General features: G+C 59.1%; 49 protein-coding genes and 1 pseudogene (1 of these 50 cut by a window edge). 4 read left to right on the top strand and 46 right to left on the bottom strand.

Features of this window, described 5'->3' with window-relative positions; all coding sequences use genetic code 11:
- The 19 genes from VE23_RS17190 to VE23_RS17100 form a co-directional block, all read right to left on the bottom strand.
- On the bottom strand, nt 1–1618 hold the 5' portion of the coding sequence (locus VE23_RS17190; RefSeq protein ID WP_049869779.1) for an anthranilate synthase component I family protein. The gene continues 8 nt to the left of window position 1, outside the view; only the first 1618 of its 1626 coding nucleotides appear in the window; it begins with the start codon at nt 1616–1618; the stop codon falls past the left edge of the window.
- A gap of 280 nt (nt 1619–1898) precedes the next feature.
- Nucleotides 1899–2840, bottom strand: coding sequence for a cysteine synthase A (cysK, locus tag VE23_RS17185; protein WP_048743677.1), 942 nt, complete (start codon nt 2838–2840; stop codon nt 1899–1901).
- Nucleotides 2841–2966: 126 nt separating this feature from the next.
- Complete coding sequence (locus VE23_RS17180; RefSeq protein WP_021878950.1) at nt 2967–3929, bottom strand: peptidylprolyl isomerase; 963 nt, start codon at nt 3927–3929, stop codon at nt 2967–2969.
- 15 nt (nt 3930–3944) lie between these two features.
- On the bottom strand, nt 3945–4862 hold the full coding sequence (gene hslO / locus VE23_RS17175; protein WP_048743680.1) for an Hsp33 family molecular chaperone HslO: 918 nt from the start codon (nt 4860–4862) through the stop codon (nt 3945–3947).
- A 105-nt stretch (nt 4863–4967) separates the two neighbouring features.
- Complete coding sequence (locus tag VE23_RS17170) at nt 4968–5744, bottom strand: type III pantothenate kinase (RefSeq protein WP_021878948.1); 777 nt, start codon at nt 5742–5744, stop codon at nt 4968–4970.
- 3 nt (nt 5745–5747) lie between these two features.
- Nucleotides 5748–6644, bottom strand: coding sequence for a carboxylating nicotinate-nucleotide diphosphorylase (gene nadC / locus VE23_RS17165; RefSeq protein WP_374725865.1), 897 nt, complete (start codon nt 6642–6644; stop codon nt 5748–5750).
- On the bottom strand, nt 6625–8250 hold the full coding sequence (nadB, locus tag VE23_RS17160; RefSeq protein WP_049868652.1) for an L-aspartate oxidase: 1626 nt from the start codon (nt 8248–8250) through the stop codon (nt 6625–6627). The genes nadC and nadB overlap by 20 nt, the downstream gene beginning before the upstream one ends.
- A 36-nt stretch (nt 8251–8286) precedes the next feature.
- Nucleotides 8287–9225: a quinolinate synthase NadA gene (gene nadA / locus VE23_RS17155; RefSeq protein WP_048743683.1), complete on the bottom strand. Its 939-nt coding sequence runs from the start codon at nt 9223–9225 to the stop codon at nt 8287–8289.
- A gap of 430 nt (nt 9226–9655) precedes the next feature.
- Entirely contained in the window at nt 9656–10612 is a 957-nt protein-coding gene (locus tag VE23_RS17150) for an ABC transporter permease (RefSeq protein WP_021878943.1), read from the bottom strand.
- On the bottom strand, nt 10613–11695 hold the full coding sequence (locus tag VE23_RS17145) for an ABC transporter permease (RefSeq protein ID WP_048749056.1): 1083 nt from the start codon (nt 11693–11695) through the stop codon (nt 10613–10615).
- Nucleotides 11696–11711: 16 nt separating this feature from the next.
- Nucleotides 11712–13253 carry an ABC transporter ATP-binding protein gene (locus VE23_RS17140; protein WP_048749057.1) on the bottom strand — a complete coding sequence of 514 codons (1542 nt, stop codon included), beginning with the start codon at nt 13251–13253 and terminating at the stop codon, nt 11712–11714.
- Nucleotides 13254–13333: 80 nt separating this feature from the next.
- Entirely contained in the window at nt 13334–14425 is a 1092-nt protein-coding gene (locus VE23_RS17135; protein WP_048749058.1) for a BMP family lipoprotein, read from the bottom strand.
- Nucleotides 14426–14754: 329 nt separating this feature from the next.
- The gene (gene ftsH / locus VE23_RS17130; protein ID WP_083436599.1) at nt 14755–16800 is read right to left on the bottom strand and encodes an ATP-dependent zinc metalloprotease FtsH; all 2046 of its coding nucleotides are present in this window, start codon (nt 16798–16800) and stop codon (nt 14755–14757) included.
- A gap of 101 nt (nt 16801–16901) precedes the next feature.
- Complete coding sequence (gene hpt, locus VE23_RS17125; protein WP_021878939.1) at nt 16902–17441, bottom strand: hypoxanthine phosphoribosyltransferase; 540 nt, start codon at nt 17439–17441, stop codon at nt 16902–16904.
- Between the two features lie 54 nt (nt 17442–17495).
- Complete coding sequence (tilS, locus tag VE23_RS17120) at nt 17496–18947, bottom strand: tRNA lysidine(34) synthetase TilS (protein WP_069202491.1); 1452 nt, start codon at nt 18945–18947, stop codon at nt 17496–17498.
- 142 nt (nt 18948–19089) lie between these two features.
- Entirely contained in the window at nt 19090–20028 is a 939-nt protein-coding gene (locus tag VE23_RS17115) for a protein kinase domain-containing protein (RefSeq protein ID WP_049868651.1), read from the bottom strand.
- Nucleotides 20012–20737: a vWA domain-containing protein gene (locus tag VE23_RS17110; protein ID WP_048749060.1), complete on the bottom strand. Its 726-nt coding sequence runs from the start codon at nt 20735–20737 to the stop codon at nt 20012–20014. The genes VE23_RS17115 and VE23_RS17110 overlap by 17 nt, the downstream gene beginning before the upstream one ends.
- A gap of 89 nt (nt 20738–20826) precedes the next feature.
- Entirely contained in the window at nt 20827–21861 is a 1035-nt protein-coding gene (locus tag VE23_RS17105; RefSeq protein WP_049868650.1) for an NADH:flavin oxidoreductase/NADH oxidase, read from the bottom strand.
- Nucleotides 21862–22004: 143 nt separating this feature from the next.
- The gene (locus VE23_RS17100) at nt 22005–22829 is read right to left on the bottom strand and encodes an AraC family transcriptional regulator (protein ID WP_049868649.1); all 825 of its coding nucleotides are present in this window, start codon (nt 22827–22829) and stop codon (nt 22005–22007) included.
- Nucleotides 22830–23176: 347 nt separating this feature from the next.
- Here VE23_RS17100 and VE23_RS17095 point away from each other — a divergent pair, with 347 nt between their 5' ends.
- Together VE23_RS17095 and mgrA are read left to right on the top strand one after the other, a co-directional pair.
- Nucleotides 23177–23815 (top strand): DUF1349 domain-containing protein, encoded by a 639-nt coding sequence (locus VE23_RS17095; protein WP_049868648.1) that lies wholly within the window; start codon nt 23177–23179, stop codon nt 23813–23815.
- A gap of 27 nt (nt 23816–23842) precedes the next feature.
- A complete protein-coding gene (gene mgrA / locus VE23_RS17090) occupies nt 23843–24835 on the top strand; it encodes an L-glyceraldehyde 3-phosphate reductase (RefSeq protein ID WP_049868647.1) in 993 nt (330 codons plus the stop codon).
- Between the two features lie 75 nt (nt 24836–24910).
- Here mgrA and VE23_RS17085 read toward each other — a convergent pair whose 3' ends face one another.
- From VE23_RS17085 to VE23_RS17030, 12 genes are all read right to left on the bottom strand, one after another.
- The gene (locus tag VE23_RS17085) at nt 24911–25609 is read right to left on the bottom strand and encodes a hypothetical protein (RefSeq protein ID WP_048748572.1); all 699 of its coding nucleotides are present in this window, start codon (nt 25607–25609) and stop codon (nt 24911–24913) included.
- Complete coding sequence (locus tag VE23_RS17080) at nt 25606–26496, bottom strand: ABC transporter ATP-binding protein (RefSeq protein ID WP_049868646.1); 891 nt, start codon at nt 26494–26496, stop codon at nt 25606–25608. The genes VE23_RS17085 and VE23_RS17080 overlap by 4 nt, the downstream gene beginning before the upstream one ends.
- Before the next feature lie 4 nt (nt 26497–26500).
- Entirely contained in the window at nt 26501–26869 is a 369-nt protein-coding gene (locus VE23_RS17075; RefSeq protein WP_049868645.1) for a GntR family transcriptional regulator, read from the bottom strand.
- A 170-nt stretch (nt 26870–27039) separates the two neighbouring features.
- Nucleotides 27040–27834, bottom strand: coding sequence for a hypothetical protein (locus VE23_RS17070; RefSeq protein ID WP_049868644.1), 795 nt, complete (start codon nt 27832–27834; stop codon nt 27040–27042).
- Between the two features lie 117 nt (nt 27835–27951).
- Nucleotides 27952–30447 (bottom strand): stage II sporulation protein E, encoded by a 2496-nt coding sequence (gene spoIIE / locus VE23_RS17065; protein WP_049868643.1) that lies wholly within the window; start codon nt 30445–30447, stop codon nt 27952–27954.
- Nucleotides 30448–30881: 434 nt separating this feature from the next.
- Nucleotides 30882–31673 (bottom strand): type 4a pilus biogenesis protein PilO, encoded by a 792-nt coding sequence (pilO, locus tag VE23_RS17060; protein ID WP_049868642.1) that lies wholly within the window; start codon nt 31671–31673, stop codon nt 30882–30884.
- Nucleotides 31657–33180 carry a pilus assembly protein PilM gene (gene pilM, locus VE23_RS17055; RefSeq protein WP_048748567.1) on the bottom strand — a complete coding sequence of 508 codons (1524 nt, stop codon included), beginning with the start codon at nt 33178–33180 and terminating at the stop codon, nt 31657–31659. Before pilM ends, pilO begins: the two co-directional genes overlap by 17 nt.
- Nucleotides 33181–33198: 18 nt before the next feature.
- A complete protein-coding gene (locus VE23_RS17050) occupies nt 33199–33969 on the bottom strand; it encodes a prepilin peptidase (protein WP_049868641.1) in 771 nt (256 codons plus the stop codon).
- A gap of 13 nt (nt 33970–33982) precedes the next feature.
- Nucleotides 33983–34540 (bottom strand): type II secretion system protein, encoded by a 558-nt coding sequence (locus VE23_RS17045; protein ID WP_232316983.1) that lies wholly within the window; start codon nt 34538–34540, stop codon nt 33983–33985.
- 26 nt (nt 34541–34566) lie between these two features.
- Nucleotides 34567–35775 (bottom strand): type II secretion system F family protein, encoded by a 1209-nt coding sequence (locus tag VE23_RS17040; protein ID WP_049868640.1) that lies wholly within the window; start codon nt 35773–35775, stop codon nt 34567–34569.
- Nucleotides 35776–35778: 3 nt separating this feature from the next.
- On the bottom strand, nt 35779–36822 hold the full coding sequence (locus VE23_RS17035) for a type IV pilus twitching motility protein PilT (RefSeq protein ID WP_049868639.1): 1044 nt from the start codon (nt 36820–36822) through the stop codon (nt 35779–35781).
- Nucleotides 36823–36919: 97 nt separating this feature from the next.
- Entirely contained in the window at nt 36920–38584 is a 1665-nt protein-coding gene (locus VE23_RS17030; RefSeq protein WP_048746274.1) for a GspE/PulE family protein, read from the bottom strand.
- Between the two features lie 304 nt (nt 38585–38888).
- Here VE23_RS17030 and VE23_RS17025 point away from each other — a divergent pair, with 304 nt between their 5' ends.
- Nucleotides 38889–44159, top strand: a complete 5271-nt coding sequence (locus VE23_RS17025) for a DUF5057 domain-containing protein (RefSeq protein ID WP_049868638.1) — start codon at nt 38889–38891, stop codon at nt 44157–44159.
- Between the two features lie 204 nt (nt 44160–44363).
- On the opposite strand, the gene VE23_RS17020 is transcribed toward VE23_RS17025, so the two are convergent.
- The 14 genes from VE23_RS17020 to mazG form a co-directional block, all read right to left on the bottom strand.
- Nucleotides 44364–46484, bottom strand: coding sequence for a hypothetical protein (locus VE23_RS17020; RefSeq protein WP_157053984.1), 2121 nt, complete (start codon nt 46482–46484; stop codon nt 44364–44366).
- The gene (locus tag VE23_RS17015; protein WP_048746268.1) at nt 46456–47019 is read right to left on the bottom strand and encodes a PulJ/GspJ family protein; all 564 of its coding nucleotides are present in this window, start codon (nt 47017–47019) and stop codon (nt 46456–46458) included. The genes VE23_RS17020 and VE23_RS17015 overlap by 29 nt, the downstream gene beginning before the upstream one ends.
- Nucleotides 47003–47581: a type IV pilus modification PilV family protein gene (locus VE23_RS17010; RefSeq protein ID WP_049868636.1), complete on the bottom strand. Its 579-nt coding sequence runs from the start codon at nt 47579–47581 to the stop codon at nt 47003–47005. The genes VE23_RS17015 and VE23_RS17010 overlap by 17 nt, the downstream gene beginning before the upstream one ends.
- Before the next feature lie 275 nt (nt 47582–47856).
- Nucleotides 47857–48435, bottom strand: a complete 579-nt coding sequence (locus tag VE23_RS17005; protein WP_049868635.1) for a S1 domain-containing RNA-binding protein — start codon at nt 48433–48435, stop codon at nt 47857–47859.
- Between the two features lie 166 nt (nt 48436–48601).
- Nucleotides 48602–48883, bottom strand: a complete 282-nt coding sequence (locus VE23_RS17000; protein WP_021881321.1) for an FtsB family cell division protein — start codon at nt 48881–48883, stop codon at nt 48602–48604.
- A gap of 59 nt (nt 48884–48942) precedes the next feature.
- Complete coding sequence (gene yabQ / locus VE23_RS16995) at nt 48943–49551, bottom strand: spore cortex biosynthesis protein YabQ (RefSeq protein ID WP_232316982.1); 609 nt, start codon at nt 49549–49551, stop codon at nt 48943–48945.
- Nucleotides 49548–49832 carry a sporulation protein YabP gene (yabP, locus tag VE23_RS16990; RefSeq protein ID WP_048748410.1) on the bottom strand — a complete coding sequence of 95 codons (285 nt, stop codon included), beginning with the start codon at nt 49830–49832 and terminating at the stop codon, nt 49548–49550. Before yabP ends, yabQ begins: the two co-directional genes overlap by 4 nt.
- 145 nt (nt 49833–49977) lie before the next feature.
- Nucleotides 49978–50985 (bottom strand): siderophore ABC transporter substrate-binding protein, encoded by a 1008-nt coding sequence (locus VE23_RS16985; RefSeq protein WP_049868634.1) that lies wholly within the window; start codon nt 50983–50985, stop codon nt 49978–49980.
- Between the two features lie 46 nt (nt 50986–51031).
- The gene (locus VE23_RS16980) at nt 51032–51790 is read right to left on the bottom strand and encodes an iron ABC transporter ATP-binding protein (protein ID WP_048748408.1); all 759 of its coding nucleotides are present in this window, start codon (nt 51788–51790) and stop codon (nt 51032–51034) included.
- Nucleotides 51787–52755, bottom strand: a complete 969-nt coding sequence (locus VE23_RS16975; protein ID WP_049868633.1) for an iron chelate uptake ABC transporter family permease subunit — start codon at nt 52753–52755, stop codon at nt 51787–51789. The genes VE23_RS16980 and VE23_RS16975 overlap by 4 nt, the downstream gene beginning before the upstream one ends.
- The gene (locus VE23_RS16970; protein WP_157053983.1) at nt 52745–53698 is read right to left on the bottom strand and encodes an ABC transporter permease; all 954 of its coding nucleotides are present in this window, start codon (nt 53696–53698) and stop codon (nt 52745–52747) included. The genes VE23_RS16975 and VE23_RS16970 overlap by 11 nt, the downstream gene beginning before the upstream one ends.
- 242 nt (nt 53699–53940) lie before the next feature.
- Complete coding sequence (locus VE23_RS16965; protein ID WP_021881315.1) at nt 53941–54222, bottom strand: RNA-binding S4 domain-containing protein; 282 nt, start codon at nt 54220–54222, stop codon at nt 53941–53943.
- Between the two features lies 1 nt (nt 54223).
- Nucleotides 54224–54526, bottom strand: coding sequence for an HU family DNA-binding protein (locus VE23_RS16960; protein ID WP_159442458.1), 303 nt, complete (start codon nt 54524–54526; stop codon nt 54224–54226).
- A gap of 230 nt (nt 54527–54756) precedes the next feature.
- Nucleotides 54757–56298, bottom strand: a complete 1542-nt coding sequence (gene mazG / locus VE23_RS16955; RefSeq protein ID WP_049868631.1) for a nucleoside triphosphate pyrophosphohydrolase — start codon at nt 56296–56298, stop codon at nt 54757–54759.
- Between the two features lie 383 nt (nt 56299–56681).
- Here mazG and VE23_RS26595 point away from each other — a divergent pair, with 383 nt between their 5' ends.
- A complete protein-coding gene (locus VE23_RS26595; RefSeq protein WP_157053982.1) occupies nt 56682–57080 on the top strand; it encodes a hypothetical protein in 399 nt (132 codons plus the stop codon).
- Nucleotides 57081–57474: 394 nt separating this feature from the next.
- Here the strand turns inward: VE23_RS26595 and VE23_RS27100 are convergent.
- Nucleotides 57475–57671: pseudogene (locus VE23_RS27100) on the bottom strand (polysaccharide biosynthesis protein); the annotation flags it as partial.

Genomic DNA, 57671 nt, shown 5'->3' with positions numbered 1-57671 from the left:
TGTCGGATGCCGGCGCGGCATCCGCGGCGCGGTGCAGCTCCGCGTATTGGAAAGCGCGCCACAGCGCTCTTGCCTTGCTGATGGATTCCTTGTATTCCCGCTCGGGGTCGGAGTCGATCACGATGCCCGCCCCGGCCTGGATATGCACTTGGCCGTCCAGGACGGCCATCGTGCGGATAATAATATTAAATTCCATATCCCCGCTGTAGTCAATCCAGCCCATCGAGCCCGTATACGGACCGCGGCGGACCGGTTCCAGCTCCTCGATGATTTCCATCGTGCGGATTTTTGGGGCGCCGGTAATCGTCCCTCCGGGAAACACTCCGGCGATGACGTCGAATGCATCGAGTCCTTCGGCCAGACGGCCCTCCACCTGGGAAGCCAGATGCATGACATGGGAGTACCGCTCCACCGCCATCAGCTCCTCCACGCGCACGCTGCCGTAGCTCGACACACGTCCGAGATCGTTGCGTTCCAGGTCTACGAGCATGATATGCTCGGCGGTCTCCTTCTCGCTCGTCCTGAGCTCCCGCTCCATCGCGGCATCCTCCTCCGGAGTTCGCCCGCGCCGCCTAGTCCCCGCGATCGGACGCGTGGCCAGCCGCCCGTCCTTCATCTCGACGAGCAGCTCCGGCGAGGCGGACACCAGCTGGAAGCCCGGCGTGCGGAGCAAGCCCATATACGGAGAAGGATTGATGAGGCGAAGCCATTCGTACAGCTCTTCCGGCGATGTCTCCGTCCGGCATTGCTGCCTGAGCGAGAGATTGACTTGAAAGACGTCGCCCGCCGCGATGTAATCCTGGATCCGGCGGACCGCATTCATATAGCGGTCCTTGAGGAACGGGCTGGCGGCCCCCTCCGGCACATCCGCGAATGGAGGGGCGGAGCCGTCCCGCTCCCGCTCCAGGAGCTGGCGCCGAGAATCCGCAAGCTCCGCTGCCGCACCGGATGAGGCGCTCCAGTCCGCCCATTCCCGAAGCATTTCTTCCGTACGGACGACAGCCGCATCGTATGCGGCTCTCCTGGCGCCTACACCGGCCTGGCCGGTCAGAGGGACATGAACCGAAGCGAACAGCAGCCGCTTCTTGCGGTCGACGATCCACAGCTCGTCCAGCCGCATGAACAGATAGTCCGGCAAGCCGAGATCGTCTTCGGCCAGCTCCGGGAGGCGCTCGATGGAGCGGATGATGTCATAGCTCCAGAATCCGCCGATGCCTCCGGTCCATGCCGGACCTTCTCCCGCAGGAAGCCTCGGACCGTCCGATCCTCGCATCCAGCGCCTGACCGCCTCCAGCGGAGCGGCCTCGAAGCGCTCGACCAGCTCGTAATCTGCCCGGCCGCCCTTTCCGAGCCGAAGCCGGAGCTGTTCGGCATAGCCGCCCTTGCCCTGCAGCAGCTCGGCGGGCCGCCGTCCCATATAGGTGTACCTTCCGCTTTTGCCGCTCTCCAGGACGATCGAGCAAGGCCCCGCCTCCAGCCACATCCGTTCCCAGGATTCCGGCAGCAGGCTCTCCTCCGGCAGAGGCAGTCTGGCCAGCACCGGCAAGGTCGTGTACTCCTTCTCCCCGCCCAGCCAAGATTCCCACTGCTCCCAAGACGTGACTCCGAATTCTGTCATGGCCCCGCTTCCCCCGTTCATGCATCGTCCTCTTCTCTATCGACTGATCGTATCCTTTTGATTGTTCAAAATCAAGCTGAAAAAGGCGCCATATCCCTGATTGTAATCCGCCTGCCTCCGAAAGCGCCTGCCATGAAAATAAGGAACCCCGCCTACGCGGGATGCGTTTCCGGCCATGAAAAAACCGCCCCGCGCCATCGATAGAGATGGCGTCGGAACGGTTTGCCCTGCGTGAAGACTCTGCCTCCGATCGTCGGAGAGCCTTCGTGTTATCCGGAACCTAGTTCTCGAAGTTGAACAGCGGCGTGCTCAGGTAGCGCTCTCCGTTGCTCGGAACGACCGCGATGACGCGCTTGCCCGGGCCCAGCTTCTTGGCCACCTGCAGCGCGGCAGAGATGGCTGCGCCGGAGCTGATGCCGACGAGCAGGCCTTCTTCCTTGGCGGCGCGGCGCGCAAACTCGAATGCTTCCTCGTTCTCGACCGTAATGACTTCATCGTAGATCTCGCGATCCAGGATGTCCGGAATGAAGTTGGCGCCGATGCCCTGGATCTTGTGCCCACCCGGCTTGCCGCCGGACAGCAGCGGGGATGCCGCAGGCTCGACCGCGACGATGTGGATGTTCGGGAAGCTCTTGCGCAGCACCTCGCCCGTGCCGCTGATCGTGCCGCCGGTGCCGATGCCCGCCACGAACGCGTCCAGCTTGCCGTCGTAGCCGTTGATCGCCTCGACGATCTCCGGTCCCGTCGTCTCGCGGTGGACCTTGACGTTGGCCGGGTTCTTGAACTGCTGCGGGATGAAGTAGTTCTCGTTCTCCTCCGCCAGCTGCTCCGCCTTCTTGACGGCGCCGTTCATTCCTTCGGCTCCTGGCGTGAGCACCAGCTCCGCGCCGTAAGCGCGAAGCAGGTTGCGGCGCTCAAGGCTCATCGTCTCCGGCATGACGAGCACGGAACGGTAGCCCTTGGCTGCAGCAACCATGGCCAGGCCGATTCCCGTATTGCCGCTCGTCGGTTCGACGATCGTCGTCACGCCCGGCTGAATCAGACCTTGCTCTTCCGCAACGTTGATCATGCTGATGGCGATGCGGTCCTTGACGCTGGAGCCCGGGTTCTGATATTCCAGCTTCACGTACACTTCGGCGCTTCCCTCCGGCACCAAGCGGTTCAAGCGGACAAGCGGCGTATCTCCGATCAGTTCGGTTACATTCTGCACAATTCTGGCCATAGTCAACTGCCTCCTCATCTATATTCCGACTAAAATAGTAGGTTATTGGCTGTTTCTATCTTAACAAGGCCTTTCGGCCCTTGTCAATAGAATCGCGGAGGACAGCATGAACGTATCGTCATTTCGCTATCCTTTGGTCGGTTCCGATGTCGGATCGGGCAGCACCGATGCCTGATAGTGCTTGAGAAGCTTCTCTTCCCCATCCTTCAGGGATCCCGCTTCGTCCAGGGCGATCATGCGCTTGACCCGCTCGCGCATGGCGGCCTTGCCGGGGTCCGGAGGCGTGATCCGCTCCAGCAGCTCAATGACCGCATAACCTCCGGCCACCTCCACGGGACCTGCGATGTCGCCGGGCTGCAGGCCGGCGGCCGCCTTGGCCGCCCCCGGGTCGAGGAATGGATCCCGCTCGTCGATCAGCCCGAGATCTCCGCCGTTCGAAGCCGTTCCTTCATCCAGGGATTCCCGCTGCGCCAGCTCCTCGAAGCCGGCCCCCTGCTCCAGCTCATCCAGCACCGCAGAGGCCTTGTCCGAATCCGGAAGGACGATCCAGCGAAGATGCAGGCGCGAGGAAGCGGAGAGCTCCGCCTGATGCTCCTTCATATAAGCGTCTACTTCCTTGTCCGAAACCTCGATGCCGCGCGTCATCCACTTCTCCAGAAGCAGGCGGTACATGGCGTCGCTCCATACGTCATCCCGGCTCATGCCGAGCTGCTCCTTCATTTCCCGGTAGAAGGCGTCCTCATCCTCGTATCCTTCCATCTGGGAAGCCAGCTCCGACTGAATCTCTTCGGCCGTCACTTCCAGGCTCCCCTTGGCGCTCTCCTGGTCCAGCGCGCTGCGCAGCATCAGCATCCTCAGCACACTGTCCCCGTACTGCTTCTTGAGCTGCTCCACCCAATCCGAATTCCGGATCGCCTGATCCCCGACGACAGCCGCTTCGCCGTCCGAGCCTCCGGCTCCCGCTCCGGACGCGTCGACCGATCCGGGAGCCGACTCGGGAAGCTGCTGGATGACAACAAAAACGGCAAGCACGATCATGCAGACCGCCTGCAAGCCGATGATTCCCTTGAGCATTTTGTCCTTGCCCATATCGCCCGTCTTCCCTTACCCGTTCTTGCCGGCGGTGGCTTCTTGAAGCAGCCTTTCCAGATGAGGCTTGTCGAACGTGTAGGCCTCGTTGCAGAAGTGGCAGACGACCTCAGCCGATCCTTCCTCTTCGATCAAGTTTCTCAGCTCGGTCTCGCCCATGCTGATCAGCGTCTGCTCCACCTTTTCGGCAGAGCATTGGCAGACGAACTTCACGTCCATCGTCTCATGCACAGTCAGCTCGTCGCCGACGACCCACCGCAGAATTTCTTCCGGGGTCTCACCTTGATCCAAAAGGGCCGTGACATGCGGCAGCCCGCCCAGAGCCGTCTCGAGCCGCCCGATCTCCTCATCGGTCAAGCCAGGCAGCAGCTGGAGAATGAAGCCTCCTGCATGCAGCACCTTTCCGTCCACGTCCACCAGCACGCCTACTCCAACCGCCGAAGGCGTCTGCTCGGAGGAAGCGAAGTAATAGGTGAAATCCTCGCCCAGCTCGCCGGATACGATCGGAACGCTGCCGCGGTAAGGCTCCTTGAGGCCCAGATCCTTGGTGACATGGACGAAGCCCGTCGTACCGACGACGCCGGCCACATCGAGCTTGCCGAGCGAATTGCTCGGCACATGCGCCTCCGGGTTGTCGACATAACCGCGCACCTCTCCCTTGGCGTTGGCATCAACGACGATCTGGCCGATCGGACCGTCGCCCTTGACCTGAAGCGTCAGCTTCTCCTCGCCCTTGAGCATCATCCCCATCATCGACCCGATCGTCGCTGTGCGTCCCAGCGCTGCGGAAGCGGTCGGGTAGGTTCCGTGACGCCGCTGCAGCTCGCCGACCAGCTCGGTCGTGCGCGCCGCGAATACGCGGACTTTGCCGCCCCATGCCGTTCCCCGGACGAGATAGTCGCCCTCGCGGGTTCCTTCCTTGTAATCGCTCATCAATGAATCCCTCCTTGTCCTCTGTTGGTTTCTTCATTGCCGTTGACTCAATGCTTCAGTCGGCGCCGCTCAATCCTATCTCAATTTGCTCTTTCTCCGGCTTCATTAACCATGCTGGTCCTGGTTGCGCTCGTAAATGATGCGCAGCCCTTCGAGCGTGAGCAGCTGGTCCACCTTCTCGATCGTCTCCGATTCCGCCGCGATCATGTCGGCCAGGCCGCCCGTCGCGATGACGCGCGGATCGGTTCCGAACTCCTGGCGGATCCGGCGGACGATGCCGTCCACCTGTCCGGCATAGCCGAAAATGATGCCGGCCTGCATTGAAGTCACAGGATTGCGGCCGATGACGCTGCGCGGCCGGACAAGCTCGATGCGCGGCAGCTTGGCCGCTTTCTGGTAAAGCGCTTCCGTCGAGATGCCGATGCCCGGCACGATGGCGCCGCCCAGATAAGCGCCGCTCGGATCGATATAATCGAAGGTCGTCGCCGTACCGAAATCGACGACGATGAGCGGCGAGCCGTATTTCTCGATTCCGGCGACAGAATTCACGATGCGGTCCGCTCCGACCTCGCGCGGATTCTCGTACCGGATGTTGAGGCCCGTCTTGATGCCGGGACCGATGACGAGAGGGGAGTGCCGAAGGTAGTTGACCGACAGCTGCTCCAGCGTCCTCATGAGCGGCGGCACGACCGAAGAGACGACGACTCCGTCGATGGAATCGATGGAGATGCCGGCGAATTGGAAGAAGTTGTACACCATCATGCCGTACTCGTCGCTCGTCGCCGAGCGGTTGGTGCTCATGCGCCAGTGATGGAGCAGCTCCTGTCCGCGGTAGATGCCGAGCACGATATTCGTATTGCCTACGTCGATGACGACAATCACGGATTACGACCTCCCCTTCTTGCCGCCCAGGTCGAGGCTGATATCGAGAGCTTCGAACGAATACGTGAGGGCGCCGACGGAAATGATGTCCACGCCGGTCTCGGCGATGGCCCGGATCGTTTCCAGCCGCACCCCGCCCGACGCTTCCGTCAGGACATGGGGAGAACGGCTCTTGATCAGACGAACGGCCTCCGCCATAAGCTCCGGCTTCATATTGTCGAGCATGATGATGTCCGCGCCGCAATCAAGAGCTTCGCCGACCTGCTCCATCGATTCCGTCTCGACCTCGATCTTCATCGTGTGCGGGATGACGGAACGGGACGCGATCACGGCCGCGGTGATGCCGCCGGCTCCCTTGATATGGTTGTCCTTGATCATGACGGCGTCGTACAAGCCGAAGCGGTGATTGGCGCCGCCGCCGACGCGGACGGCGTACTTCTCCAGCATCCGGTGGCCCGGAGTCGTCTTGCGGGTGTCGACCAGACGAGTCGGAAGCCCGTCCAGAATGTCGACGAAGCGGCTTGTCTTGGTGGCGATGCCCGACAAGCGCTGCATCAGGTTGAGCGCGAGCCGCTCGCCCGTCAGAATGCTGTGCGTGCTGCCTTCCACTTCGGCGATGACGGTTCCCGCCGTTACCCGGTCGCCGTCCTTTGCATGAGCCGTGAAGGCAAGGGATGGATCGACGACCGAAAAGACGGTCTGCGCGACGGGCAGGCCGGCGATAATCCCGTCTTCCTTGACGTGGATGACGGCTTTCATGTTGCTGCCAGCCGGAATGGTCGTGCGGGTCGTCACATCCCCGGTGCCGATATCCTCGGCCAGCCAGCTCTGAATGCTGTCGCGAAGACTTTTGTCATAACCGCCGAGGCCAAGGCCGGCCTCAAATTGCTGATCCATCATATACCGATTCCTCCGTAATGCCCTGCACTCGGTGCAGAACCGTATGTTTGCGCCAATTGCGGTCATCCCGCTGAGGATGATCCACCCGGTAATGCGCGCCTCGGCTTTCCTCGCGGGCAGCCGCGGACTCCGCGGTCAGCATGGAGATGGTCAGCAGATTGGCGAACTCGAAATCTTCCCATTTGGCCATGACCGACGAAAGGAACGGCAATTGCCTCTTCAGCTCGACAAGCCCTTTGGCCAGGCTGTCCGCGCTGCGGCGCAAGCCGACATAGCGAACCATGACCTTCTGCAGCTTGAGCCGCTTCTCCACGACCGCCTGTCTGGAGATGGCGCTATGCTCTTCCTTTTCTTCCCGTACATGAACCGCGCCCTCAAGCGGCGGCAGCTCCTCGATGCGGTGGATGATGCGGCGCCCGAACACGATCGCCTCCGACAGCGAGTTGCTCGCCAGCCGGTTGGCGCCATGCACCCCGGTCGAAGACACTTCGCCGCAGGCGAACAGGCGGGAGAGATTCGTCTCTCCGTTCAGATCCGTCTTGACGCCGCCCATCGTATAATGGGCCGCCGGAGCGACCGGAATCCAGTCCGTCGTCAAATCGAGGCCGTACTGCAGGCAGGTTTCGTAGATCGTCGGGAACCGGTGGCGGATCATCTCCTCCGACTCATGCGTCACGTCCAGATAGACGAATGTCGACCGCGTCTGCTCCAGCTCGCTGACGATGGCATTGGCGACGACGTCGCGCGGCGCCAGCTCCAGCTGAGGATGGTATCGCTCCATGAAGCGGTCGCCGCGGATGTTGCGCAGAACGGCCCCTTCTCCCCGGACAGCCTCCGAAATGAGGAAGCGGGGCGCGCCCGGGTAGCAAAGCGTTGTCGGATGGAACTGAATGAATTCCATGTCTCTTATGTAGGCTCCGGCACGGTAAGCCATCGCGACGCCGTCTCCGGTCGCTACTTCCGGATTGGTCGTATACCGGAACATCTGCCCAGTGCCGCCGGTGCACAGGATGGTCGCCTTGCCGCGCACGAATACCCGGCTGCCGTCCGGCTTCTGCACAAGGGCGCCGCAGCATTCATTGTCCCGCGTGATGAGGTCGATGGCGAAGTGGTCGTCCCATACCTCGATCCTCTCGGCGGCCATCGCCTTCTCCGACAAGGCGCGGACGATCTCGAAGCCGGTCGCGTCGCCGTTGGCGTGCAGGATGCGGCGCTGGCTGTGCGCGCCTTCCTTCGTCAAGGCGAATTCCCCGTTCTCGAGGTCGAACTGCGTGCCCATGCCGATCAGGCTGCGCACGCCCTTGGGCCCTTCATGCACCAGCACCTCGACAGCGTCGCGGTCGCACAGGCCGGCGCCGGCCACGAGCGTGTCCTCCAGATGGAAGTCGGGAGAATCCTCGTCGGAAATGACGGCGGCAATGCCTCCCTGCGCATAACGCGTGTTGCTGTCCATGAGCGATTTCTTGGTGATCATCAGGACCGAGTTCCGTTCGCTGGCCCGTATAGCGGTAAAAAGACCGGCAATGCCGGCCCCGATGACGATGACATCCTTCTCCACGACAGGCAGCTCGTCGAGATTCAGATCGACTAAATATCTAGGTATCATAGGTGCAAGCTCCTCCGGACATGGGAGTAGCGCATGCTACTTCACCAGCAGCATGCGCTCCAGGGACAGGCGCGCCTTGTCGGCAACGGCATCCGGCACATAGATTTGCGGAGACATGTTTTCCAGGCAGCGGACCAGCTTCTTGAGGTTGTTGACCTTCATGTTGGGGCATACCAGGTATTTGGTCGCGAAATGGAACGTCTTGTCCGGGCTGTCCAGACGAAGCTGGTAGCCGGTGCCGTCCTCGGTTCCGACGATGAATTCCTTATTGGGCGATTCCTTGCAATATTTGATGATGGCCGTCGTGCTTCCGACAAAATCGCCGAGCTCGACGACTTCCGGACGGCATTCGGGATGGACGACAAATTCCGCGTTCGGATATTTGGCTTTCATTTCCTCGACGTCCTTGACGGTCAGCATGTCATGGGTATTGCAGTAGCCTTCCCAGATGATCATCTTCTTGTCGGTCTTCTGCTGGACATAATGGCCCAGGTTCTTGTCCGGCACCCAGATGATCTCGTCGCTGTCGACCGAGTTGACGACCTTCACGGCGTTGGCCGACGTGCAGCAAATATCCGTCTCCGCCTTGATCTCGGCCGAAGAGTTGATATACGTGACGACCTTCGCATTGGGATGCTGCGCCTTCAGCTTGCGCAGGCCCTCGACATTGACCATGTCCGCCATCGGGCAGCCGGCCCGCTCGTCGGGAATGATGACGGTCTTGTTCGGAGCCAGAATCTTGGCGCTCTCGCCCATGAAGTGGACGCCGCAGAATACGATCGTATCGGCGTCGGTTTCAGCCGCCTTTTGCGCCAGCAGGAACGAATCCCCCCGGAAATCGGCGACCTCCTGAATTTCATCCCTCTGATAATAGTGGGCGAGAATGATGGCGTTGCGTTCTTTCTTCAGCTGCAGCAGCCTCTCGCGCAGTTCCCGGTTCTGTTCCGCCTTGCGCTCCAGAGCCAAAGCTTCCACGTCGATCCATCTCCTTCGAAGTCCGTCGCTTCCATGCGTCAGCACAGGCGCGGACCCGTTATAGTATGCTCAACCATCCGGACATTCCATGCCGGATGCCCCTTTTAACTCGTGAAATGATTCACAATGTTGTTAAGATGTGACGATTCAGTAACACCTAATTTACACCCCTGCTCCGAGGCTGTCAACCAAGGAATTTTGCTTGCGGAGCCCCGATTTCCAAGGGGAACCGGCTGTCCGGAGCCTAAAGGTCCCTTCGCTCAAAACAGGGGCCGCGAGCTCCGCCGCTTCCTTCGCCGGCATCCTTTTTTGACGCCATTCCATGTATCGTCGAGCAGGGCTTTCCTTCTTTCGGATTTGTTGTCCCCATCTGATGCAGGGTGCAAAAAAAAGCCTCTTGCATATGGATGCAAGAGGCTGTAAGCCGATCTTAACGCTTGCCGGGATCGTAAGGCTCACCCGCCGCCGCCGGAGCGCGGTTTTTGCCCGCCGCAAATGCGAGCAGCAGCAGCGTGAGGACGTAAGGCAGCATGTACAGGAACTCGTTTGGAATGGCCTTGGACCATTCGAACAGCTGCGCTTGGAAGCGCAGCGCCTGGGCAAAGCCGAAGAACAAGGCCGCCCCTGCCGCGCCGATCGGATGCCAGCGCCCGAAGATGATCGCCGCGATCGCGATGAAGCCCTGGCCGCTGATCGTCGTGTGCGAGAAATCGTACGTCGTCGTAAGCGAGATCGCTGCGCCGCCGAGACCGGCGAACGCGCCGCTCAGCATGACGCCGATGTAGCGGTACTTCGTGACGCTGATGCCGACGGTGTCCGCCGCGCCGGGATGCTCGCCGACGGCGCGCAGGCGCAGGCCGAAGCGGGTCCGGTACAGGACGAACCAGCTCAGGAACACGAGCACGTAGCAGATGTACGTGGTCGGGTAAGCCTTGAACAGCGCTTCTCCGATGAACGGAATATCTGAGAGGACCGGGATGTTCCACTTGGTGAAGGCGATGCCGGTCAGGTTCTCCGACTGGCCCTGGCCGTCGAACAGGCTCTTGACCAGGTAGATGGTCGCGCCCAGGGCAAGGATATTGATGACGACCCCGATAATGACCTGGTTGGCCTTCAGCGTGATGGAAGCCACCGCGTGCAGCAGGGAGAAGACGACGCCGCAGACGACCGCCATGAGGAGGCCGAACCAAGGCGAGCCGCCGCCGAAGCCCCATTCGCTGGAGAAATACGTGAACACGGCCGCGCTGAACGCGCCGACGATCATGAGGCCTTCAAGGCCGATGTTGACGACGCCGGAGCGCTCCGAGAAGATGCCGCCGAGCGCGGCCAGAATCAGGGCGGTCGAGAAGACCAGCGTGGTGTTGATCAGCTGAGCCAAAAGATCCATTTACGCCGCCCCCTTCTTTTCTTCCCGCCGTTTTTTGAAGAACGGCTTGAGGAACCATTTGACGATGCCGTGGCTGGCTACGAAGAAGATGACCGAGCCGATGACGATCCGGATGATTTCGTTCGGAACCTCAAGCTCGAAGTTCATGCCCTGCGAGCCGTAGCTGAGGAAGCCGAACAGAATCGCGCCGAACACGATGCCGAACGGGTTGTTGCCGCCGAGCAGAGACACGGCGATTCCGTCGAATCCGTAGCCCGGCTGCGCGTTCATGACCGCCATGGACTTGAACACGCCGAGAATCTCGAAGGCGCCGCCGAGACCGGCGAAGGCGCCGGAGATCATCATCGCCTTGACGATGCTGCCCTTGACGTTGATGCCCGCGTAGAAAGCGGCATCCGCGTTGTGGCCGCTGGCGCGCAGCTCGTACCCTTGGCGGGTCTTCCAAAGAATGTAGTAGAAAATGCCGGAGCAAAGCAGGGCGATGACCGTGCCCCAGTGGACGCGGGCATTGTCCATCAGAGCGGACAGCCAGTCGATGGATGCCGATGCCGACGGCAGCACATCCTGAGAGCGGTTCTGCCCTTTCTCGATCATGACGACGCGAACCATGAAGTTGGCGAAGTAATAAGCGATCCAGTTCAGCATGATCGTCGAAATGACTTCGTTGATTCCGCGACTCGCTTTGAGCCAGCCGGCAAGGCCCGACCAGATCGCGCCCGCAAGGCCGCCTGCCAGAACGGCCAGCGGAAGATGGATGAACCAAGGCAGATCGGTGTTGATGCCGACCCATGTAGCGGCCGTCATCCCCATGATGAACTGGCCTTCCGCACCGATGTTGAACAATCCAGCGCGGAACGCGAACGCAACCGACAAGCCGGTGAAGATCAGCGGCGTGACCTGGCGGATAGCTTCGCCGAAGTCGTAGGTAGTCCCGAAAATTTTGACCAGCATGGCCTTATAGGCTTCGAAAGGGTTGAATCCGCCCATCCACATGACGATGGCGCCGACGATCAGGCCGAGAATGATGGCCAGAATCGGAACATAGGTGGACTGTTTCGTGAATATTTGATTGAGACGCTGCATCCGTTGTCCTCCTGTCTCAGCCTGTATGGCCGGCGGCGGCTCCCATGGCGTTGCCCGCCATCATGAGTCCGATTTGCTCTTCGTTTTTCTCGTCCGCTTCCATCTGGCCCATGAACCGTCCCTCATAGATGACCGCAAGGCGGTCGGAGAGGCCGTACAGCTCCTCCAGCTCGAAGGAAACGAGAAGCACCGCTTTGCCCGCGTTGCGGGCCTCGATGAGCTGCTTATGCACGAATTCGATGGCGCCGACGTCAAGGCCGCGAGTCGGCTGCACGGCGATAATCAGCTCCGGATCGCGGGTGAGCTCCCGGGCGATGATCGCCTTCTGCTGGTTGCCGCCCGACAAGGAGCGGGCTTCCGTATGGATGCCGGACATTCGCACGTCGAACTGCTCTGCGAGCTTTTTGGCGTTCTCGTCCATTGCCTTGTAGTTCAATAGACCCTTATGAGTAAAAGGCTCTTTGTAATAGTTGTTCAGCACCATATTCTCGCTGACGCTGAAGTCGAGCACGAGACCGTGCTTGTGCCTGTCCTCGGGAATATGCGATACGCCGGCTTCCGTCACCGTGCGTACGGAGGTTCCCAGCAATTCCTTGCCGAGCACCTTCACCGAGCCGCCGCTTGCCTTGCGCATGCCGGTGATCGCCTCGATGAGCTGCGTCTGCCCGTTGCCGTCGACGCCGGCGATGCCGAACACTTCGCCTGCGCGGATGTCGAAGGTGACATGGTCGACGACCGGCTTGCCGTGCTCGCCCGGAACGACCAGATCCTTCACTTCCAGCACCGGCTTGCCCGGCTTGCTCTTCTGCTTGTCCACCTGGAAGCTGACCGAACGGCCGACCATCATTTCCGCCAGCTGGCGCTCGTTGGATTCCTTCACGGAAACGCTGCCGATGACTTTGCCCCGGCGGATGACGGTGCAGGTGTCCGCAATCTCCATGATTTCCTTGAGCTTATGCGTAATGAGAATGATCGATTTGCCTTCGCGAGCCAAATTGCGCAGAATGACGATCAGCTCTTCGATCTCTTGAACGGTCAGAACGGCTGTCGGCTCGTCGAAGATCAGGATGTCCGCGCCGCGGTAAAGCGTCTTCAGAATTTCGACCCGCTGCTGCATGCCGACGGTGATATCCTCGATCTTGACGCGCGGATCCACTTTCAGGCCGTACTGCTCGGAAATCTGCTTCACGCGTTCATTGGCGCTCTTGATATCGATCGTAGCGCCTTTTGTAGGCTCGTTGCCCAGAATGATATTCTCCGCTACAGTAAAAGGCTTGACCAGCTTGAAGTGCTGATGGACCATGCCGATCCGCAGCTCGATCGCCTTGCCGGCACCGTCGATAACCACGGGACTGCCGTTGATTTCGATATGCCCCTCGTCAGGCTGATAGAGCCCGAAAAGGATATTCATGAGAGTCGACTTGCCGGCGCCGTTTTCTCCTAGAAGGGCATGGATCTCTCCCTTTCTAAGCTGCAGGCTGATGTTGTCGTTTGCGACAATGCCGGGAAATCTCTTGGTGATTCCTTTCAGTTCTGCTACGATCGGCCTTTGCTCCATCCTTGCATCTCCTTCCCTTTTACGGCAAAAAGAACAAGGCCGGCTCTAGAAGCTGGCCTTGTCTTTGGGCTCGGGCAATCTTACTTGCTTGGCGCGGTTGGTACCGTGATTTCCCCGCCCGTAATTTTCGCTTCGTACTCTTTTACTTTGGCCATTACGTCCTCAGGAACGTTAGGGTTGTTCTCCGGAAGGCCTACGCCGCCGTCTTTCAGGCTCAGCGTACGAGTCGATCCGCCTTCGAATTTGCCGTCGGCCAGATCCTTGGAAACCATTTCTACCGCTTGGTCGACACGTTTAACCATGGAAGTCAGCGTGATGTCGTTGCCGAAGTCGACGGATTGGTCTTTGTCGACGCCGATAACCCATACTTTTTGACCTTTGCTGACGCGCTCTTTGGCTTCGGTGAAGACGCCGTTGCCGCTGCCGCCTGCAGCATGGTAGATGATGTCGGCGCCATCGTTGTAGATCGTGGCTGCAGCCGCTTTGCCAAGGTCAGGCTTCGTGAAGTCGCCCACATAGCTGACTTTTACCGTAGCATCCGGATTGACAGCTTTCACACCAGCCGTGAAGCCGGCTTCGAATTTGCCGATCAGATCGCCTTCTACGCCGCCGACGAAGCCGACTTTGTTCGTCTTGGTCGTCAGGCCTGCAACGACGCCGACGAGGAAGGAGCCTTCGTTCTCGGCGAACATGACGGATTCAACGTTAGGAGCGTCGACGACGGAGTCGATGCTCGCGAGCTTCGCATCCGGGTTTTGCGTGGCCACGTTGGTCATCGCTTTATTCATCATGAAGCCGATGCCCCAAGTCAGGTCGTAGCCGCCTTTGATCAGCGTGTTCAGGTTCGGCTCGAAGTCGGCGTCGCCCTTCGATTCAAGAGCCTTTACTTTGATGCCGGTGTCTTTTTCGAGCTTCTGGAGGCCTTCCCAAGCGGATTGGTTGAAGGACTTGTCGTTGATGCCGCCGCCGTCCGTAACCATGCCGATCTTGAACTTGGAGTAGTCGGCGTTGGAGCCGCCTGCATTCTCCGTATTGGCAGGTGTGTTGGAACCCGCTGCTCCGCCCGCATTCTCGGAGTTATTATTGTTCTTCGAACCGCAACCGGAAACAACGAGCATCATAGCGAGCGCAGATACACTCAGTACTTGGAACGGCTTGCTTGTCCATTTCATCTGTGTATTTCTCCCCTGTCCTATACGTTTTGATTGGATATAGTTATTATAGCCTATAATCAATAAGAGTCAATGAGAAAGTGTTATTAAAACTTACACGGTGAAAGCATTTACATCTGAATTATCCGAAGCTTTTTCATTTTTCATGAAATAAATTGGATAAATATGACCACTATTTAACTGTAAAACTTACATGGCCCTTACAGAGAAAATTACTCCATCCCTCTTACCTTTCCCTCACCCTCGGATATTATACCGGACCGCCTGAACATAAGCAACAGCCCTCATGCACAATTGTGCATGAGGGCTGCAAGGTTTCAAATCCTAAGTTAGACTTTATCCGGACCGCTGCCGGTTCCGTCTCCGCCGATGTCGGTGCCGCCTGTATTGGCGTCCGTAATGCTCTCGCCAGAGGTCGATCCTTCACCGGGATCGCGAGGCTGGATGCGGACCTTGACACCGCCGATCGTGTCGATCGTCGGCTCGCCGGCAGGCTCTTCGCCGCCTGCGTCGCCGCTGCCGGAACCGTCGCCGTTCTCGGAGCCGGTCTCGATCAGGTTGCGGATCTGCTCCAGGTCGAGCGTCTCGAGACGAAGCAGCGTCTGAGCGATCAGATGCACTTCCTTGCTCTTCTCGGTAAGCAGCTGCTTCGCGCGGTTGTAGCTCTCGTTGATGAAGTTCTGCATCTCCTGGTCGATCTCGTAAGCAATCTTGTCGGAGTAGTTCTGCTCATGGCCGATATCCCGTCCAAGGAATACCTGGCCTTGCGTGCTGCCGAACTGCATCGGACCGAGCTTGTCGCTCATGCCGTATTCCATGACCATGCTGCGGACGATTCCGGTCGCTTGCTTGAAGTCGCTGTAGGCACCGGTTCCGATTTCTCCGATGAACAGCTCCTCGGCTACGCGGCCGCCCAGCAAGCCGGTGATCTTGTCGAGCATTTCCTGCTTGGTGATGAGCATGCGGTCTTCCTTGGGAAGCATGATGACATAACCGCCGGCGCGTCCGCGAGGAATGATCGTGACCTTGTGAACCATGTCGGCATTCTCCAGGAAGTAGCCGATAATGGTGTGGCCCGCCTCGTGGTAAGCGACGATGCGCTTCTCGCGGTCGCTGATGACGCGGCTTTTCTTCTCGGTGCCCACGATGACGCGGTCGATCGCTTCATCGACCTCGGTCATGCCGATATCCTTCTTGTTGCGTCTTGCGGCAAGCAACGCCGCTTCATTAAGAAGGTTCTCGAGATCGGCGCCGGTAAAGCCCGTCGTCCGCTTCGCGATGATGTCCAGCTTGACGTCCTTGTTGAGCGGCTTGTTGCGCGCGTGGACTTTGAGGACGGCCTCGCGTCCTTTTACATCCGGGCGGTCGACCGTGATCTGACGGTCGAAGCGGCCTGGACGAAGCAGCGCGGGATCCAGAATGTCCGGACGGTTGGTGGCGGCTACGATGATGATGCCTTCGTTGGCGCCGAAGCCGTCCATCTCGACGAGCAACTGGTTGAGCGTCTGCTCGCGCTCGTCATGTCCGCCCCCGAGGCCTGCGCCCCGCTGGCGTCCGACAGCGTCGATCTCGTCGATGAAGATGATGCAAGGCGCGTTCTTCTTGGCGTTCTCGAACAGGTCGCGGACGCGGGATGCGCCTACGCCGACGAACATCTCGACGAAGTCCGAGCCGGAGATGCTGAAGAACGGAACTCCGGCTTCGCCTGCGACAGCGCGGGCCAGGAGCGTCTTGCCGGTACCCGGAGGGCCCACCAGCAGCACGCCCTTCGGAATGCGGGCGCCGACTGCGGCGAACTTGCGCGGATCCTTGAGGAATTCGACGACCTCGACGAGCTCTTGCTTCTCCTCGTCGGCGCCGGCGACATCCTCGAACGTGACCCGCTTCTTCTCTTCGTTATACAAACGGGCTTTGCTCTTGCCAAAGTTCATGACCTTGCCGCCGCCGCCCTGTGCCTGATTGATCAGGAAGAAGAACAGGATGAAGATGATCACGAACGGAATGATGGAGGTCAGGAATGTAAGCCAGATGCTCTGGCCTTTCATTTTCTTGTACTCGATTTGGATTCCGTTCTTCAAGGCTGTATCCGAAATCTGCTTGGAGGTGTATTCCTCCGCGTTTGTGTAGGTGAAGAACTTGAGCGAATTGCTTTCAGACCCCGCTGGCGTTTTCTTGTATTCACCGGTCACCAGATACGTGTAACTGTCGAATTGAACCGTCAGCTTGTCGATGTTGTCAGCCTGGAGCTGCTGTTGGAACTCGTCGTAACGAATCTGGGTGCTGTTTTCGTCCTGATTGCTGATGAATTGGACAATTCCGACGGTTACCAGGAAAATAAGCAGGTAAAATCCAGTGTTCCGGATGATTCGATTCATCCCCTACCTCCTCTCAAGACGCTTCAAATATTTTACCATAGCCTGTCTGACCATCTCAACAGAACCCCGGTTCAGGGCAGGCAAGGGAAATCGCAAAGTGGCTATTTGGTGTAGACTTCCGGTTTCAGGATGCCGATGTAAGGGAGATTGCGGTAGTATTCCGCATAGTCGAGGCCGTATCCGACGACGAAAGCATCCGGCAGCGTGAAGCCGGTATAGTCGGCATCGAGATCGACCGAGCGGCCCGACGGCTTGTCGAAGAGCGTGACGACCGTGACGGACTTGGCGTTGCGCCGCTCCAGCACGTCGATCAGATAGCTGAGCGTAAGCCCGCTGTCGATGATGTCCTCGACGATCAGCACGTCGCGGCCTTCCACGGATACGTCCAGATCCTTGATGATCTTGACGACCCCGGAGGATTTCGTGGAAGCTCCATAGCTCGATACGGCCATGAAGTCCATCTCCAGAGGCACGCGTATTTCCTTAACCAGGTCCGCCATGAAAATAAACGCACCCTTGAGCACGCAGATGACAAGCGGGTTGCGGCCTTCGTAATCGCCGGTCAGAATCTCTCCGAGCTCCTTGACCTTCCTCTGGATCTCTTCCTCGCTGTGCAGAATCTCTTGAATGTCGTTATGCAAGTTGTGTTCCTCCCGATGACCTTAATCCTATATTTATGAATCCAATAAGCCTGGTTATTCTCCATTCTCTTCGCCGCCGAAGCCGCGGGCCGGAATCGGCGCCGATTCGACGACGAGCAGCCGCCGGCTGCCCGGCTCCGCCGCGGCATCCGCCGAGCGGCGGATGCCCGGAATCCAAAGAATTCTGCCCTCGCCGTCGCACAGAAGCGGCAGCAAGCCCCTGCGGGAAGGCGGAACCTTGGCGTCAACGAACATATCTTGCACCTTTTTGGTGCCGTTTAGTCCCATCGCGCTCATCCGGTCGCCCGCCCTGCGGGGCCGCACGGCAAGAGGAAGCGACAGCTTGTCCAGGTCGAATACGGCGCGGTGCGGGCCAGCCTGCGCCGCCTGCGCGACCGCCCGCCCGTCCAGATCTTCCAGCGTCCGGAATGCAAACAGAAGGCCCGCCTCTTCAAGCACGAGCCGTCCGTCCAGCGGAGCCTCGCGTTCCTCCAGGGCTGCCTTCTCGGCGGGGCGCCGCTCCCAGGAGAGCTGCCCGTACTCCCGGCGAAAGCGCAGTCCGCGGGAGAGGTCGATGCGCCAGTTGGACGGCTCCGCCGCCAGTGCGCCAAGACGTATATTCTCCACCTCTTCAAACCCGGTGGGTTCCTTTTCCAGAGCGAGATAATCTAATATTAGTTTAATCAATCTCCTTTGTAAAGCGACGTGGAGACCCGCCAAATCCGCGCCCCGCATCGTCATTCCGGCTGCGGTGGAGGCGACCAGAGACCGGTGGAGGGACTCCGTTTCCCGGTCCAGGAAATCCGCCTCCGCCGAGGCGGCCTCGGCAAGCCGGCACAGCGACGGCCGGAGCCGCGCGTTGAAACGCTCCAGCGAAGGAATCGCCTCGAGCCGCACGGCGTTGCGGAAGTAATCCGGATGCTCGTTGCTGCTGTCCGTGAAGGAAGGAACGCCGAAGCGGCGGCAGTAATCCAGGAGGTCCGACTTGCCTATACGCAGGAGAGGACGGATAAGTTCCACTCCTCCTTCGCTGCGCCGGGGCGCAATGCCCGCAAGGCCGGACGGCGCCGTGCCCCGGATGATCCGCATCAGAACGGTTTCCGCCTGGTCGTCCGCATGGTGGGCAAGCGCGATCGCCGACGCCCCGTGAGCTGCCGCAGCTTCATGCAGGAACTTGTAGCGCAGCTTGCGCGCCGCATCCTGCTTGTTGCCGCCTCTGCTCTCCAGATAAGCCGGCACATCCAGCTCCGCGGAATAAAAAGGGATGCCGAGCCGTTCGGCAAAAGCCCGCACTCCCTCATGCTCGGACCTGGACTCCTCCGGCCTGAAGCCGTGATTCGCGTGGGCCGCTCCAAGCCGCAGCTCCCAGCGTCCGGCAGCTGCATGGAACGCATGCAGCAAAGCCATGGAATCCGGTCCGCCGCTGACGGCGACGACGATCGCCGCCCCCCGTTCCCAGAGCCCTTCCTTGAATCCGCGCTCCAGCTCCTCGACCAGCCTCTCCATGCTCCAGCCCTCCCGATGCTTGCTTCATCCTTCCGCCCCGCGGCTTTCCGCCTTTGACCAACGTTCGGAGCGCCTTTCGAGCCGTCCTTCACAGCCTCTTTTTGGAACCTAATCAGTCATTCGGCTTGAAGAACGCCTTTCCTTAGCCTTGTCCGAGCAGCAGCCAGTACAGCACCGCGGCGAGAGCTCCGGACGACAGCAGGAACAGCGCCTTCGTCCAGCCCGGCACGGCGCCCGCCCGCTTCTTGGGGCCGCACCCCGTCCCGATCCGCCGCATGACGACGCTCCATGCCGCGCCCGCGTCCTCCGCATTCCGGAAGCCGCCGGCAAAAGCCCTCTCCAGCCACCCTGCGAACGGACGCAGCTCCGGGCTTTCCGAGGCCAGCTTGAGCAGCTCCTGCGGCGAGCGGTTTTGCGGGAGGGTGCCGGCCGTATGGCGGTAGAGCGCCTTTTCCTGAAACAGCTGGACGCATAGCACCCCGAAGGAGAACAGGTCGTAGGCCGCATCCGAGGCGCGGGTGCCCGCATTCCAATAGCCGCGGTCGTAAATCTCCGTGAACTGGCGGATGCTCTTGCCGAACGCTGTCACGCCGCCGTAATCGACCAGCTCCACATGCCCGTATTCGGCCGCAAGGATATTGTCCATCTTGAGATCGCCGAACGCCCATCCCGACTCATGCAGCTCGGCCAGCCGCTGCAGAAGGTTGTAGCCCGCGATCGGAAACCATTCCGCTCCCCGGGCAGCAAGAAAGGCGGGGAGCTTCGTTCCCCGCACATATTTCATCACATAGAATGGATATTCCTTGCCGCCTGCGAGCTTCAGATCGTCGACGTCGTGCAGGAAGGGCTCGGCCCGGCTCCCGGCCCGGCCTTCCAGCGCCTGCAGCACGTTGATCTCCGACTGCAGATCGACCGTGTCCGCGCCGACCTTCAGCGCCAGCAGGCGCCGGTCCCGCTCGACCAGATACACCTTGCCGTTGGCCCCTTCTCCGAGCATGCGCTCGACCCGGTAGCGGCGCCTGCGCCACTTGCCGGTAATGACCATGCCTTTATCCAAATGAAGCTTAAACGACGTATCCACTCATCATCCCGTCCTCTTCGCCGCCCCGCCGCCGGTCGTCCCTGCCCCGATAATGCTCGATGACCTGCAGCAGGGCGGGGCCCGTCGGCGTCGTGCCGCGCATCTGCAGCTTGGGGAACAGAGACTGCACGCCGCTCAGGTTCGTGGTCCAGTCCAGATCCAGGGAAGCGTCGTCGCCATGCCCATTGCCTGGGAAATGAAAGACGGACAGCTCGCTGATTCCCTGCCTCGACTGCAGGCTGAGCATCAGGTCGCGGATGGCTTCCTCCACGGCCGCCATCTTGGGCTTCATGCTGGCGCTGGCGTCGATGAGCAGCGCGACCCGCAGCTTGCTCGTCTCTCCGAGCTCGTCCATGACTCGCACGACCTCGCTGCGCTTCTCCGGCGGCAGCTCCTCGATGGCTCCTTCGCCGCCGAGCACCGACTTCAGTTCCTTCTGAACGACCTGCTGAATCGTCTGCACGACGGTTTTGCGCGTCATCATCTGCACCGTCTGCGACAGCTGGCGGGTGCTCGCCATCCGGCTCATGCCGCCGCCCGCATGGGCGATCTCCTGAATTTCCTTGGCTCCGTATTCGCCGAGATCGCCGCCGTCGAGCACGCCGACCACATTCACCGTGATGCCGTCCGACAGCGCCTGGGCGGCAGCGACGACGGGGCTGAGGCCGACATTGGAGCAGCCGTCCGTTATAAGCAGAATTTGTTTCATGATTTACCCTCCAGAACTTGGGATGCAGGTAAGTCTAGAAATCAACTTATCTATCTACCAGCTTTCCCGATTCCGGAAGGATTCATAACTTAACGCAGAGGATAACCTCGCTTGTAGGGAGCCTGCTCCGTGCGGCCGCCCTCCGTCTTGAGGATGGCATCGACCGCCCAGTAAGGATTGCGCAGCATCGCTCGTCCGACCGCAGCCAGATCCGCATCGCCCGTTCCGACGACCGCAGCAGCGACTTCGGGCTCGTCGAGCATGCCGACAGCGATGACCGGGAGGCCCGTCGCCTCCTTGATCCTGCGGGCCATCGGAGCCTGATAGGCGGGGTAGTTGCCCGGCTTGAGATCGCCGTCCGGAGGCGCTTCGCCGCCAGAGGAGACATCGAAGACGTCGACGCCGGCTTCCTGATAGCGGCGGGCCAGCTCGGCGCCGTAATCCAGATCGTACCCGCCTGCGATGTATTCCAAGGCCGAGATCCGCATGACGAGCGGCATGCCTTCCGGCAGCACCTCTTTGACCGCCCGGATCACCTCGCAGCCGAAGAGCATCTTGTCCTGTCCGTACTTGTCCGTGCGATGGTTGAGAGACGGGGAATGGAACTGGTGGATCAAATACCCGTGGGCGCCATGCAGCTCGATCGTGTCGAACCCGGCTTCCACCGCGCGGCGGGCGGCTTGACGGAACAGCTCCACCTGGGCTTCCGCCTCCTCGGTCGCCAGCTCCCGGGGAGTCTTCCAGCCCTCCGGCTCGACGGGAATCGGAGATGAGCTGACCGGCACAGCGGCATCGGTCGCCTTGCGCCCGGCATGCGCGATCTGCACGCCGACCTTGGCGCCGTAACGCCGGCATTCGTCCACGATGCGCTTATAGGCCGGAATCTGCTCGTCCGACCACAGGCCGAGGCAGCGGTTCGTAATCCGTCCGTCCGGCTCCACATTGGTCATTTCCATAATGATCAGCCCGGTGCCGCCGACCGCCCGCGATACATAATGCACATAATGCCATTCATTCGGCGTTCCGTCCTCGGCATCGACCGAGTACTGGCACATCGGCGGCATGACGATCCGGTTCTTCAGCTCGAGATTGCTCAGGGTAATCTTGTCCGACAGCTTGGCCATTCCATTCTCTCCTTCTTTCTCTGTTGTCCGATAAATTCGACTTGTCTCTATTATATGCCATCCCGATGGCAAAATAAAAAAACGCGTTCCCCTCGGCAGGGGAACGCGGATAGCCAACAACGGCCTCTAGTTATTTCTTCCTATTATTCGGCATGATTTTGAATAGACCTGATCGTTCGAAAATTCCGGGGCGGTATTCCTATTTTCTTCTTGAACATTTTGGAAAAGAGAAGCGGATCCTCATAACCGACGGAGCGCGCAATGTCGGCGATCGACAAACGGGAGTCGCGAAGCAGTTCGCAGGCTTTCTCCATTCGGTAATTCATCAGATAGTCCTGTGGCGACATGGATAAGGCTTCCTTGAACAGGCTTGCCAGGTAAATCCGATCGATGCCGACGTTAAGCGCGATGTCGGATATGTAAATCCGGTTGCCGAAATTCATATGCACATACCCTAATGCTTGACGGATATACCGCTCTTTCTGGCCCTGCGGCCTACCGCTCTGGTTTCGCTGCGCGATAACAGCAAGGTCGGCAAGCTCTTTGAAAAAGCGGTATAGCGAACTTTGGCGGGCAAATGCCAAGCTTGGACTATATGCGCTATGAGCATCAAATGCATGGATGAACGTCTCAAACCACGAGTAGTCTGCAGCGAAGAATATGGGATTGTCTCGCGTCAAATTAATTTCCGCAAGCAAGGGTTCCGCAGAGCTGCCGCTGAACGCCAGCCACGAACAAACCCACGGATCCGTTTCGTCGGCGGTATATTGGGATACCGAATCGGGGTAAATCAAAAAGCCTTGCCCCCTGCCCAGAGACCAGGTCTTCCCGTCCGCCTTGAACACGCCTTTTCCGGAATGAATGAAATGGAACTTATAGTGGTCCTTGATCCCAGGCCCCCAGTTATGACCAGGACAGCCGGATTTCTTGCCGTGATAATGATAAAGCAAGTCAAACCCGGTATCCATTTCGACTCCCCCTCATCAACAATTCCTTTCATTATGCCATATTAATCTTTCATGACAACATGGAATTATTCCTTCGCTTCCTTTATTTTTGATTAAGCACAGATGGGAGGAGATTAAACCGGGAACTGCATAGGGGAAGGTTCCCCAAGACGGGTGGATTCAAAAAAGAATGGACCTCGTCTCAATCAAAGCCTGAGAACGGGACACGTCGGGCGTACCGACCGGCAATTCGAATGTTTCTGGAATGCAATTGAGAATCGGAGCAGGGCATCACGTTCAATTGGGTCGGCATCCTTCAACATATCGTAAGCGGATTTGCTGGATTTAGATCCTGCAGGTTTTGGAAGATGGCTGAATACTATAAATTGGATCGAGGGATCGATGTGGGAAATATCATCTTATCAAGCGCGAATATTGGAGACCCTTCGATACAAGGTTCGTTCAAACAGCAAGATGGACGTTACGAAATTGTCGCGGGCGGCGAAGACATATGGGGTGTCAGAGATCAGTTCCATTTTGCCTATGTCGTTCATACAGGCGACTTTGATTTTAAAGTCCGTTTGAAGTCGCTGGACATGCCCCACTTATATACGAAGGCGGGGATAATGGCTCGTGCAGCTCTGGACGCCGACAGCCCTCACGTATATATGATGGCATTTCCCGATAACAGCCTGCGAAATAAAAACAACGGAGGCTGCGAGTTTCAATACCGCGAGACAGCGGGCGGCGATAGCGTTGCAATCTATCCGGATGATTATACAACGGTGCCGCCGGAGTTCCCTGTCCAATATCCGGATGCATGGCTGCGTCTGAAACGGAGCGGCGACGAATTCACGGCATTTCACAGCTCGGACGGCCGGTCTTGGAAGCGCTATACTCAATTTGCGATGAAGCTTCCTCATGAATGTTATTTAGGTCTGGCAATTACTTCACATGCAAGTGAAGCTGCCGTCACGGCTGTTGCAACTGACCTTACTCTAGAATAAGCGCAAAGATGAAAGGATCGTGATATCGTGCCTTATCAAGCAAACAACAACCGCTACGGATCCATGAAATATTTCCGCACCGGAAAGTCCGGACTTAAGCTCCCCGGAATTTCGCTCGGCTTGTGGCATAATTTCGGGGGCGTCGACAGGTTCGAAAATTCCCGAGCCATGCTGCTCCGGGCTTTCGATCTGGGAATTACGCATTTCGATTTGGCCAACAATTATGGGCCGCCTCCAGGATCTGCAGAAGAAACGTTCGGCGAAGTGCTGCGCAAGGATTTGAAACCTTATCGGGACGAGCTCGTCGTCTCGACGAAAGCCGGATATGGGATGTGGGAAGGCCCTTACGGAGAATGGGGTTCCAAGAAGTACCTGATTGCCAGCTTGGACCAAAGCTTGAAACGGATGGGGCTGGACTACGTCGATATTTTCTACTCTCATCGACCGGACCCGGAAACACCAATGGAAGAAACGATGGCGGCGCTCGATCAAGTCGTTCGTCAAGGGAAAGCGCTTTACGTAGGCATTTCAAGCTACAGCCCCGAACAATCGGCCGAAGCCATCCGGATTTTGAAGCAGCTCGGCACGCCGATGCTCATTCATCAGCCTTCCTACTCGATGCTCAATCGTTGGGTGGAGGATGGTCTGCTTGATGTGCTTGAAGAAAACGGTACAGGGAGCATCGCCTTCTGTCCGCTGGCTCAAGGGCTGTTGACAAGCCGCTATTTGTCGGGGGTTCCGAGCGACTCCAGAGCAGCAAAGCCGAACACGTTTCTTCGCGAGAACGACGTCAAGGAAGAGACGGTCCAGAAGGTGAGAAAACTGAATGAGGTGGCGGCCGCACGCGGACAAAGCCTCGCGCAAATGTCTCTTGCTTGGGTGCTTCGCGGCGGCAGAGTAACCTCTGCGCTGATCGGAGCGAGCAAAGTAAGCCAAATCGAAGAAAATGTTGCCGCTCTAGACAACCTTGAATTCAGCACGGAGGAACTGCAAAAAATCGATGACATTTTGAAATCGTAACCTTTGTCTCTGCTAGAAGAGGCTGTCTCATAAGTCATTGTTGGCGACTTAATGGGACAGCCTCTTTTCGATTTTCTACGCCTGAACGGTAGAACGCCGGAGCAGCATATACGAGACGGCGGCCAGCGCCAACGTGCAGGCGAGCAGGAGGAATGTCGTCTGGACGATCGTGAAGTCGAGCTTCATGAGCCAGCCGCCGACTCCCCGCCACCAGTCCATGGCCGTCACGACCGCCGTCCAGCCCCCGAAGCCGAGCGTCGCTGCGAGGAAGAAGAACAGCAGTCCCTGCTTGCCGAAGCGGCGGAACAGGCTTCCGATCGTCAAGCCCCCAAAGAACATGAACAGCAGCAGGATGAAAAACGTCCACAGCGCAAGCCCCGCTCCGGAATCGCTGAGGTAAGGGAGCTCGAAGAAGTGGAGTCCGACTCCCCATCCCTCGGTCGCCTGCTCCAGCAGAAGCAGCACGGCCAGCAGCACGGCCGAGAGGAGAATGTACCCGCCGGCTGCCGCGACAGTCCCGGCAAAATAGCTGCGGCGCGTGATGCATAGGCCGAGCGCGAAAGAGAACGTCTGGTGGATGACGACGATGCCCGCCACCAGCATATAGATCAGGATGGACATCAGCCCGCCCGTCGTGAAATTCTCCGGCCGCGCGATGAGTCCAATCGTGAAATTGACGATAAAGCTGGACAGGAGCACCATCCAGGGAATGAACAGCCAGGTCCACTTGTCCCTGGCATGCATGAGCGCTACGGTTGCCGTTCGGCTTTTCATGCCGACCCCTCCTCGTATCCGGCTTCATTTCCGGTCATCTGGACGACCAGCTGCTGCAGGCTGAGCGGCGCCGCCTCCAGACCGGCCGTCTTCGCTGCCGCCATGCCTCCTTCTCCAAGCTCTCCGAGCACGGAAGCGCGGAGGAAGCCTCCCAGCTGCTCCTTGCCCAGCACGCTGCGGCCACCGAGGAAGGCGTCCACCTTGGCTGCTGGACCCGCCACGCTGTAGGCACGCGACCGAAGCAGCTCCGCTTCCTCGTCCAGAATGAGCCGGCCGCGGTCGATCAGATAGATGTGCTCCAAGAGCCCGCTCACTTCATCGATGAGATGGGAAGAAAGCACGATCGTGCGGGGGAGCTCGGCGTATTCCTGGATCAGATTGCGGTAGAAAATTTCCCGCGCGACCGCATCCAGCCCGAGATAGGGTTCGTCGAACAGCGTCAGCTCGGCGCGGCTGGCCAGGCCGACGATAATGCCGACAGCCGACAGCATGCCGCGGGAAAGCTTCTTCACGCGCTTGTTCTGCGGCAGCCGGAACTCCTTGAGCAGCTGCTCCGCCGTCTCCGCGCTCCAGCGCGGGTACAGCGACGATGCCACGGCCAGCACGTCGCACACGCGGAAGTTCTCGGGGTACTTCTGGCTCTCTTTAATGAAGCAGATTTTGCGGAGCGCCTCTTCGTTCTCGAAGGGATCGCTGCCGAACACCTTGACTTCTCCCGATGTGGCGAACAGCTGGGCGGTCAGCACATGCATAAGCGTCGTCTTGCCCGCTCCGTTGCGGCCGAGCAGTCCGTAGATGCGGTTCTCCTCCATCTTCAGCGTGATGCCGTCCAGCGCGTGCTGCCCGCCATAGCTTTTCGTAAGCCCCTTCAGTTCCGCGGCATGCATGTCATCAACCCCTCCCTTTCTCCGTAATGAGCGAAGCGAGCTGCTCTCCGCTGATGCCCAGCTTCTCCGCCTCCTGCAGCAATGGCACGACATACTGCTCGTAGAACTGGTGCCGCCTGCGCGCCAGCAGCTTCTCCCGCGCACCCTCCGAGACGAACATGCCGATCCCTCTCTTCTTGTAGAGAATGCCTTGATCCACCAATACATTCACTCCCTTGGCCGCCGTCGCCGGATTGATGCCGTAGAACTGGGCGAAATGCGTGGTCGAAGGCGCCTGCGCTTCCTCCGCCAGGCTCCCGTCGACGATGTCGTCCTCGATCCGCTCGGCAACCTGCTGGAAGATCGGGCGGCCGTCATCCACCGGAAATGTCAATTTGCCCACCACCCAATTGGTTAATTACTCATGTAACTAACCATATAACCTATGCCGTCCAATGTCAAGAGGTGCATATGCAAAAAAAACCGGCAGCCCGAATGGGGGCTGCCGGTCTGGTTTATGGGAACGCCTTGCCTGCATGAAGGGAGGCGGTTATGGAGTCAAAGCTACTCTCGCTCTGCTGCCACCTCCTCGCTCTTGTTCCTGGCGGAGCCGCGGCGGCCGCTGTCCAGGCATGGGCTTCTGGCGGGCCTGCATCGCATTCGGCGGTCGCGGAGCCCGGCTGTTCGCCGCCGTCCCGCGGGAGCCTTCGCAAGCTGTACGGCACTTGATGAGACATGAGGCTGGGCGGCCGAAGCCTCTCTCTTGAGCATCTTCGGCAAGGATGCGCCGGAACCGTCCACCGCCGTCTTCCCTTGGACGTCATGGCATCCCGTCGATTTAATAATCTGGACGTCCCGGCCGGACTTGACGACAAGGCCGCCCTGCAGGGTCACCAGCTCAGGCTGCCGCTCTCTCGCCGTGGAGGCTGCCTGCCGAGGTCCCGGCTTGCCGCCGCCTGCGGACAGCACCTCCATCCTGCCTTCGGCGTACCCGCTCTGCTCCGCCTTATGGGCGGCTGCCGACGCTGCAGCCGTCTCCATCAGAGCCGCTGCGAAGATGCGCTGCGCCATCCGCTCCTCCGCCGTCCACAGCCGCTTGCCGCGCTTGCGGTCGGTCCGCAGGCGCATCCGGTCCATTTCCCTCAGCAGCATCTCCTGCAAGCGCAGCTCCTCGAGCCTCAGCTCCTCCTCGCGGCGCTTGGCCCGTTCCGCCTCGCGGCGGCGCTCTTCCTCCATCTTGCGGGCTTCTTCTTCCTGCCGCTGGATCTCCTCCAGCCTTTGAAGCTGCTTCATGAGCAGATTCTCGCGCTTTTTGCGTGAACGGGCACCGCTTGGGTTTTTACGGATGGATATCGCCATGAGAATTGTTCCTCCTAATTAAGTGGGTTTATGACGCTCCGCATGGGAGCCGGATAGGTCAGATGGTCAACGCCTGCTCATAGGCGCAGGAAGCCGGATAGGGAAATACAAACGTCTTCAGCTCACCGTGCGGGGACGCTCGAACTTGTTCACTCCCGGCCAGCGGAAGGACGCCCACTCCGGCACATGCTTCTCGATCTTCGCCACGACGACCGTCATGTCGTCGACAATCTCGCCTTTGTAGTGGCGAACGACCCGTTCCAGCAGCGTATCGGCAATCTCCTGGGGGTCCGTCGTCTGCATCTCCTGGATCACCCTTTTCATCCACAGCTCCTTGTTCACCGCATGGCCCGGCGCATCGTAGATTCCGTCCGTCATCATGATGAGCGTATCCCCCGGCTGAAGCTGCATGCTGATGAGATCGACGTCGATCTCCTGCAAAATGCCGATCGGCAGGTTGTTGGCGGCTACCGGAATGACCTCCTGGCCCCTCTTGATGAAGCTTGGCGTCGACCCGATCTTCATGAACGTCGTATGGGCCGTATACATATCGATCAGAGCCACGTCGACCGTGGCGAACATCTCATCCGGCGATCGGAGCATCAGCACCGAATTGACCGACTTGATCGCCAGCTGCTCGTCCATGCCGGACTGCAGCAGCTGCTGCAGGATGCTGAGCGCCGTGCTGCTCTCCAGCCGCGCCCGCTCCCCGTTGCCCATGCCGTCGCTGATGGCGACAGCGAACTTGCCGTTGCCGAGCTCGACGGTGCTGAAGCTGTCTCCCGACAGCAGGTCGCCGCCCTTGGCCGCACCGGCGATGCCCGTCTCGATCTCGTACTCCTTGGCGGAACCGAAAACGACCAGGTTCGGCTCCCCGTGCTTGGCGGGATTCCGCTCCGCCTTCACCGCGACATGCTCGCCCAGGATATCACTAAGCAGCGGCGCGATGATTTTGCGGCTTTCGTCATGCCCTTTCGGGAACGTGTGGTACACCTCAATCTCAACATTTCCTTCCTCCAGGCTGATAATATCGAGTCCGTGTATGGACAGCCCCAGCGATTCCAGCGCGTCGCGGATCTGCTCCTCCTGCAGATGAAGCGTCTGGCCTTCCCTCTGGATCTCGCGGGCAAGATCCTCCATGATCTGCGACACGCCGCTCAGCTGATCCGCAACGAGCTGGCGCGATTCGAAGATCTGCTTTTTCCAATGAAGATCATGCTTGTACCGCTCATGCTGCTGCTGCAGCGCCGCCATCACCAGGTGGGTCTTGCTGCAATGGCTCGTCCAGGTGCGGGGCTTGTCCTTCCGGATTCCGTCATGGCCCTCGTCCACCGCCGTCATCATTTCCGTCATCATCTTATAGGTGTCGTAGAACTTGCCGTTCCAGCACATATCCTTGCGGTGGCAGTTCGAGCAGACCTTCTGGGACGCGGCATTCATGAAATGCTGGATCTCTTCCTCCGCGGGCTTCTGCGCCGCCGGCGTATTGAGCTGTCCAAAGCTGCTCGCCAGCTGGCGGAACACCTCCGAGAACTGCGTGACCCGCTGGGCCGTCACTTCCCGCACTCTTTTCGCATATTCATGCTGGGACTTCACATGCTCGCTCGTGCCGGGCACATACCGGGAGATCGTCTTCACCACGATCTTGGGGGTGAGCAGGAACAGCGCCGCCGCTGCGACCGACTCCCAGGTGCTGGCCATCACATCCGTCTGGCCTCCTATATAAATAGAGAGAATGGAGGAACCGAGCAGCATCCCGAAAGCAACGGCCATCCGGCCGCCTTCCTTCATCAGCCCGGCCAGCATGCCGGAGAACGCGAGCAGGCTCATCTGCACGATCGCATTGAGGTTGGCGAGGCTGAGAATGAGCCCGGCGACGACGCCGACCGAAGCGCCGAGCGGGGCTCCGCCCGCCAGCGCGAACAGCAGCAGCATGTAGCGGGAGAGCACATGCTCCAGGGACAAGCCCGAGACGCTCCATCCGACCGCGCCGGTCATCACCGACGCCATCAGGATCATGAGGCAGATGATCTCCTCATTCTTGAGCGCATTGCTCTTGCGGGTGAGCGTCAGCACCGGGATCGCCTGGACGAACACGAGCGTCAGCACGAATGCCAGAGCCGATTCCACGCCGACCATCATCAGGTCGTACCAGCCGAGCGTAGAGTGCACGAACGCCCCGAACAGCTTCACGACCAGCGTGGCGACGAAGACGAGAATCGGGGCCTGGGACAGCTCCGCCTTCTCGTACATTTCCAGCCCCTTGAGGAGCAGGAACAGCACCGCGATCTCCATCGCGATCGGGATGGCGCTCGGCGTCGCCGCCAGCAGGCTTCCCGCGACCAGCGACACGGCCGCCAGCTTGTATACATCCCTTCGGAGGAAGAAGATGACCGCGAAGTACGCGGGAGCGAACGGCATCAAATTTTCCAGAATGACCGCCCTTCCGAGCAGGAACCCGACCAGAGCCAGCAGGATCGTCCACCTCTTCGAGGCGACCAGCTGCACCGCCCTCAGCGATGCGGCCCTTTCCTTTCCTTTGCGCAGCGCGTCCGCCGTACGGCTTGTCCGCTGCTGTCCCGGGAACAGGACGATGTTGGCCTTTTCCTTCATACCGGCACCACCATTTCCGCTTTGTGTAGGTCTGATTATAGAGGGCCGTTTTAAGAAAGTTTGTCAGAACAAGGGTCCGTGCCAAAAGTTTTTTCCGACAAAACCTCCGGCTTGGCGAATGCACCGCGCGCGATTGTCGGCGTCAGGCGAGAAAGCTTGCCGCGCTTGAGGCGGCGGGCTTCGCGGCAGCCCCCATACGTTGCAGGCCATGTAACAAATTCCACCTTCTGGAAGATTCTTAACGGGATTTAGTTCATTGCTTAACGCGTCGAATGGAGGTGGCGCCTGTCGGGATTGAAGGAGATCAGGGGAAAAGTTTTTGGCATAATCGGGTATAAGGCGAAAGAAGGCATGCCGGAGTCGAAGCTTCGGGGCCGAAAGGACGCGAAAAAGCCGGTCCTGGAGGACCGGCTGGAGTTGGAGCTTGGTGCCTATTAGTGAGAAGGTGCGGAAGAATCGGCGTAAGGGAGCAGCGCGCTCTCCACCTGGCTGCCGTAGGAAGGATCGAAATAAGCCGTGAAGGCGAAGTTCACGGTCAGCTCCCGTCCGTCCTCCGAGCCGGAGGCGCCTCGGGCAATCTCGAGCGAGTCGACGGTCGTGATCCGCTCCATGAGGTTCACCTGCTCCACGTAAGCCAATATGGACTCGTAGCTTCCCTTGATTACCGCAGCGACCTGCAGCTTGCGGGGTTCGGCCGCTGCCGCTTGGGCTTGGCCGGCCTGATCTGGGGCAGCCCCTTCCGGCGAGGCCGACTGGCCCTCCGCGGCAGCCGTCAGAGGATCGGATGAAGCGGAGGCATCAGGCGCCGCCGCCGAGCCCGCTTCGGAGCCGGAGACAGCGCCTTGGACGCTGGCGGTTTCGGCTGCCGTCCCGCTGCGTCCGACCAGCGGCTCCGACGCGGACAAATCGCCGGTGAAGCTCAGCGAAGCATGGCTCACCTTGGCCTCGGTGCCGATCCGCTCGAGATCAAGCGCCAGCTGCTCGGTGTTGTCCCAGTAAGGCAGCGCTCCCTGGACGCCGTCGACAGGACGGGTTTCGGCTGCAGTCTGTTTTTCCGCCAGCTTCTTGCGCAGCACTTCGGTCAGCCTCTCTTGCTGGGCGATCTCTCCATCCATAGCCGCGGACTTGTCAAAGGCCGGCTTGACGAAGTAGAAGGCGTACAGCAGCAGAAGCAGGAACAGAATGACCGCCGTCAGCAGGATAAGCGTATTACGGCGCCGTGCCATCGGCTGTCGCCTCCTTCCCTTGCTGTTGATCGGCCGGCAGGATACGGATGGAAAAAGAAACGGTGAAGGCCGAAGCGGTTGGGGTATCGCCCGAGCCAAGGACGGCTCCCGAGTCGGCGGCAGCGATCGTGTTCATCTCCGCATGGGCGATCCAGGAAACCCTCCGAAGATCGAACAGGTATTTCGAGGCATCGCCCAGCGCCGCCATCCGGACGTCGACGAGGAGCTGGCCGCCCTTGGCATACCGGAAGTTGATGAGCCGGGAAGCAGGCGGCAGGATTTCCTCCAGACCGCGGGCCAGAGCGGCGACATCCTGCTTGGAGGCGCGCAGCTGCTCGGCTAGCTCATAAGGATCGGAGCCGCTTGCCGCGGAGCTGCCTGCCTTGCTGATCTGCCGCTGAAGGGCAAGCTGCTCCTGGCTCAAGGCGAGCTTCCGCTCTTCCTTGCGGGACGCGTCTGCTGCAGCAGCCGTATAGCCGTAGATGGACAAAGCGGCGCAAGCGATCCAGGCGACCGCGATCAGCGACACGACCAGCGGGGCATAGCGGGTCTCGCGGTCGATGCGGGGAAGCAGCGTCAGCCTCCGAACCGAGTCGCTCCGGACGAGCAGGCCGCCGGGCACCATATAGTTCTCGGCGATGTCGGAATCCATCCCGGCCGCGATGGAGGCCGCTCCCGTTTCATAGAAGTCCACGTCAGGCAGCGCTTGGCGCAAGGCGTTCAGCAGCGTCTTGGCGCTGTCGCCTCCGCCGGACAGGATGCCCTTCGTAATCTTGTAGCTTCCTTCATGGATGCCGAACTGGTAGAAGCTGAGCATCCGCGAGATTTCGGCCGTCAGCTCTCCGACGCGCAGGCCGCTCAGCCCTTCCGAGGTTCCGTCTTCGTCAATGGAACGGATGAAGACGGGATTTCCCTCATGGAACATGGCGATTTCCACCGAAGCGCCCTTGAGATGAATGTACATATGTCCCGAAGGCGGCTCCAGGTTGAGCGGATTCACCGCTCCCTGGATGGCCGTCGCCGCGATGCCCGTGCCGACAACCTTGATCCGGGCTTCCCGGAGCATGGAGACGAGCGGATCGATCCAGCTGCGCGGAGCTGCGTAGACGAGAACCTGCGTTGTCTCCTCTCCGCGAACGACCGGCACGTAATCATAGACGGGATTGTCGAAGGGAAGATGCATCGCCGTCTCCACCTCGAGGTGGATGAGCTCGCGAAGCTCCCTGTCATTCACCGCCGGAATCGTAAGCCGCCGGACGATGACCTGGGAAGTCGGCACGGCGAGAATGGCCGAAGCCCCCTGCAGCCGCTCCTCCTTGGCCCATTGGCGGATGGAGATGCGCAGGCTTTCGCCATTGATGATTCCGTCCTGCTCGATGAGCCCGGGCGGGAACGGGTAGAAGCCGGTCTTCTCGATCTCCCATCCATTTTTCTTCCGTAGAGTCGCATACCGGATTCCGGAGGCGTCCACCGTCATCCCGATCCGCTTGCTGCCCATTGCGAGCATAGGTATCATCACTTCCCGCTACGTAAATAAATTCAGGTAACCGTCAATCAGCGCATCTCCGCAGCCGTAGGCAATGAGCGCGCCCAGCGCCAGGTACGGCCCGAACGGAATCGGCTGCCGGGCACTTCCGTCGCCGCTTCGTTTGTCGGCCCGGAGCTGGATGCTCCCGCCGATCGTGCCTGCCAGGCTGCCGATCATGAGCGCCAGCAGCGTTCCCGGCCAGCCGAGCGCGAGGCCGATCACCGCGAGCAGCTTGACGTCGCCGAGGCCCATCCCTCCCCGGCTGATCAAGGCGACGGCGAGCAGAAGGCCTCCGCCGGCCAATGCGCCCAGCAGGTAATAGAGGATGGAATGCTCGCCGGGGTAGAGAATGCGCAGCGCCAGAAGCACCGGCGCAAAAGCCAGCAGCACCTTGTTGGGGATCCGCATATAGCGGATGTCCGACACGGTGACGATGACGGCGAGGCTGGCCAGCAGCGCGCCGATCGCCCCCTGTGCCGTCAGGCCGAACCGGAGGTAGGCCCAGACGAACAGCAGGCCGGCCGCCAGCTCGCCGGCCGGATAGAGCGCCGACACCGGCGCAGCGCAGTGTCGGCAGCGTCCCCGGCTGAGCGCATAGCTCAGCACGGGCACGAGGTCCCGCGCGGCGAGCCGCTGCCCGCAGGACGGGCAGCTCGACGGCGGCGCGACGAGCGACTGGCCGAGCGGCACGCGCAGGCCGACGACGTTGAAGAACGAGCCGCAGGCGAGGCCTAGGAGGAAGAGGTAGAGGGCGATGATTAAGAACATGATGATTCAAACATTAGGTATTGGAGTTGTTATTGGAGGTACCTCCAGAGGAGGACTTTCCATCTTTTAGCTTTTCCGGAGTATATTTTTCATCATCCGAAATAGTTTCATCATTAGCACTGATTCCTACATATAGCAAATTTCCATTCGTATCGAATTTAACTTCTCCCGCTTTAATTTTTTCCTTGGTGCTAGGAAGAGTCAAATTAGAATCCAAATAATTTTTCGCCATTAATTCCGTAACAACATTAATAGATTTACTTTTAAAATCACCGTTATTCTCTGTAGCAATATACATCCTAGCAGCATCATAAATTTGCTGAGCTGTCGCAATATCCGATTTCTCTCTAGACTTATTCATGATATTGCTGATTACAGGAATCGCAATCGCCGCAATAATACCCAAAATAACGATAACCGCCAAAAGCTCGATCAGCGTGAAGCCCTTCTCATCCTTCTTCAGACGTTTCAATACTGCTGTCATCTCGATCACTCCCATATTCATTTTGTTGTCATTCTCAAGGGCATCAGGGTTCACTGCATGCCCCGCCTTGCCTTCCAAGCTGCCCATCCATCTATGTCATTCATTCTTGTTGTCTATCCCATCTGCCCGTACAAGCTGAACATCGGCAGCATGATCGCCGCGACAATCAGCCCTACGATTCCCGCCAGGAACACGATCAGCAGCGGTTCGATCAGCGACTTCAGCCGGTCGACGGTGTTGTCGACGTCCATCTCGTAAAAGTCCGCCACCTTGGCGAGCATCTGGTCGAGCGCCCCGGTCTCCTCGCCGATCGCGATCATCTGCGTCACCAGCGGCGGGAACACCCATGCCTTCTTGAGCGGCTCCGACAGCGGGTTGCCCCGCCTCAACGAGTCCGCCGATTTGCGCAGATACCCGGCAATGACCCGGTTGCCGACCGCCTCCTCCACGATGTGGAGAGACTGGAGCATCGGAACCGCGCTTGCATACAACGAGGACAGCGTTCGCGACACCTGGGCGATAGCGCCCTTTTGCTGCAGCTTGCCGAATACCGGCATCTTGAGCTTGAGGTAATCGAGACCGTAGCCGCCCCGCTCCGTCCGCGAAATGCCGTATACCCCGCCGACAAGCACGATCGCGACGAGGATCCAGATGTACCACTGGTTCTCGACGCTTTTGCTCATCGCCATGACGATCTTGGTGATCGCCGGCAGCTCCGCGTTCATCGACTCGAACATCGCGACGAACTGCGGCACGATCGCCTTCAGCAGGTACACGACCGCCGCGATTGCCAGAATGCCGACAATGACGGGATACGTGAGCGCCGACTTGATCTTCTCCCGCGTCACATGCCCCTTCTCGAAGAAGGTCGCCAGCCTCTCAAGCGTCCCTTCCAGGTCGCCGGATTCTTCGCCGGCCCGAATCATGCTCGTGAACATGACCGGAAAAATCCGCTTGTGATCCTGCGCGGCCTGGGAAAACGAGGTGCCCCTCAGCAGGGCGGAGTGCACATCCTGCAAAGCCTTGCGCAGCGCCTTGCTCTCCGTCTGCTGCGCGAGAATCTCGGTCGCATCCACGATGGTGACTCCGGCGCGGATCAGGGTGGCGAACTGGCGGCAGTAGACGATGAAGTGAGCCGTCTTGACCGGATTGCCGATATAGATGTCCATGTTGAGGACGGTGTTCCGATGCTCATCCAGCGAAAGGACGATGAGGCCGCGCCGCCGCAGCTCTTCCATGGCGGACGGCTTGTCCATCGCCGTGAGCATGCCCTTCAGCTGCTTGCCGCTGCCGCTCTTGACGTGATATTGAAATTGCGCCAAGCGTCACTCGCCCCTTTCGCTCAAATAAGCCCTGGCTTCCGCCGGATCGGCCAATCCCTGCTGGAGCAGCGTCCGCACGCTCCCCTCCAGCGTGCACATGCCTTGCGCCCTGCCGGTCTGCATGACGCTGCGGAGCTGATGAACCTTCTCCGTCCGGATCAGGTTCGCCACTGCCGGTGTATTCACCATGATCTCCGCCGCGCACAGACGGCCCGTGCCGTCCGCGCGCCGCAGCAGCCGCTGCGACTGCACCGCAATGAGCAGCGAGGCGAGCTGGGAGCGGATCTGCCCTTGCCTGGATGCCGGAAACGAATCGATGATCCGGTCCACCGTCTGCGGCGCGTCGGCCGTATGCAGCGTCGACAGGACGAGATGGCCCGTCTCCGCCGCCGTCAGAGCGGCGGCCATCGTCTCCGGATCTCGCATTTCGCCGACCAGGATGACATCCGGCGCCTCCCGCATCGCCGCGCGCAGTCCGCTCTCGAAGCTGGCTGTGTCGATTCCGACCTCCCGCTGATCGATCAGGGACTTTCCATGGGGATGGACGTACTCGACCGGATCCTCCAGCGTCACGATATGGCGGCTCGACGTCCGGTTGATATGTCCGATCAACGAAGCCAGCGTGGACGACTTGCCGCTTCCCGTCGGACCGGTGACGAGCAGCAGCCCTTGGCGGCGCTCCGCCCACTCCCGGGCGATGACAGGCACTCCGAGCTCTTCCAGCGAAGGCACAGAGGCCGGGATGACCCGCGCGGCGAGACTGATGCCTCCCCGCTGCCGGAACGCATGGAGGCGGAACCTCGTCCCATCGGCTTCATAAGCGAGATCGGCCTCGCCTTGCTCGCGGAGGCTGGTCTCCATCCCGCTGCCGAGCAGCGGCAGGATCATCGCCTCCGCCTCCGCAGCGGTGAGCGGCGCTCCCCAGCTCTCCAGCCGTCCGGCCGTCCTCAGCATCGGAGGCGCGCCGGGCGACAAATGAAGATCGGAGCTTCCTCTGCGGCGGGCTTCGCCAAGCAGCTCCAGCATCCTGTCCAGCGGCTGCTTCATCGCCATCTCTCCTGTCTCATGCTCTTTCTCGGTTCCTTCCCGTTCCCCATGTCGACAACGCGGAGCCTCTTCGCTTCTTAAAGAAGGCCTCTTGCTCTTACTGCATGACCGCCTCGCGCATGACCTCCTGGAGCGTGGTCAGACCCTGACGCACCTTCTCCATGCCATCCTGCAGGAGGCCCGTCAGCCCGGCCCGCTCCGCAGCGGCTCGCAGCTCCAGCACCGACGCCTCGCTGCCGATCATCCGGCGCAGCTCGTCCGAGACGGCCAGCACCTCGTGGATGGCGATCCGTCCGCGGTAGCCGGTCTTGCTGCAGCTGCCGCAGCCGGCGCCGCGATACAGCGTATCCGTCTCCACGCCGTAGCTGCGGAGCAGGATGGCTTCCTGCTCCGTCGGCGCATGCGCCTGCCTGCAGTCGGGGCACACCCGGCGCACGAGCCGCTGCGCGACGACGCCGACGAGCGAGCTGGCAATCAGGTAAGGGGCGATGCCCATGTCCCGGAACCGGGTCACCGTGCTGACCGCGTCGTTCGTATGCAGCGTCGACAGCACGAGATGGCCCGTGAGCGAGGCGCGGATGGCGATCTCCGCCGTCTCCGAATCCCGTATTTCCCCGACCATGACGATATTGGGATCCTGCCGGAGAATCGAGCGCAGGCCGGCCGCGAACGTCAGGCCGATCGCCGGATTGACGTGGACCTGGTTGATGCCGTCAAGCTGGTACTCGACCGGATCCTCGACGGTGATGATGTTTTCGCTGTCCTTGTTGAGATGCTGGAGCGCAGAGTAGAGGGTCGTCGTTTTGCCGCTGCCGGTAGGCCCGGTCAGAAGCACGATGCCGTAAGGCGACTCCACCATGCCTTTGAAGAGGCTGTAGTTCGGAGCGCTGAAGCCGAGCTGGTCGATGCCCTTGACGCCGACGCTGAGATCCAGAATCCGGAGCACGAGCTTTTCGCCGTGTATCGTCGGAAGCGACGAGACGCGGATATCGACGGTGCGGTAATCCACCTGCATCTTGATGCGTCCGTCCTGAGGCAGCCGGCGTTCCGCGATGTTGAGCCGGGCCATGATCTTGAGACGTGCCGTAATGAAGCCCTGCATCTGCTTCGGAATGACCCGCTCCGAACGCAGCATGCCGTCGATCCGGTAGCGGATGACGACCTGGCTCTCGCCGGGATCGACGTGGATGTCGGATACCTGGAGCTGGACCGCCTGCTGAATCATGCCGTTTACCAGGCGCACGACCGGTGAGTCCTCGTCGGTGATCTCCATTTCTCCAATGTCTTCCTGCAGCGGCAGGTCGCCCATGATCTGGCTCATGGAATCCTGCAAGCCGTAGAACCGGGCGATCGCCCGGTTCAGCTCCTCCTTGCTGGAGATCGCCGGCTCGATCCGGAAGCCGGTGCTCATCCGCAGCTCCTCGATCGCGAAGTAGTCGAGCGGGTCCGCCATGGCGACCATCAGCTTGCCGCCTTCCTTATGCAGCGGAATGACCTGATAGCGGCGGGCAAGGCTCTCCGGAATGATCTGGGCGATCGAAGGGTCGATCTGATATTTGAACAAGCTGACATGCGGGATGCCAAGCTGGAACTCCAGCACTTCGATGAGCTGCTGCTCCGTAATATATCCCTGCGCGATCAGAAGGTCCCCAAGCTTCTGCTTGGATTTCCCCTGCTCTCGCAGCGCTTCCTGAAGCTCCGCCTCCGTAATGACGCCGCTCTCCACAAGCAGGTCGCCCAGCCTCTTTTTCCCCATGCTCATGCCTGCTCCGCCCTCCGTCCGTTGCTCTATGTAGTAGTGATTCGGCAATTGGAATCGTTTTTTTTAGGTCTTAGGTCTGAAATTTAACTCTATTTTCAGGACGGAATGTGAAATAACATTTAGAGAATATTGATATATCGTTATACATTCTCATAATTACTTCTGATTTGAAGGGGATATCAGCTATCTAGAACTATTTTTTGCCGAAATATATCCTTATTTAGGCATTTGAATTATAATCTTAGATACCTAAATTAGTCTATATTTCCTATAAAATTCTCGACATTCGGAAGGAGAATTTATCATGACACGCCGTCGGCGCGCCCTCGTCTTTTATTCGCTCATCCTGCTCCTTCTGATCCAATGCCTTCCGCTTCCGCCTGGCCAAGCTCCTTCCACAGCTTCCGCCGCCAGCGCAGCCGACCCATGGCGCATCCTGGAAATCACCGATTCCGGCACGACCGACCTCAGCCTGGGGTCCAGCTACAAGGTCGATACCTTCTCCATGAAGAAGTTCGTCGCGATGCGGACCGACATCGACGGCCTGTACGATGCGGTCTATATCGGCAAGGGACTATACAACCCCGAAAGCCTCGCCCTGCTGACCAGCAACGACGACCGGGACAAGGCGCATAAAACGAAGGATATCCTGAACGACATTACACGCCTGAAAGCCCAGGCTCTTATTGACGGCTACGTCAACAAAGGCCTGCTCGTCCTGCTCTACAGCGACAGCGCCACGAAAAACGGGCTGCTCTATCAAGGCAAGGCCGGAACTCCCAATCCAGGCGTCCTTTATGAAAAATTCAGCCCCTACAACACCCCGTCCGGCAAACGGGAAAATGTGCTGTACCTGGACGCAAACGGCCTCAAGAATTTAGGCTCCACTCTGGCCCAGACCAAATACATCAGCCTGCTGGACAAACGTCCGCAGCTCAAGCTGACATCGTCGCCGGTCAACTATACGCTGAACCCCGACAAGATCTACCGAGCGGGCGACGTGCTGACGTTTCAATACGACAAGCCTGCACGCTCCGGCCTGCGGGCCAATCTGTACCTGAACCAGGACTCTTCCCTTCCTTACGTTACGGATCAGATCGTAGCCTCCTCGGACGCAGCGGGCTCGGCAGGCCAGCTCAGCTTCCGCATGCCGAGCGGCTTCTCCGGCCTCTACTATTGGAAGCTTGAGCTGGTCGACACCGACAGCGGCCTGAAGGATTACGAGTCCGGAGTCATCCGTTATCGGGACAAGCTGACGCAGATCAGCGTTCTTCAGGTGATGCCCAACGGCAACACGTACAGCGCGCTCACTCAGAACTCCGTCCTGACCCAAAGCTTCCTGTCGTCCGAGGACTACAGCATTTCCATCCGAACGACCGACATGACGAGCTTCAACAAGGCCGGCTCCGAAACGAGCTACGACAAGATCAGCGGCCGCTACGACATGCTGATCTTCGGCTTCAAGGATTCGTACAACGGCAGCGCCGGCATCTCCCAGCCGGCTGCGGACGCCGTCAACGCCTTCATCAAGACGGGCCAGAGCGTCATGTTCACCCACGACACCGTCTACATAAGCAGCGGCACGACCGACAACGTCTGGACGAGCAATTTCAAGAAAAGCACCGGCCAGACCGGCACGTACACGAATATCGGCCTCAACGCGAGGCTCGCATCCACCACAGTGCAGAACGTGAACGACGGCCTGCTCACCCGGTTCCCTTTCAATCTGCTCACCGACTCGGGCGGCAAGGCAAGGACGCCCAAGGTCGCCAGCACGCATGACCAGTATTTCATGCTGGACCTGGAAGATCCCGACGTCGTGCCCTGGTACAACATCACCGGCGGCAGCGGCTCGAACATCCGGGATCCCGAGGACAGCTACAACCACTACTACACCTACTCCAAGGGCAACGTGACCTACTCCGGCACGGGACACAACTTCACGACCGGAGCGAGCACATTCCCGGAGTGGGAGCAGCAGCTGTTCGTCAACACGATGTACCGGGCCTACATGGGGTCCAACCACAAGCCCGATCTGAACGTGCAGCTTCCGGTCGCCTACAGCGCGGCCGCCGACAACATCATACCGGCTTATCAGAACATTCCGGTGAGCTTCACGCCGGAGGATCTGGATCTCAATGACCGCAAGCTGCAGGCCAAGGTCGAATTCACCTACACCAAGGACGGCAAAAAGGTCACGGAAACCAAATACCAGTCCAGCCAGGCGCTCTCGGGAGCTCTAATCTCGGAATCGTATCCCAATCCTCTCCCGAAGGGCGGAGATATCGAGGTCAAATTTTCGGTGCAGGACAAGCAGGGAGCCAAATCGGAGGTCGTCATCCCGGTCAAGATTCGGGTCGTATCGGCGGATCTCCAGGTTTCCAGAAGCATCGATGGTCTGTTGAAGGAATCGATGGCCGTTCGGGGCAAGGATTTTCAGCTGAACTATCGCATCCTGCCGCAGCCGGTGCAGAACCGTCAGGGCGAAGAGAGCCGGATGGTCATCGCCTCCCCGACCTTCACGGAGAAGCTGCCGGCGAACATCGAGGTGAGCGGCCTCCCGGCCGGCTTCTCCAAAACCGGCACCTTGGCCGAGGGCTATACGATTAGCGGCAATCTGGCCGATATCCAGTACCGGCCGGATGCGTCCGGCACCTTGTACTCGGCGAGCCCCGTAACCTTCTCCCTGACCGCCAAAGCCTTGCAGACGGGAAGCTATTCCCTCAGCTCCGCATCGCTCGGCTTCCGCAACATCGGGCAGCTGACGGCTTCAGAGGCCTCATTCAATGCGGTGTCGCTGGAGGCGGTCGTGCCGCTGACAAGGCTGGAGATCACCGGAGCCGAGCTGGGCAAAGGAGACAGCTACAAGCTGCTCCCTTCCTATGATCCCGCCGACGCGACGCTGTCTCGGCTTACGTGGACATCCAGCAATCCAAATGCCGTCATCGTCAACGACAACGGCACGGTGACCGGGCTCAAGGAGAACTCCAGCTCCGTCATTACCGTAACGGACGGCATTACAGGCATCAGCTCCTCGGCGACGGTCCGGGTCATCCAGACGGGCCTTTCGATCGCTACTGCCGACGGACAGCTGCGATACGTGCTCGGCAGCCGGATCGGCCTGCAGGCATCCCTGCTCAAATCAACCGGTGAAATCGTAAGCGCCGCGGGAGTGGAATGGTCGGTGACTCCTCAGAGGGAAGGCGACAGGGGCGTGGAGGAGAAGAAAGGCACGGACAATAAAACCTGGACCGGCGCTTTGTATCCGACGCAGCCTGGCGAATATGCCGTCTCCGCCACCGTAAAAACCAATCTGCATACCTACACCAGCCAGACCGTCACGATTGCCGTCACGGAACCGGACCTGAGGCTGAGCGGGCCTTCCGTCATTGTGACCGGGGACAATCTTGCCGAGTGGTCCCGCGTCTGGGGATCGGTTCAGCCTGTGGACGCGGCCGCGCGGCCGATCGATTACCTCTGGTCATGGACTCCGACAGCTGGCGCAGCCGGTTCCTCGCTGTCCGGCAGCTCGACTCAAAGCAAGCGGCTGGCCGCATCACAGGCCGGAAGAGGCATCTTGCGGCTGGAGACGCGTCAAAAGCTTGGCAATAACGAAATCATCACGCTGAACGTCCGGACTATGGATATCTCCATTGCCGCCGCACCGTCGCTCCAGTCCGGCAAGAACAGCCTGCTGCCGGGAGAAACGACTCCGCTGACAGTGAGTTGGCCGTCCAGTACAAGCGTGCCCGCCTATTCGGCAGCTTGGTCTACCGGACAAGGCGGCTCCATCTCCAGCGGGACCTCTTCAGGGGCATCGTTTGCAGCGCTCAAGCCGACCACGGATCCGGTCCGGGCCTCGGCAGCATTGCGAATGGAAACGGGATTCGCCCTGACGCTGTACAAGGACATCGCCATCATCGATCCCGGACTCAAGCTGTCGGGGCTGTATGACCGTATTGCAGTCAACCAATCGCTGACCGCTGCCGTCGGATCATCGAATCCGACCGTAAATCTCGATTTTGCCAAGCTGGTCTGGTCGCTGGAATCCGCCCCTTCAAGCTTGGCTAAAACGGAGCGGTCAGCTCCATCCAGCCTTGAGCTGACCGCGCTAAAGCCCGGAACCGGCACGCTCAAGGCATCGCTCCCTATGAGCGAAGCCTACACTACGGAAGCATCGAGATCTTTTGCCATTGTGGACTTCCAAACCAAGGATGCATATCGAATGAGCAAAGGAGATCGGCTTGCCAGCTTGAATTCACTGATTCAGGAAGCGAATCCCGATAGCTTGAAAGCCGATATCCTTGCCGGCATCGTATGGACGAGCAGCAACAGCTCCATTGCGAAAGTCGCAGCCAGCCCCAAAGACGGCTACAGCCTCACGGGCTTAAATGAGGGCATAGCGACGCTGACGGCATCCTACCGGGCTAACGGAGCGGCAGGCGGGCTGATCACCCGCAGCTTGACGGTAACGGTCCAAGCACCGCAGCTCAGCCTCGATGCCCCTGCGGATCGACTTGCGCCAGGACAGTCGCTGACCCTCCAAGCCGGATGGATGGACCCGGAGAACGGCCGCTCGATGGATGGCTTGAGCTGGTCCTTGGCTAGCGGCTCCGATTCGACGGCCAGCCTGAATCCTTCCGCCGGCCATCCGGGACAAGCCTCGCTGACGGCAAAGGCGCCCGGAACCGTACAGGTCCAAGCATCCGTGCCTTTATCGGATGAAGATGCAGCGCCGGCGAGCGCAACCAAGACGTTTACCGTTGTCGATTTCAGGCTGGAGGAGCTCTCTCCGATGATTAAGGGAGAAAAGCTGTCTCTCAAAGACAACGGCCTGAGCGTCATGCCGAATGCCCAGGCTTCCACAATTGTCCCGGATATCAGCTGGACAAGCAGCAACGCCAATGTTGTTCAAGTCAACGACAATGGCGTCTTGACGGCCGTCGGCAAGGGTACTGCCACCATTCAAGCCCGATATCAGGCCAATCTTGAAACCGGAGGAACGATTAGACGCGAATTGGCCGTAACCGTATTGGAGCCTCAGCTCCAGATTGCCGGCATCGGCGATCTGCTGCTTGTCGGCCAATCCACGACAGCGACGGCAAGCTGGGCAGCTGGAGAATCCCTTCCGCTAGGCAAGCTGCAATGGCTGGTCTCATCGGGCGAGACGAGGGTCCGCATAACTCCGGACAGCAATCATGCGGCTATAACCGGCCTGTCGCCCGGCTCCGTGACGCTGAAGGCACAGATTGCCTTGAACGCAGGCTACGTTCCGTTCAAAACCAAAACCATGGCCGTTGTCGATTATCGATTGCCGCAAACGCTAGCCATGACCCAGAATGACACCAAGGGACTCGACAAGGTTCTGACCGTGCTGCCGGACAAGTCCTACTTCGAGCGGGTCAGCTCCCAGCTCGTCTGGACGAGCAGCAATGTCAATGTCGCTGCCGTCGAGAACGGCTTGGTCAAAGCCAAAAATAGAGGATCGGCCACATTGACCGCAACATACGGAAACACCGGCATCAAGCGCAGCGTCCAGGTGACCGTATCCGCTCCGGCCGGCGACCGGTATTAATTGATGCCGCTGGCAGAGCCGCTGCCTGATATTCCGGTGGAGCGGGAACCAAGCTGAGACCCCGGCTGAACATGGGAGCCGCTGCTTCCAATCGCTATCGCGATCATCCCGATGGAATAAAAGGTCTGCAGAGCCAACGAATCTCCCAAATACCAAAGAACCCGGAAGGCAGCGAGCCTTCCGGGTTCTTTTCTGTCCGTTCTCTCAATGCTTCAGCAGCTTCAGCGGTCCCGTCGTCAGCCGGACCTTGTTCACTCGCGGCAGAGCGACATTCTGATGGGCAAAGACTTGATCGTTGTATTCGATGATGAAACGCGCCTGCTTCTCATTCAAGCCTGATTGCTCCGCAAAGATCAGCCTGCCCTCGGCAGCATTCTCTGTCGTGGAGCCGAGAGTCGCATTGAGCGTCAGATTGCCTTTGGAAAAGAAGCCGCCGTTCAGCCAGAAAGCGCTGCCGACCCCATATAGGCTCGCCGAGCTGTCCGTGTACAAGAATGCGTCCAGCACCTGGCGCTCGCGCTCCGCCGCCGAATCGTACCCCTGCTCGTCCAGCCGCTGGAACGAATCGACCCGGTACAGGCCGATAGGTCCGAGACCGATGAGCACGAGCTCCCTTTTGCTTGTATCTCCCGAGAGCTTCAATCCCCGGATCGCCGCGTCGCGTATATCGGTGCGTCCCAGCGCCAAGATGGTGGCATCCACATCTACCTGGCCTGAAATCTCGACATTGCCTGTCACGAGCAGATTGCCCCGCAGCCGCAGCTTGTCGGCGGCATCCTCCTTATTCCCTTGAAGAATAAGATCGCCGTTTACGATCAGCCAGTTGCTGCGCCCTTTATTGGCGAAGTCGATCGATTTCAAGTTGGGACCGAGCACCAGGGGACCGTCGATAATCGCTGAGGAGGGACGCTTCACGGTTTCGGTTCTCATTCCTATCGTGGCCAGCTTGCCCCCGAGCACATCGATTTTACGGTTATAATCATCCATTTCCTGGTTGTACGTCTCCAGCATCTGCTGATACTCTGCGAGAGCGGCCTCATACTCGTCCCAAGCCGGATCTGCTGGAGCTTCAGCGACCGGGATTCCGGTCCCCGTTCCGCCTTCCGCCGCATCTCCCGCATCTGGAGCGGGATTCGGCTCCTGAGGCGGCGGTTGAAGAAGAATATCGGGCATAACGGGTTCTAGCGGAAGCGGCGGCATGCTCTTCAAGTCCTCATAGGAGCCGGCATAATCTTTTCGCAGCTTCGTGACCAAACCCGGCGCCTGCCCGGCGGCATAGACATTTTGAATAACCGTCCGATCCTGTCTGTACGCCAGCTCTCCCCTCGCGCTCCGGTCTCCGAGCGAATCGCCCACCTTGTCCAAGAAGGAGCTCAGCACGTCGATGGACACGAATTTCTGAGCCGGCATCGGATCAATGACATCTGCAAGCCCATGCGTAACCGCCTTCTCCGCGGACGTGATGGTCCCATTCAAGCTTTTGTCGTAGAAAGGAATGTACCCGCCGGGAACTCCGCTTCCATATGTGGGGCCATAGCCATAATAAAGATTTTGCGGATTGCCGGTAATCAATCTGCCGGAACCGTCGACCGGATTCCCATTCACGCCGAGCTTCGGCTTCAGATACATGAACTGCGACTTCTGCGTCCGCTCTACCGACTGATAAATGAACTCTGCGGCATCGTTCATCCTTAAGCCTTGGCCGGCATACAGATTGCCCATAAAATAAGGCGCGCCGTGAACCGTCAGCAGGCCTTCCGAACCGAATGCGTACTTCAGAAAGTCCGGATACGTATCGAGGACGATGACCTGCTGCAGCCGGCGTAGGGCTCCATCAACCTGAGCTTCGGCCGTCACAGTCAGCGAGTATTGATAATCCGCCGCAGCGCCGCCCGATCCTGGAGGAAGGCAGCGCCCCGACCCCTCTTCTTCTTTTGTGCAGCGTACGCTGACAACCTGGTAAAATGGCGGGGCCGCCGCATCAAGCTTGCTGCCGCCCTTCATATCTCCAAGCTGCTCGTTGAAGCTTTTCGTAAAGCTCGTCAGCTGGTTGCCGAGATCATCGGGATCGATGGTCCGGTTGTTGAACCTCTCATAGATGGCGGCGATCGCCTCGTCCAGCCCCTTCTGGGCCAGATGAAGGCTCTGCACGTTCTCCTCGCTGCGCTCCGTCCGCATCGCCCCTCCAAGGGCGGCTCCCAGCACGGCCACTCCGAGCATGGTAAGCAGGAGAATAAGAAAGACGACGAGCAGCAGCGACGAACCCCTATCGTCGCTTAGGTGAAGGGCACGCCTTCTAGAATCCGAACCGGCTCTCCAAATCAAGCGTGTAATCCCTCCCCCCATATGATTGCAGCAATCTCAATCGGATCGTCAGCAGGCCGCTGGCGCATTCCTTGCCTCCGTCCTCGCAGCCCAGAAGGATGGAGGAGGAGGCTTCTCCCTCTGTCACGAGCGAAGACGTCAGATCCAAAGCGTCTCCGGAATCCGTCTCTTCGAGCACGGCTGGATTTTTCCCTATAAACAACGTTCCTTTGCCATTGGCATCCTTGCCGATACGGACGACTTCCGCTTGCGTTTCTGCAAAAGCGGGAATCAGCCTGACGCCGCTGCCGGCATCCAGCTGCGCCAGCTTGGCCGGACCGTATGCATACAGCTTGGTCATAATGGCCGTCATGGCCAGATCGCCTTCATCGCGCAAGGAATTCTGAATCTTCACCCGCTCATAGGAGCTCATCCCGAACGTAATCGTCGCGTAGATAACGCCCAGGACAACCGACAGCAGGCTGAGAGCGGCGATCAGCTCGATCAGCGTAAACCCTCCGTCCTCCTTGCGGAGACGGTCAACGAATCGTTTCATCGGTCAAATACCCCTCCACTTCCACGCTATCGCCGGGACTTCCCGAATACGGAGCCACCGTCACGATGACAGGCAGCAGGTATCGGTCGATCCGGCTTTGCGTTCCATCGCCCTTGCGAATTTCATCCAGCTCGTCCGGGGTCAGCTGGAGTCCGGGAGCAAGGCTCTCCTGATAACGGACCGACACGGTATACCGTACTCCGTTGATGTCAGGATGCAGCACCTGCTGGAGGACGGCCGGATTTTTCGCCAGTCCTTGGCATGCTTCCTTTCCGGATGGACTTGAACAGGCTTCGCCGCTTAGAATCCGGAGCGAAGCGCCGTCCTCCGCCTTGGAGAGATAATCCTTGAGCGGCTGGAAAGGCTGCTTCTGAAGATAAGAGAGCGCGTTGCGCCCGAGCTGAACGGCGATCGTCTTGCTCTGGTTGTGCTTGGAATAAGACATCGCTTGAATGAAAAACCCGCTCAGCGTCAACGAAACGACCGACAGAATCACGATCGAGGCCATGATTTCGACCAGAGTGAATCCTTCTTCTCCCCCGCTGCCGCCTGGTTTGCGCATGATGATAACCTCCGCAATCTGGTTGATGCTATATTCCCTATCATCGTCAGAATCGGGAGCCTCCGTTAGGTCTTTTGGAATAAACAAGGGAACTTTATAGGGTCTAAGGGCTCAGTATTCATTGCCATGCCGATAGGCTGTCGCTGCAAATCCAAAATTCTAGTCGCCATCCCCTAGAACGGGAAACCGAAGCATCTCTAAAGCCCTCGAAACGCAAAAAAAAACAGAGCCCCAATAAGGGCTCTGTTCTCCGGGGTCTATCCGTCCAATTGCTGTTAGACCCGCTTGGCTCCGCGTCCGCCGCGTTTGCCTTCGGTATTCTTCTTGAGCGACGAGATCCGTTCTTCGCTGTCTTTTAGGAAACGGGACATCTTATCCTCAAAGGAGGGCTTGCCAAAAGCAGGACGTCCTGCGCCGGACTTGTTGAACGGACGGCCTCCGCCGCCGCCTCCAGGTCCACGGCCTCCGCCGCCGAAGCCTCCACCGCCGCCCGGACCGCGTCCGGCGCCGCCTGGACCTCCAGGTCCGCCTGGGCCGCGTCCGAATCCGCCGCCTGGGCCGCCGGATCCGCCTTCGCGGTTGAAGCGCTCGCGAGCAGGTGGCGCGCTGCCTTCCGGCCGGTCAATCGCCTGCTTGATGGACAGACCGATTTTGCCGCCTTGGTCGATGTTGATGACTTTGACCGTCACCACGTCCTCCAGCTTCAAATGGTCCTTGACGTCCTTCACGTAATTATCGGCAATCTCGGAGATGTGTACGAGGCCGGTGACACCCCCCGACAAATCGACGAATGCCCCAAAATGAGTAATGCCTGTCACTTTGCCCTGTAATTTGGCGCCCACTTCTATTGCCATAAAATAAAATGTTCCTCCCTAAAAGTATGTGCGAAGCATGATCTGCCGCCCATGGGGCCGTTCATGCCGACCCTCCCGCGGAAGGGCACGCTTGAATCAATTATAGCGTAATCGCAAAAGCAAGGTCAACAGACGCGAGCCCGCTTCCCTGCTGCCCTGCGGGTTCTCAGTCATTCGGCTGTATAAGCTGCTCCCCGGGCTTCACGAGTCCCTGCTGTTTGGTTGCCAGCTGAGCGATGTATTCCGGGTCGTTGAGCTGCTTGATCTTGGCCTGCAGCTCTTTCGTCGTTTTCTGTATTTCCGCCAGACGGGCCTCCGAAGTTCCGAGACGCTCCCGGGTCGCGGCCTGAGCCTGCATTTGAGAGAACAGGGTATACCCTGCCCACGCTAGAACTACCGTCATGAACAGAAGCCATAGCTTGTATCTTCTGCGCGAACCATCCGTCACGTGATTTCCTCCCGTTCCATCGTGTAGATTAAGGCTTGAAGGACCGGAAAGCATTCCAATCACTTGCGGAAAAGCCTCTTCCAAGCCTGAATGAATCCATTCGACACGCGGCGGGCAGTCTCCTGCACCTTCCAGCGAATCATCATCCCCTGCAGCCAAGAAAGCAGCGGCCGAGTCAGCGGGCGGATCATCCAGAGAATCAATTTGGCGAGCGGTCGCAACAATTGTAGCACAATCTTCAGGATGAAAATAGAAAAGACGGCCAAAAATCCGGCCAAAACCCGAAGAATCCGGTAGATGCCTATGACAGGCCGGATCAGCAGCAGATCCATGCAGCGCAGCAAAAAGCGTATGACCGCTCTGGTCGCGCGGATGAGCCAGCGGACAAGCGCAATGACCGTCCCGCTCAGGGCCAGAAAGTAAAAGCAGATCCCGATCAGGATTCCGAGATATACATACGCCCGCACCTCGCCGTTGTTGCTGGCGTACAAAATCCGGAAGGCGGCCAGCGCCGCCGCGAGCCAATAGCCGATATCCAGCACAGGCAAAATCCACCGGGGAAAGCGAAGCTCATGGGATACGACCCGGTATCCGTCGAACACGCCTCCCATCAGCAGGCCTGTCGCCATCATCATGGCCAGCGTCCAGCCTTGGGTGTCCAGCGTCACTTGAAGATCTTCCCGAATAATCCCTTGGATTTGACGCTCTGGCTTCCATCCAGGTAGGCGAGAGAATGGACAAGCCCTTCGATCGCGACGAGCTCTTGCTCCAGGCTGAGATGCTTCATATGCAGATTCTGGCCTCGAATGGCTAGAAAGCCAAGCTCGGTCTCGAGCAAAAACTCCTCGTTGTCGAAGCTTTCGACGTTGAGTACGCCCGTTATCTCCAGCAGCTTGCGGTTGAGCATCTTGACCTCTTGCCGCTTCTGCCCTTTTACAGGTTCAATCATGCCTCGTCCCCTCCTTATAAGCCTATGCTTATTAGGAGGGGACGAGTTTTAGAACCTATAGGAGTGGGGGGTAAGCATCATTAACCTCCTGCCGGAGAGTTGAAACAGATGCTTCCCGAACTTTATTGTATGCCTTGTCCGGGCCTTAAATGCCGGCTTGGACTTCTTTGACCATTTCGGATACGGACAGAAGGCCGCCGCCGGAAAGATACCAGTATTGCGGGTTCAGGTAGATGATTTTGCCTTCCTTGGCCGCATTTGTTTTGTTCACGAGTTCGTTCTCGATGACGCCCTTGGCGTTATCTCCTTCGCCCAGAGCCGCATCGCGGTCGATGACGAACAGATAATCCGGGTTTTTCTCCCCGATGAACTCGGATGTGATGCTTTGGCCGTGCGTTTCAACCTTCAGCGTCGGATCTACAGCTTCTACTCCCATGGCGTCATGGATGATGCCGAAGCGAGAGCCGACGCCGTATGCGCTCAGCTTGCCGCCGGCAGCCAGAACGATGAGGCCTTTTTTGCCGTCTGCCTTCGCTTTTTCATTTACGGCATCCACGCTCGTCTTGATCTCGGCCAGCTTCGCATCTGCATCGGCTTCCTTGCCGAACAGGCTTGCCAGCATCTTCACGTTGCTGGAGAAGGAGTTGAAATAATCGGTCTGGTCGAGCTCGACGAACAGCGTCGGAGCGATCTTGCTGAATTCTTCATAAGAGTCCTGCTGGCGTCCGCTGATGATGATCAGGTCGGGCTTGACGGAGTTGATCTTCTCGAAGTCGGGCTCTTTCAGTCCGCCTACGTTCGCAACCTGGCCGCTCTTGTACTTTTCCAGGTAAGCAGGAAGGCTTGTCGCGGGAACGCCCGCGATATTCGCCTCCAGGCCGAGCGCGTCCAGCGTATCGAGAGAGCCGAAGTCGAAGGCGACGATCTTCTGCGGATTTTTCGCAATGGTGGCTTCGCCGAGCTTGTGCTTGATTGTGACCGTGCCCCCGTCCGCCGCTTCGCCGCCTGCATTGGCTGCCGGGCTCGCATCGGGAGAAGCCGCTGGAGCTGGAGACGCGCTGCCGCCGTTGTTGGAATTCGAGGAGCCGCATGCCGACAGCACCAGCGTCAGCACCATGACCGCAGCCAAGGAGAGCCATTTCATCTTTTTCATAGGTGTTACCCCCATATCGTCATAGTTGGAATTTTCGCTTGCTTCTTCAGCCGAAATAAACGCATACCCGCCTGCCGTCCACTTCCTGGATCGGAACATCCATCCCGTACAGCTCCTTGAGCACTTCCTGCGTGACGATCGTTGATGTCGTGCCTTCCCGGACAACCTTTCCGTCCTTGAGAGCGACGATATGATCCGAGTGGAAGCTGGCGAAATTGACGTCGTGAATGACGAGAATGACCGTCTTCCCCTTCTCCTCCACCAGGCGGCGCAGGACATGCATGATGCCGACGGCATGCTTCATGTCCAGATTGTTGAGCGGCTCGTCGAGGAAGATATACTCCGTGTTCTGGGCGACGACCATCGCGATATACGCGCGCTGCCGCTGTCCTCCGCTCAGCTGGTCGATGTACTTATGCTGCATCGGACCGAGCTCCATATAATCGATGGCCTCCTCGACGTAAGCCCAGTCTTCCTTGCGAAGACGGCCCTGGCAGTAAGGAAAGCGGCCGAAGCTGACCAGCTCCCGGACGGTAAGCCGGACATTGATATGATTGGATTGCTTGAGAATGGAGAGCTTCTTCGCCAGCTCCTTGTTGTCCCAGGAGCCGATCGGCCTGCCCTCCACGAGAACCTCGCCCTCGTCATGCGCCATCAGGCGGGTCATCATCGACAGCAGCGTGCTCTTGCCTGCGCCGTTCGGACCGATGAACGAGGTGATTGTCCCCGGACGGATCGAGACCGAGACGCCGTCGATGACTTTTTTGCCGGCATAACTCTTGGATACGGATCTGGCTTCAATCACGCTCGATTCTCCTTTAGCAGCAGGTAGAGGAAATACGCTCCGCCCGCAAAGTTGATGATGACGCTGATTGTCGTCGAGAAGGTGAACACATGCTCGACCAGGAACTGCCCTCCGAGGAGAGCGATGAAGCTGACGAGCGCCGCGCCCTTTATCAGAGCGGGATGGCGGTATGTGCCGAGGAACTGGTAGGCCGTGTTGGCGACGAGCAGCCCCAGGAAGGTGATCGGACCGACAAGCGCCGTCGATACGGCGACCAGCACCGCGATGATGACGAGCAGCTGGCGTGTAACGCGCTCATAAGGAATGCCGAGATTGAGCGCGTGATCCTTGCCGAGGGACAACGCGTCCATGTACTTGGACAGCCTCCAGTACCACAGCAGGACGGCTCCGATCAGCACATAGGAAAGCGCCAGCAGATCGTACTCGATGTTGTTGAAGCTGGCGAACATCTTGGCCTGGACGACCAGGAAATCGTCCGGATTGATGAGCGCCTGCATGAAGGACGACCCGCTCTGGAACAAGGTCCCGAAGATGAGTCCCGTGAGCAGCAGCAGATAGATGCTGCTGTTCTCGCGGCGGAACATGAGCCGGTAAAGCAGAGTCGAGAAGATCATCATCAGAACAATCGACAGCAGGTAGTTCGCCTGCTTGTTGACGACAAGGAAAGCCATGCCCCCGAATGCGTACACGATGATCGTCTGCAGCAGGTTATAGAGCGCATCGAGGCCGATAATGCTCGGCGTCAGAATGCGATTGTTCGTAATCGTCTGGAAGATTACGGTCGACAGGGCGATTGCGAAGCCGGTAAGCACGATCGCCGCCGCTTTCTTGAGCCTTCTCGGGAGGGCGTAGCTCCAATCGTCCACCCCGTACGCAAGGAACAGCGCCGCCATGACGGCGGCCAAGCCTGTCAGCACCAGAAGCCTGCTCTTCACGGATAGTCCGCGGGACGCCTCAGCTTGCATATACATCCCTCCTCATGATGAGGTACAGGAAGATGATGCTGCCGAGAACGCCGACGATCAGGCTGATCGGCAGCTCGTAGGGACGGATGAGGACACGGCTCAGAATGTCGCATCCGATGACGAATATCGCGCCGAAGACGGCTGTGATCGGCAGGTTGCGCTGCAGGTTGTCTCCGCGGAAGATGGAGACGAGATTCGGAATGATCAGCCCGAGGAACGGAATCGACCCGACGGTCAGGATGACCGAGGAGCTGATCAATGCGATCAGAATGAGGCCGATGTTGACGATCTTGCGGTAGCTGATGCCCAGGTTGACCGAGAATTCCTCGCCCATACCCGCGATGGTGAAGCGGCTGGCGAACAGATAGGCCGCGATCGTGGCCGGCACGCTGATGTAAAGCAGCTCGTAGCGGCCTCTCAGCACGCCGGAGAAGCTTCCCTGCATCCAGGAATTCACGCTCTGGATGAGATCGTATTTGTACGCGAAGAAGGTCGTCACGCTGGCCAGCACGCCTCCGAACATAAGTCCGACAAGCGGAATGAACACCGCGTCCTTGAACTTGATCTTCTCCAGCATCTGCATGAAGACGAAGGTTCCGGCCAAGGCAAAGGCGAAGCTGACCGCCATCTTCTGCATCATGCTCGCACTGTCGAATACCAGCAGCGCGACGAGCAGGCCTAGCCCTGCGGCCTCCATCGTTCCCGACGTCGAAGGGGAGACGAACTTGTTGCGGCTGAGCTGCTGCATGATGAGGCCGGCGATGCTGAGGCTCATGCCGGCGATGATCAGGCTGACCAGTCTCGGCATCCGGCTGATCCAGATGAGCTCCTTCTGGTCGGCCGTAAGGGAGAACAGGTCGGTCAGAGACAGCTGCTGCACGCCGATAAACAGGGAGGTAAAAGACAGAATGACCAGCAGCGGCAAAAGAATGGCCATTCTCACCGGCTGCATCTCTCCATAGGCCTATGTAGGTGTAAATCTTTTAGTTGTATAAGAATGATAATCATTATCACTTACCCCCTTGTTTACTATAATAAAGCCCATTCGTCGAGTCAACCCTTTAATAGCGAGTATCCCAAGTTTTCTTGACAACATGACAAAAAAGCCGACCCGAATGCAGATGGCCTGCATTCGAATCGGCTTATTCATTTGCGCCCGCGGCGGGGAGGACTCGGGAATCCCGGCTAGAAGCCGAGGCCGTCATCCTCCCGCTCGCGCGCTTCTTCCTTGAGCAAGGTGTACATCGTCGCAGCCTCGTCCTTGCGGGTCGTCTCCGCCGTCCGCTCGATGCGGACGGTGATGTACTTCTGCCCGTACTGGATGCGCAGCTCATCGCCGGCTTTGACCGAGCTGCTCGGCTTGGCTTCGCGGCCGTTCACCCATACCCGGCCTTGCTCCGACACATCCTTGGCGACCGTGCGCCGCTTGATGAGCCGGGAGACCTTGAGGAATTTGTCCAGGCGCAATTTACTTGATGGCTTCTTTCAGTTTGTTGCCGGCTTTGAATGCCGGAACTTTGGATTCCGGAATCGTGATTTCTTGGCCCGTTTGCGGGTTGCGGCCGGTGCGGCCGGAGCGCGTGCGGGTTTCGAACGTGCCGAAGCCGATCAGTTGGACTTTGTCGCCGGATGCCAGGGCGTCGGTCACTTCGCCGAGGAAGCTGTTGAGTACGGATTCTACGTCGCGCTTGGTCAGGCCGCTTTTCGTTGCGATGCTGTTGATCAGGTCGTTCTTGTTCATTGTGATTTCCTCCCGATAATGGATGTTCATGTAAAGTGCGACAGCTGCCCTGCGCAAGCAGCAGCCGTTCCCTTATTGACGGACAAGCGGCGGCTTCCTGCCGCTTCTTGCCTTCTCTCCCGCAAGCGGTGCCCAGGAGCATGAGAGAAAATTTTACGAGGGTAACGTATTCGTCTCGAGAACGGATAAATCCTGCTGCCTGCCCAAATTTTTTTGCGGAAAAGGGTCGAGAAGCGGCGAATAGGGTCGAACGGAACCTATTAACCTTTCTTCTTCGCTTCATCCCACCAGCGATCCATTTCTAGTAGATCAGTCTGGTCAAAAGATTTGCCGTTTATACGGAGCTGCTCCTCAATATAGAGAAAGCGGCTGCGGAATTTGGCGTTCGTGCGGGCCAGCGCCTCTTCGGGATCCGCATCCAGGAAACGGGCCGCATTGACGACCGCGAAGAGCAGGTCGCCGAGCTCGCCGGCCTGGGCGTCCTTGTCTCCAAGCGCCGCAGCCTCCCGCACCTCGCGAAGCTCCTCCTCGATCTTGGCGAAGACCGGACCGAGCTCGTCCCAGTCGAAGCCGACCTTGGAGGCTTTCTTCTGGAGCTTGTAAGCGCGCATAAGCGCGGGGAGATCCTGCGGAATACCGTCCAGTACGGAGACGCGGTCCCCGTCCCTGCCTTTGATCCGCTTCTCCTCGGCTTTCATGCGTTCCCAGCTGGCGAGCGCCTCTCCGGAATCCGAAGCTCCCGCATCCCCGAACACATGAGGATGGCGGAACACGAGCTTCTCGTTCAGCTCCTGGATGACGTCGTAGACGTTGAACGCCCCGGCCTCCTCTTCCATCTGGCTGTGAAGCATGACTTGCAGGATGACGTCCCCGAATTCCTCGCGCATGCCGTCGGGATCATCCTGGTCGATCGCTTCGAGCGCTTCGTACAGCTCTTCGATGAAGTTCTTGCGGATGGACTGATGCGTCTGCTCCCGATCCCACGGACAGCCCCCGGGACTGCGCAGAATGGAGACAATCTCATGCAGCCTGTCGAAGCTGCGGTTCTGCAGCCGCTCATCGAAGCTGGCCGGTATGTAGACCAGGCTCAGGTTGCCGTACTCCTGGCCCCTGTCGAGCTCGTACAGAGGCACGGTGAGAATGCGCTCCTCGCCCGGCACCCCGAGCGCGTGCCCGATGACGACCGGGTGGTCCTCCGGATACCGCTCCATCAGCGTCAGCTTGACGTCCGACGCGGTGAAGGCATCGTAGACCTGCCCGATCAGCGTATGCAGCTGCGGCCGCAGCATCGATGTCTTGAGCTCCGCCGAATCGAGCAGCTGGAAGCCCTCGATCGGATCGAAGCCGAGCCGTGTGAAGGCCATGTCGAGGAAGCTCTCGCCGCCGAGCACGGTCAGCTCGATATTCTCCTGCGGACAAATCTCCCTCAGCAGCTGCACTGTGCGCTCGGCGACCATCGGGTGGCCGGGCACGGCATACAGGATGCCGGAGCCGGACGATTCGAAGTCCGCTTTGGCCAGGGAAGCCAGCTCGGAGACGATCCGGTCATACACCTCCGGGAATGATTCCGATTCCTCGTAGAACCGGTCGAACGGCTCCACGGCGATGCCTTGCTCGCGAAGCATGCTCATCATAGGATGTTTCTCGGTGCGGACATAGACTTTGGCCGCTGCCTGCAGCCTCCGCCATATGCCCAGCGTCAGCTGGTCCGCGTCGCCTGTGCCGAGACCGGCTACGGTGATGGACGGCCGGGCCGTTATGTGTTCAGCCGCTCCCGGCAGGCTGGATGATCCGGATGTCATGGCTGTGAATGCCTCCTTTTGGGACGAAGAAGAGCGCTCTATGAGGCAGGAAGAAGCTGAGGCCCCGGTAAGGGCGGCTTCCGCATGCGCTTGGCCCTCCTCTGACTTTACTTGTCCCGAGCCCCGGAAGCAAGCCGGACCGGTTCCAGAGGCCGAAAATAAGGATATTTTAACCTCAAACCCGGTTTTGGGCAGGAATAATGCGGAATCGGCGGAGGGAATTGGCGTATAGAGGGGCTTGAGGATGGAGGGATTGCGCGCTGCTCCCGGGCTGTCGGACATTGGTTCCGCTAGTTGACCGTTTCTGTGCCGGCCTCCCGGGCTATCGGACATTGGTTCCGCTAGTTGACCGTTTTGGTGCCCGTCTACCGGGCTATCGGACATTGGTTCCGCTAGTTGACCGTTTTGGTGCCCGTCTGCCGGGCTATCGGACATTGGTTCCGCTAGTTGACCGTTTTCGTGCCGGCCTGCCGGGCTATCGGACATTGGTTCCGCTATTTGACCGTTTTTGTGCCGGCCTGCCGGGCTATCGGACATTGGTTCCGCTATTTGACCGTTTTCGTGCCGGCCTGCCGGGCTATCGGACATTGGTTCCGCTATTTGACCGTTTTTGTGCCGGCCTGCCGGGCTATCGGACATTGGTTCCGCTATTTGACCGTTTTCGTGCCGGCCTGCCGGGCTATCGGACATTGGTTCCGCTATTTGACCGTTTTTGTGCCGGCCTGCCGGGCTATCGGACATTGGTTCCGCTATTTCCTTCTCCACTCTCGTTATCTGGATAAAAGTTCACAAATAACGGATCCTATGTCCGATAATCTGCGAAAAACCAATTTTAAGGGCAAATAACGGATCCTATGTCCGATATCCGTCAAAATGTTGTATTCCGTGCAGTCGAGTTGCTCCTGAATATTTCTATGAGTCTATGAGTCTATGAATCAATTCCTGTGAGGATGAATCTTCGTCAGAAATAGGTCTTCGTCAGAAATAGGTGTATGAAAATAATAACTGACCAACATGCTGTAGGCCTGAAAGCCGTTTCTCTTGGAACGCTTATGCAGCTCATTTTTGAGTGCTTGGCCGCCATTGAGGAAGCCTGCCGTTTGAGCAGCAACGGTATATTTAGAGACAAAAGCTTCAGCAGTTGAGCTTGGCTTCGGGTGCAGCCAAGGAGTAGCTTCAGGCCGGAGGCAGAAGCTTCAGGCGGCGCAGCCTGGCTTCAAGCGCCTCGCCGCCTGGCAGCTGGCGAAGCTCCGCTGCGCTGACGCCGCCCAGCCGAAGCAGGGCGGCGGCATAAGCCGCGCCGCCGGCCAGCACGCCGGCGAGCGTGAGCGCCGCGGCGAGCAGACGCGGCGGCAGCGCGCCGGCGAGCAGCG

It is taken from the genome of Paenibacillus sp. D9 (assembly GCF_001188365.1).
Taxonomy (GTDB): domain Bacteria; phylum Bacillota; class Bacilli; order Paenibacillales; family Paenibacillaceae; genus Paenibacillus_O; species Paenibacillus_O humicus.
The sequence above is the reverse complement of the archived record's forward strand: the minus strand, read 5'-3'. Positions and strand labels throughout refer to the sequence as shown.

Bases quoted from the DNA above. Each gene is read 5' to 3' on its own strand.
- VE23_RS17030 (WP_048746274.1), bottom strand. From the start codon at position 38,584: ATGAGCATGGGGAAAAAGAGGCTGGGCGACCTGCTTGTGGAGAGCGGC.
- VE23_RS17135 (WP_048749058.1), bottom strand. From the start codon at position 14,425: ATGAAATGGACAAGCAAGCCGTTCCAAGTACTGAGTGTATCTGCGCTC.
- VE23_RS16960 (WP_159442458.1), bottom strand. From the start codon at position 54,526: ATGAACATCCATTATCGGGAGGAAATCACAATGAACAAGAACGACCTG.
- nadB (WP_049868652.1), bottom strand. From the start codon at position 8,250: ATGATACCTAGATATTTAGTCGATCTGAATCTCGACGAGCTGCCTGTC.
- VE23_RS17140 (WP_048749057.1), bottom strand. From the start codon at position 13,253: ATGGAGCAAAGGCCGATCGTAGCAGAACTGAAAGGAATCACCAAGAGA.
- VE23_RS17035 (WP_049868639.1), bottom strand. From the start codon at position 36,822: ATGAAGCAGCCGCTGGACAGGATGCTGGAGCTGCTTGGCGAAGCCCGC.
- VE23_RS17025 (WP_049868638.1), top strand. From the start codon at position 38,889: ATGACACGCCGTCGGCGCGCCCTCGTCTTTTATTCGCTCATCCTGCTC.
- VE23_RS17180 (WP_021878950.1), bottom strand. From the start codon at position 3,929: ATGGGCAAGGACAAAATGCTCAAGGGAATCATCGGCTTGCAGGCGGTC.
- VE23_RS17145 (WP_048749056.1), bottom strand. From the start codon at position 11,695: ATGCAGCGTCTCAATCAAATATTCACGAAACAGTCCACCTATGTTCCG.
- spoIIE (WP_049868643.1), bottom strand. From the start codon at position 30,447: ATGAAGGAAAAGGCCAACATCGTCCTGTTCCCGGGACAGCAGCGGACA.
- VE23_RS17150 (WP_021878943.1), bottom strand. From the start codon at position 10,612: ATGGATCTTTTGGCTCAGCTGATCAACACCACGCTGGTCTTCTCGACC.
- VE23_RS17080 (WP_049868646.1), bottom strand. From the start codon at position 26,496: ATGCATGCCGCGGAACTGAAGGGGCTTACGAAAAGCTATGGCGGGCAG.
- VE23_RS17070 (WP_049868644.1), bottom strand. From the start codon at position 27,834: ATGGCGATATCCATCCGTAAAAACCCAAGCGGTGCCCGTTCACGCAAA.
- VE23_RS17050 (WP_049868641.1), bottom strand. From the start codon at position 33,969: ATGTTCTTAATCATCGCCCTCTACCTCTTCCTCCTAGGCCTCGCCTGC.
- VE23_RS16975 (WP_049868633.1), bottom strand. From the start codon at position 52,755: ATGCAAGCTGAGGCGTCCCGCGGACTATCCGTGAAGAGCAGGCTTCTG.
- VE23_RS17015 (WP_048746268.1), bottom strand. From the start codon at position 47,019: ATGAAACGATTCGTTGACCGTCTCCGCAAGGAGGACGGAGGGTTTACG.
- VE23_RS17085 (WP_048748572.1), bottom strand. From the start codon at position 25,609: ATGAAAAGCCGAACGGCAACCGTAGCGCTCATGCATGCCAGGGACAAG.
- VE23_RS17110 (WP_048749060.1), bottom strand. From the start codon at position 20,737: ATGAAACAAATTCTGCTTATAACGGACGGCTGCTCCAATGTCGGCCTC.
- VE23_RS17105 (WP_049868650.1), bottom strand. From the start codon at position 21,861: ATGGCCAAGCTGTCGGACAAGATTACCCTGAGCAATCTCGAGCTGAAG.
- pilO (WP_049868642.1), bottom strand. From the start codon at position 31,673: ATGGCACGGCGCCGTAATACGCTTATCCTGCTGACGGCGGTCATTCTG.
- hslO (WP_048743680.1), bottom strand. From the start codon at position 4,862: ATGAGCGATTACAAGGAAGGAACCCGCGAGGGCGACTATCTCGTCCGG.
- VE23_RS16985 (WP_049868634.1), bottom strand. From the start codon at position 50,985: ATGAAAAAGATGAAATGGCTCTCCTTGGCTGCGGTCATGGTGCTGACG.
- VE23_RS17100 (WP_049868649.1), bottom strand. From the start codon at position 22,829: ATGGATACCGGGTTTGACTTGCTTTATCATTATCACGGCAAGAAATCC.
- yabP (WP_048748410.1), bottom strand. From the start codon at position 49,832: ATGATTGAACCTGTAAAAGGGCAGAAGCGGCAAGAGGTCAAGATGCTC.
- VE23_RS17010 (WP_049868636.1), bottom strand. From the start codon at position 47,581: ATGCGCAAACCAGGCGGCAGCGGGGGAGAAGAAGGATTCACTCTGGTC.
- nadC (WP_374725865.1), bottom strand. From the start codon at position 6,644: ATGATGGATCAGCAATTTGAGGCCGGCCTTGGCCTCGGCGGTTATGAC.
- VE23_RS17045 (WP_232316983.1), bottom strand. From the start codon at position 34,540: ATGGGCAGCTTGGAAGGCAAGGCGGGGCATGCAGTGAACCCTGATGCC.
- VE23_RS17005 (WP_049868635.1), bottom strand. From the start codon at position 48,435: ATGGCAATAGAAGTGGGCGCCAAATTACAGGGCAAAGTGACAGGCATT.
- mazG (WP_049868631.1), bottom strand. From the start codon at position 56,298: ATGACATCCGGATCATCCAGCCTGCCGGGAGCGGCTGAACACATAACG.
- pilM (WP_048748567.1), bottom strand. From the start codon at position 33,180: ATGCTCGCAATGGGCAGCAAGCGGATCGGGATGACGGTGGACGCCTCC.
- VE23_RS17095 (WP_049868648.1), top strand. From the start codon at position 23,177: ATGGCTGAATACTATAAATTGGATCGAGGGATCGATGTGGGAAATATC.
- ftsH (WP_083436599.1), bottom strand. From the start codon at position 16,800: ATGAATCGAATCATCCGGAACACTGGATTTTACCTGCTTATTTTCCTG.
- cysK (WP_048743677.1), bottom strand. From the start codon at position 2,840: ATGGCCAGAATTGTGCAGAATGTAACCGAACTGATCGGAGATACGCCG.
- tilS (WP_069202491.1), bottom strand. From the start codon at position 18,947: ATGGAGAGGCTGGTCGAGGAGCTGGAGCGCGGATTCAAGGAAGGGCTC.